This is a genomic window from Flavobacterium succinicans LMG 10402 (genome assembly GCF_000611675.1).
In the GTDB taxonomy this organism is placed as follows: Bacteria; Bacteroidota; Bacteroidia; order Flavobacteriales; family Flavobacteriaceae; genus Flavobacterium; species Flavobacterium succinicans.
Map to the genome: position 1 here is coordinate 171,817 of NZ_JATV01000008.1, position 57,671 is coordinate 229,487.

Genomic DNA, 57,671 nt, shown 5'->3' on the forward strand with positions numbered 1-57,671 from the left:
GGTGATCAATGGTGCTAGCGTTTTAATGCTGGGCATCACTTTCAAAGAAAATTGCCCTGATGTACGCAATACCAAAATTGTAGATGTCGTTCGTGCCTTTCAAGATTATGGTATTGCCGTAACGATTTACGATCCTTGGGCCAATCCTGCTGAGGTGGCACACGAGTACAACTTGGTCACTAGTACTGATTTGCCCAAAGTGGCTTTCGATGGTATTGTTTTAGGAGTGGCTCATGAAGCTTTTTTAACTATGGACTATACCACTTTACGAAAAGAAAAAAGTGTGTTGTATGATGTGAAAGGGGTGTTGCAAGTGCCTGTTGATGGAAAGTTGTAGGGTGGTGATTATTTAATAGTGAATAGTGAATAGTAATTAGTCCTTAGTGAGGAGTGAGAAGTAATTAGTGAGAAGTAATTAGTGAATAGTAATTAGTCCTTAGTGAGGAGTGAGAAGTAATTAGTGAGAAGTAATTAGTGAATAGTAATTAGTCCTTAGTGAGGTGTGAGAAGTGTACAGTTGTTTATTGGTAATTAGTGAATAGTCCTTAGTCCTTAGTGAGAAGTAAGAGGTGAGAAGTGAGAAGTGAATAGTTAGGAAGAGCAGTTGTCGGTTGTAATTGACGGATAACAGAAGATGGACTACTGTAAAATAAAGAGGGTAGCATAATAAAAAAAAATACTGAAAAAAGAGGATCAGCATATCGAATTTAAATCAAACTTCAATGATGAGGTGATTATTTCTTTGGTGGCTTTTGCTAATGCTGAAGGAGGATCTGTTTATGTAGGTGTTGATGATAATGGTTTTGCGGGTTCTAGTTTTAAAATTGGAAAAGAAAGTGTTCAGCAATGGACCAACGAAGTAAAAAACAAAACCATTCCTTCGATTATACCAGATGTAACCCACGAAGAAATGAATGGTGTTGAAGTATTGGTTTTTGAGATTAAAGAATTTCCCATTAAACCTGTTGCATTTAAAGGCAGGTATTATAAGAGAGTAAAAAATGCCAATCACCAAATTAGCTTGCAAGAAATTTCAGAGTTGCATTTGAAGACGTTCAATACTAGTTGGGATTATTATCCCTCGTCTCGTTATGATTTAGGGTCTATTGATTTAGAGAAAGTAAATCGTTTTATAGCTTCGTCTAATGAAATTCGGGATACTAAAATTCAAGATGACCCACTTACGATACTTCGGAAGTTTGAATTGGTAAAGGAGAATGGGCAAATTGCCAATGCTTGTCATTTACTGTTTTCCAAAAATGAACTATTTGATGCTACGATTTCAATAGGTCGTTTTTCAACAGAGACTAGTATCAAAGACAGTTTGGTTTTGCAAACTGATTTATTTACTGAAGTTGAAGAAACACTCACTTTTGTTAGAAAACACATCAATAAAATTATATCATAACAGGTGATCCTAAACGCGAAGAACGTTGGGAATATCCTCTAGAAGCATTACGTGAAATTGTAGTCAATATGATTGTGCATCGCGATTATCAAAATCCGGGAGATTCCATTATCAAAATATTTGATCATAAAATTGAGTTTTATAACCCTGGAGGGTTAGGAAATGGGTTGACTATAGCGCAATTGCAATCAGGTAGGTATACCTCATTCGCGAGGAATAGGAAAATTTCAGATTTGTTTAGAGAAGCGGGTATCATAGAAAAATATGGTTCGGGTATCAAGCGAATTACCGATGCTTTTTTGAATTATGGTTTGTTAGCTCCTACCTTTGAAGTGATTCAAAATGGTTTTCGTGTAACTGTTTTTTCTCATGCGAATGCAATTAAGGATGGCGGTGTAAATGGCGGTGTAAATTTAGAAACGACTGATATAGTAAATGTAGATTCAAAAGCGATTTTTAGTTTTATTGAAAAGAACCCGGGAGTTAATGTTTTATTATTAATGAATCATTTCGAAGTTCCAAAACGAACTGTAGAACGTTGGGTAAAACAATTAAGGGATGAGGATAAAATTGAATTCAGAGGCGCATCAAAGACTGGTGGGTATTGGGTTGTCGGAAGTGAGATGTGAGATGTGAGATGTGAGGTGTGAGGTGTGAGATGTGAGGTGTGAGAGGTGAGAGGTGAGATGTGAGATGTGAGTTGTGGGTCGTGAGTTATTGGTTGTGGGTTTTGGTGGAGGTTTAACCGCAAAGGTTGACAAGGGATACGTAAGAGGGTGAGGGTTTGTTGTTGTCAATTATAGGTTGTGGCGTTTAATGCAAAATTAGCAAGGATTAAGAGTTCAACGTTACTACGAATAATCAGTTAACCATTTGTCCAATGAAGCAAATAGTCGATTTAACAGTTCAGCAAATAACCGATTCAACAATTCAACGATTCAACTCAAATTAAATATAGAACACTAAAAAAAACTAGATAAAAAATGGAAAAAATTGTTATTACAGGAGGAGCGGGGTTTATTGGGTCGCATGTGGTGCGTCGTTTTGTGACGAAATACCCGGAGTATCATATTTTTAATTTAGATGCCTTGACGTATGCTGGGAATCTAGAGAATATTAAGGATATTGAAAAAGCGCCTAATTACACTTTCGTGAAAGGGGATATTACGGATGAGGCTTTTATTAACGACTTGTTTGCCAAGCATCAATTTGATGGTGTTTTGCATTTGGCCGCAGAATCTCACGTAGATCGTTCGATTACCGATCCGTTGTCTTTTGTGAAAACCAATGTTTTCGGTACCATGATTTTATTGAATGCCGCTAAAAATCTGTGGAAAGATAATTTTGAAGGGAAACGTTTTTATCATATTTCGACCGATGAGGTGTATGGTACTCTGGGAGCAGAAGGCTTATTCACCGAAACGACTCCTTACGATCCGAATTCTCCTTATTCGGCTTCTAAAGCGAGTTCGGATCACTTTGTGCGTGCGTATGGCGAAACCTATGGCTTGCCGTATGTATTGACCAATTGTTCTAATAACTACGGCCCCTATCATTTTCCTGAAAAATTGATTCCACTTTTTATTAATAATATAATTAATAATAAACCCTTGCCTGTCTATGGCGATGGGAATTATACCCGTGATTGGTTGTTCGTGAAAGATCACGCTGTAGCTATTGATTTGGTGTTTCATCAGGGAAAAAATCACGAGACCTACAATATCGGTGGCTTTAATGAATGGAAAAATATCGACTTGGTAAAAGTACTTTGCCAATTAATGGATCAAAAACTGGGTCGCCCAGAAGGGACGTCTCAGGCCTTGATTACTTATGTTAAAGATCGCCCAGGACACGATTTGCGTTACGCTATCGATGCCCATAAAATTAATCAAGAATTGGGTTGGAAGCCGTCGGTTACTTTTGAAGAAGGTTTAGAACAAACTATCGATTGGTATTTGAGCAATCAAGAGTGGTTGAATAGCGTGACTTCGGGGGCGTATGCTTCGTATTATGAAAAGCAGTATTTATAGGTAGTTGTGAGGGGTGTGAGTTGTGGGTTGTGAGTTGAGTTGTGGGTTGTGTGAGTTGTGGGTTGTGAGTTGTGGGTGTGTGTTGTGAGGGTGTGTGAGTTGTGGGTGTGTGAGTTGTGGGTTATGAGTTGTCTAGGGAAGTTTTCGTTGTAACCCGACGCTAAAGGGAGTCGAAAACAAGACTTCTCGACTGAACTTCGACTTCGCTCAGCATCAACTGCTAGAGGAGACATTAGGGGTGTGATACTAAAAGCTTATTTAAAATAGTCCATTTTGTCAGTTCGAGGTATATTTTTATTCTAAAAAAAGCAATATAAAATGATGTTTACATTGTCAGGTTGAGCGCAGTCGAAACCCTTCTAAAACAAAAACGTCAATGGTAGTGCAGTCGAGGGCCATTGTTAGATCTCGACTGCGCTCGATATGACAAGAATACATTGGGTTGTATTGATGTGGGATTTGCTATGAGTTGTGGGTTGTGTGAGTTGTGGGTTATGAGTTGTGAGTGTTGTGTGTTGTGTGTTGTGTGTTGTGAGTTTTTTCAGTTGTGAGTTTTCAGTTGTGAGTTGTGTGTTATCGGTTGTGAGTTTTGAGATGTGGGTCGCCCGTTATGAGCTATCCGATAATGCAACTTCTAGCCACAACAGGCAACCGATAACCTTCAACCGACACCCCATAACTGACACCCTATAACCGACACCCCACAACTCATAACCCATAACTGACACCCCATAACCGATAACTGAAAATTGAATATGAACTGGTACGTATTATACACAAAGCCCAAATGGGAGAAGAAGGTAGCTGATAAGCTGAATGCGATTGGTATTGAGGCGTATTGTCCTACGGTTACTAAAGTGCAACAATGGAGTGATCGCAAAAAGAAAGTGGAAGTGCCGCTTTTTTCCTCCTACGTCTTTGTACAGTTGGAGGAGAAAGATCGAAATGCTGTTTTTGCAGTAGTGGGAGTGATACGCTATTTGTTTTGGTTAGGTAAACCAGCCATCGTTAGAGATTTGGAGATGCAATCGCTACAACATTGGTTGTCGGGTCCCGATGACTTTGATGTCGAAGTTACTGCTTGGCAGCCTGGAGATCGTATAGTACTTGAACAAGGAATGTTCAAAGATCAAGTGGCCATAGTACAAGAAGTGAAGCAAAGTAGTTATGTATTGGTCTTGGAAGCTTTGGGGTGTGTGTTGAGAGTGGAGAGAAAAGGGTTTAAGGGTTTAAATGTTTAAGAGTTTAAAGTTTGTTGTTTGTAGTTTGTAGTTTATGGCTTGTAGTTTATGGCTTGTAGTTTATTGTTTAAAGTTTGATTTTTAGTTGTTTATATGTTGATAGGCTAGGTGAAGGGTAAACGTATAATACGTTAATAAACTATCCCAAAACGTTAACTGGAAACTGCTAACTGAAAACTGCTAACTGAAAACTGAAAGCGGATAACCTATTCACCATTAAGTCAATAAAAAAAACACGAATTTAAGTTTTAAATAAGACTACAATTCTTATTTATTTGTCTTAAATTCGCCAAAAATATAGAAAGGGAGTCTTGTATGGGACTCACAGGGGCGAAGCCGTGGGAGGAAGTGAGATGTTAGAAGTGAGATGTTAGAAGTGAGATGTTAGAAGTGAGATATTGGAAGTGAGATGTCGGAAGTGAGATATTGGAAGTGAGATGTTAGAAGTGAGATGTTAGAAGTGAGATGTCGGAAGTGAGATATTGGAAGTGAGATGTTAGAAGTGAGATGTTAGAAGTGAGATGTTAGAAGTGAGATGTTAGAAGTGAGATGTTAGAAGTGAGATGTCAGAAGTGAGATGTCAGAAGTGAGATGTCAGAAGTGAGATATTGGAAGTGAGATGTTAGAAAATAAGATGGCAGAAATGAGATATTGGAAGTGAGATGTTAGAAGTGAGATGTTAGAAGTTATAGGGGAAGTTTAGTCCTAAAGTAAATAAGAAAAAGTTTAAGAAAAAGAGAGGATATTTCTTGTGGCAGTCGATTAAAGGCTGAAAATAAATACATTCTAAAATATGAAAAAAATAGTAATTGCTTTTGTTGTTGTATTGGCTTTTTTGCAGTCTTCAGTGGTGTTAGCGCAAGATTTATTGAAAAGTCAGGATTTGAGTACTTTGAAAGTAGATTATTTGACTGATGCGGAGGTTGCCAAAATCAAGGGACAATTGCAAGCTAATAATGTGACGCTTGAGCAAGCGGAGCCGATGGCTTTGGCGAAAGGGATGTCGGCGGGAGAATTTGCGAAATTGAAAACGCGTTTGTCGAGTACTACTCCAACTAATACAACGGTTAAAAAAGATAGTGGTGATAAAAAAGTAGCGTTGCGAGAGCAAGAAACGTATAGCAATAAAAAAGTGAAAGACACCTTAAACGCCTTAGTTTTTGGTTCAGAATTATTTGATAATCCGACCTTGAATTTTGAACCGGATTTGAAATTAGCGACTCCCGTGAATTATGTGTTAGGACCGGGTGATGAACTACAAGTAAGTGTGTATGGGGTGCAAGAATACAATGCTAGCATTCCAGTTTCGGTTGAAGGGAAAGTGACGATTCAATACGTAGGACAAATTCCTGTTTCGGGCTTGACTATTGAAGCGGCTACTCAAAAAATACGTGCTGCTATTGCACGAGTGTATAGTACAGTAGCTTCAGGGCAATCGCAAGTGGGGGTGAGTTTGAGTCGTATTCGTACCATCAAAGTGACTATAATAGGGAGTAAACAACCTGGAAATTATTCTGTTTCTTCGTTGGCTACCGTATACAATGCCTTGTATTTAGGAGGCGGCCCTTCTAAAAATGGAAGTTATAGAAATATAGAATTAATTCGAAACAACAAAGTGTACCGAAATATAGATATTTATCGTTTTTTGGTCAATGGGAATCAATCGGATAATATTGGGTTGAAAGACAACGATGTGATTCGTATTCCAGCCTACACTAAGCGAGTAACGATTGAAGGAGAAGTGAAACGTCCTGGTATTTTTGAATTGAAAACAGGCGAATCTTTTAGTGATGTGTTGCGTTTTGCTTCTGGTTTTACGGATGTAGCGTATACGGCTTCGGTGAATGTTTTACAAAAAACAAGTAAAGAGTTCAAAGTGAAAGACGTGAAGTCGAGTGAATTCTCTTCTTATAAACCTCTGGCAGGTGATGTATTTAAGGTGACAAAAATTTTGAATCGTTTTGAGAATCGTATCAAAATTGAAGGAGCGGTATTTAGACCTGATACTTACTCTTATTACAAAGGGATGCGAATTTCGGATTTAGTCACACAAGCCGATGGATTAAAAGAAGATGCTTACAGAATTCGCGCTAGAATTGTTCGATTAAAATCGGATTTGACTACCGAAATTGTGAATGTGGATTTGGGTAAAGCTTTGTTAGGCGATGTACTTTCGAATATCGAACTGCAAAAAGAAGATATTGTTACCGTTTATTCCATTTTAGATTTTCAAGAAAACTATACCGTAAGTATTGATGGGGAGATTAAAAAGCCAGGGACTTATGATTATTTCGAAAATTTATCCTTAAATGATGTAATAGTTCAGGCAGGTGGACTTACGGGGGCAGCTTCAAAGCGAGTAGAAATTGCTCGTATGATGAAATCAGAAATGGAAGATGTAAATAATCCTAATCGTGTAACATTGTTTGATTTTGAAATCAGTGCTTATTCAAATGAGCAATTGAAAAATTTCCAATTGCATCCTTATGATGTCATTAATATCCGCAGAGTTGCTGTTTATGAAAAGCCACAACAAGTTAGCGTGAGTGGAGCGGTGAATTATACTGGTAAATACGCTTTGGTCAACAAGAAAGAAAAGATATACGATATCATTCAACGCGCAGGCGGTTTGTCTTCTTTAGCAGACCCTAATAGTGTTAAGATTAAACGTCCCATTCAAGCCAAACAGATCGAAGATTTGGAAAATATCAATTTGAATTTGGGTAAGAAAGACAGTATTCAAAATAAATTAGAGCATAAGTTAAAAGAAGAGTTGAAGTTTGCTACTATTCCTGTAGAATGGAAATCCATTTTAAAAAAACCAAGCAGTACGTCAAATATTACCTTGTTGCCTGGCGATGAAATTGAAGTTTCGTTTTTAAGTGAAAGTGTTAAAGTAACTGGAAATGTGTTGTTGACTTCTGAAATCCCTTATGAAAGAGGTCGTGGTTTTTCTTATTATTTGGATGCCGTTGGAGGTACCGATGCTAAGGCTTGGAGAAAAAAAGCCTATGTGATTTATCCAAATGGGAAAGCCGCCGTTACTGGACATTTCTTGTTTTGGCGTTCTTATCCTAAAGTACTACCAGGATCGCAAATCGTAGTGCCAGAAAAACCAGCAACCAAGAAAATGACGACAGGGGAATGGGTAAGTATGGGTAGTGTGATTAGTAGTTTGGCCTTATTGATTGTAACGGCGTTTAAATAACGAAGCCCCCTAGCCCCCGAAGGAGTAGGAGGAAGAGGGAAGTTAGAAATTAGAAGTTAGATTTCAGAAGGCAGAAATAAGAAGTTAGAAATTAGAAGTTAGAAAATAGAAGTAATAGTATAGCAGTTTTCGTTTTACCCCGATCCTAAAGGGAGTCGAAAATGGATGTTAGAAATTAGATGTCAGAAATTAGAAGTTAGAAGAGGGTAATTGTTTAAAGGTTTAATCGTTTAATCGTTGAGAGTTAAGGTTGAAATTTGTACAAAGTTGTCACGTCGAGCGCAGTCGAGACGCTTTAAACAATGAAAGTTAGAAATTAGGTTTTAGAAGGCATCTATCAGAAGTCACCAGACTTCCAACCCAAAACCCAAAACCCAAAACCCAAAACCCAAAACCCAAAACCCAAAACCCAAAACCCAAAACCCAAAACCCAAAACCCAAAACTCACAACACCCCAAAAACAATCCCAAAACCGATACAACGGCATTATGGAAGAAAATATCAATAACCACAACGACGAAATCTCGTTAAAAGAATTACTCGAAAAAGGAAAAGAGTGGTACGGTTACTTGCTATCGCAATGGAAAATCATTGTATTGGCAGGAATCATAGGAGGTATACTTGGGCTTACCTACTCTTTTATAAAAAAACCGATATATACCGCTACTTTGTCTTTCGCTTTAGAAGATGAGAAGAGTGGTGGATTGGGAGGTGCCTTAGGTTTGGCTAGTTCCCTAGGATTAGACCTTGGTGGCGGTGGAGGCAGTATGTTTTCGGGGTCTAACTTAACTGAGCTTTTCAAATCCCGAGCGATGGTGGAAAAGACCTTGTTGAGTACAGTACCTGATGCTGACGGTAAACCGATTACTTTGGCGGAATTGTATGTCCAAAATAACGAATGGAGAGATAAATGGGAAGGTAAACCCAAATTAGAAAAAATTCAGTTTTTACCTAATGTGAAGCGAACCTATTTTACTCGAGTGCACGATAGTATTTTAGGTGCAATGTATGATAAACTATCCAAAACAAGTTTATCGGTGGCGCAAAAGGACAAGAAAATCGCCATTATCAATATCGATGTGAACGATAAAAACGAGCTTTTTGCCAAGCAGTTTTGTGAAAATCTAGCGAAAACCGTTTCTGATTTTTATGTAGCTACTAAAAGCAAAAAGGCGAAAATGAATATGGATATTTTAATCCGTCAAACCGATTCTATTCGTGGTGAATTGAATGGTGCTATTACAGGAGTAGCAGTAGCTAATGACAATACCTTCAATCTAAATCCTGCTTTGAATGTGAGAAGAACCCCTTCCGCTCGTAGACAAGTAGATGTACAAGCTAACACTGCGATACTGACCGAGTTGGTCAAACAAACAGAGTTGGCAAAAGTGACGTTAAGAAAAGAAACGCCTTTAATTCAGGTAATTGATAAACCGATTCTGCCGCTGAAAAAAGAAAAGTTGGGCAAAGCCAAAGGTTGGGTGCTAGGAGGTTTTTTGGCGGTGTTTTTGACGGTGCTATTTTTGATTGGAAAACGACTTATGAAAGAGATAATGAGTAAGAAGTGAGAAGTGAAACTGGACGATCAAGTATTAAATGCTACATCTGAACGTTGAAATGTAAAGTCGAGCGTGGTCGAGACTTTAACCGACAACCGACAACCGACAACCGACAACCGACAACCGACAACCGACAAAATGAAAATAGGAATCACCTTCAGTGTCTACGTTCTCTTACACGCTGGTCACATTAAAATGTTAGAAGAGGCAAACCGACATGCTATTATTTAATTGTGGGTCTGCAAACCTATCCTACTTTGGAACTCCCAAAGTAAAAACGACCCGTACAAGCAGTAATTGAGCTTTGCAATAGTTTAACGAGAGTAAATCTGCATGAGAAATGTGTGAATTAAATACTAAATTAGTATTATTATTTTAAATTAATAAATTATTTTAAATGTCATTAAAAATAAATACTTATTGGAGTTTTATAGGCTCTGTGGCTCCAATGATTTTGGGTTTAATAACAATTCCTTATTTAATTAAACAAGTTCATGTTGAAGCATTTGGGATATTAACTCTTGTTTGGTCATTAATAGGTTATTTTAGTATTTTTGATTTTGGAATTGGAAGAGCATTAACGCATCAGGTATCAAGTAGTATCTCGCTTAATTTAGAATCTGAATTGCCAAGCATCTTAAAAACTGGATTACTTTTTATGTTGGCAACAGGAGTTTTTGGCGGAGTAGTATTGGCTATATCTGCTCACGAATTAGGTACTCAATGGTTAAATGTAAGTGAAGGATTGGAAAAGGACACTACTAAATGTTTAGTGATAGCTGCTATTGGTATTCCTCTTACAACTGTTACATCTGGATTGAAAGGTATTTTAGAAGGATATGAAGACTTTAAAGCAGCTAGTGTACTACGTATAATTTTAGGCATATGTAATTTTGGATTACCAGCTTTAGCCGTTATGTTTTTAAATAATTCTTTGGAATATATGGTGTTAAGTCTTGTTCTAGCAAGGTTTATTGTTATGCTTGCACATTTATATGTAATAAATAAAAGGTTGTCTATTTATGATGTAATGACAACAAGTCTTGCAGACAAGAATAAGATTAAAAAGTTATTGTCATTTGGAGCTTGGATGACATTATCTAATATTATAAGCCCATTAATGGTTACAGCAGATAGGTTTATAATTTCATATATTTTAGGTGCTGGTTTAGTAGCTTACTACACAGTTCCATTCGATTTTATAGTTAGATTACTCATTATACCAGCTGCTTTAACAGGAGTTTTGTTTCCAAGATTCTCGTATTTGTATAAAACCGATATTGAACAAATTAATAGGCTTTATAAGAAAAGTTTTTTTATAATTTTTGCAGTAATGGGTTTAATAAGTTTTGGAATTGCAATCGGTTCATATTTTGGATTAACAATATGGTTAGGCAAAAATTTTGCAGAGCATTCCTGGGTTATTGCTTCTATTTTGGCAATTGGTTTATTATTCAATAGTTTGGCACAAGTACCGCATACAGCAATACAAGCATCAGGAGATGTTAAAATTACTTCTATAATTCACCTATCTGAGTTCATATTCTACATACCATTATTATATGGTGCATTACATTTTTATGGATTAGTTGGAGCAGCAATAGTATGGGTATTAAGGGTGTTTGTGGATTTAATTGCGTTATCTGTTTTTGCTAAAATGAAAATTACAACAGTGGCTTATGTTTAGTATTGAAAAAAAAATAGCTTTAGGATTTGTAATATATAAAGCAGAAATAACTTTAATCGATAGAATAAAGTTAGCAAGCAGTGCAGGTTTTAAATGCTATATATTTGATAATTCCCCATCTGATCAAACTTTTAATATAAGCTTTAGTAGTTTTATTAACTGTAAATATATTACAGCGGGTAAGAATGTAGGTTTAGGTTTTGGTATTTCAAGTGTTTGTGCTCAAGCTTATTATGAGGGTTCGGATGCTCTATTGTTTTTTGATCAGGATACAGTTTTTAATATTTCTACTTTAGATTTTATTGATGATTTCTACAGGGAAAATAAAGCTTTAGAGGATACTTACAGTTCAATTGTGTTCAATGCGAAGAATATAGATTCTAACAAATTTCAAAATAAGTTTAAGTTAAAAGATGTTTTATTAACCATTAGCAGTGGGAGTTTGTTTTATCTTAGACGATTGAGAGACATAAATTGGCACAATCAGACTTATTTTGTTGACTGTGTAGATTATGAATTTTGTTTGAATTCGAATAATCATAATCTTAAAATTGGTGAATGTTCAAATACTCCTGGATTTGATCACGTTAGTGAACAAGCAGATTCAGAATATCTCATCTTTGGAAAAAAGAGGATGATGAGAAAGTATAATTTATCTCGTGTAAAAGGAACTGCTACTGCAAGTTTAAGATTGTTTTTCACCTCAATTATAACAGTAAACCCTAAGTTTGCTTATGCAATTTTGCGATCATTAGGTATATATTTATATTTTCAATTTTTAGTAAGAATACTTAATTTTTTCAAATGAATCATTTAGATAAAAACGACCATTTAAATAATGAATTTGCCATTTTTACCGTTTGTAATTTGGCTTATCTGCCTAAAGCACTTGTATTATCAGAATCAGTAAATAAGTATCAGAATCAGCGTCTTAAAGTTTTTCTTTTCGACAAGAAAACCGATACAGATTTTTCTCAATTTGGCATCGAAGTGTTTTGGATTGAAGATTTAGATATTCCAAATTTCAATCAACTTGCATTTAAGTATGACATTATTGAATTTAGTACTTGTTTAAAACCATTCATTACAATAAGTCTATTAGAGAAGTATGATAAAGTTATTTTTTTAGATCCCGATACCTGTTTATTCAATACTGTAGCTCCCATTTTAGATGATTTAGATAAACATTCAATTGTATTGACACCTCATTATACTACGCCTCAATCTAATGATTTGTCTGAAAGTGATACGGGAATGTTAAGATTCGGTTCATTTAATCTTGGTTTTTATGCTGTAAGGAGATCAGATGAGAGTTTGTATTTCTTGAATTGGTGGTCTCAAAGATGTTTGGATTTATGTTACATGGATAGTCAGTTCGGGCTTTCTACTGATCAAAAATGGGTAACTATTGCGCCTTGTTTTTTTAAAGATTTGTATGTGTCTTTCAATTTAGGATATAATTTTGCCGCTTGGAATAGCTGGGAACGTAAATTAAGTAAGGACTTAGATGGGAATTATTTAGTTAATGAGGATGTACCTTTGACTTTTTTCCATTTTAGTAATTTTGATAAAAATGACCCCGAATATTTAAATAAAAGATCTTGTTATGAAACAAATATTAGAAGACCTGATTTACTTGAAATAGGCACCTGGTATAGTAATGCACTAGATTCCAAAAATACAAATATGGCCACAGTAAAATATGCTTATGACTATATGTCTAATGGCCAATATATATCACCTACGTTAAGAAGAGCATACGCTTGTATTTTAGCAGAACTACCTGTTGATCATGACCCATTTGATTCTGATGGAATAGTTGCTAAATTTGCCAAAAAGAATTTCCTATTTGAAACTAATAATGCAATATATAAAAGAGAAGGATTTGGTGCAGTGTCTTCCAATAAAGGTAAATTGAATTTAATTTATTTTTTAATGCGAATAGTATTAAGAATTGTTGGACCAAACAAGTTTATGAACCTGTCTCGTCTGATGGTTTATCTATCTAGTTATAGATTAAATAGAGACTTGTGGAAATATTAATTTATTAGATCCTAATACTAAAAATATTAGTGTTTATAAAATCCAATTATTTATTTGATTTTACATCTTAAAGCTTTTCATTTTTTTAAATATACCACATTTATGTTTTTCGATTAGGCCGTAAGTCTTGTTAAAATGCTTCTTGAATATGAATGATTAATAATTCTAGCTAGATGTGTATTATTACAGCATCTTCCTTAAATCATATAAGAAATGTGGAGTCTTGATTTTAGTTTTTTTGGGTTAAAAGCAAGAATTAGTCTAGAGGTAAGAAGTTATTAGTCGATTGTTTATTGGTAGAAATATTATTTTAGAATTACAAATAAGCTTTTAAGTCAAATTTTGAGTATTTATTGAATATGTAATTATCGGCATTTACATAATAATTTGTTTTCCTCAGGACATGAAAATTTTTACAAAATTTGTTATTTTTTTTATATGGTTTGCTGCTGTTTTTGATCCAATAGGAAATTTATTTGGTTTGAGATATTTAGCAATGGGTTTTTTTTTGCTAAATGTAACACTTATTCCAATCTTCATCAAAATTCGTTTAGTTGATGTTTATTGGCGTGGTACATTTATTTTGGTTTTGTCTTTTATCATGCCTACATATGGTTGTCTGATTTATTTTCTTCATACACGTGGTGAAGAATTTATCGATACATCTTATTTAGCCTCAGGGCTGTTAATTTTATATTCACTTTTATATTGGAGTAAAGATATAACAGAATCAGCATTGAGGACAATGATATTAATACTTAGATTGTTAGTGTTTGTAATATTTTTTTCAGCTTTTTTACAAACTCAAAATTCGGATGTATTAAATTTTTTTACAGAAAGAGACATAGCAATAATTGGTTTCAGAAATTATGCAGGTATTCAATTTCCCTATATTTATTTTTTAGCCTCACCTTTACTTATTTTTCTTTTAGTATATGACCTTAATAAAATTGTAAAAAAAATTAGTTTTTTTAACTTTATTTCGTTCTTTTTTACTTCAGTTGCTCTGGTTCTTTCAGGCACTAGGGCTCATATGTTAATGCCAATTTTAGTAATTCCAATTTATTTTCTTCTTAAGACTTCATTAGTAAAGAAGATATATTATTTACCTGGTTTTATATTAATATTTATTATGACTTTTTTTTTAAGTGATACGATTTTCAATTTGTTTAAAGAATTTTTTTCAGCAAAAGAAGGTAGTAATGAAGTAAAGATTTCTTTGTTGTCAGGCTATATTGAAATATTCTCAAATCCATTTACTTTTTTATTTGGACAAGGATATAATGCCCATGAATGGTCATCAGTTTTGCGTACTATGATTTTGATGGAGAATAAAGCAAGTAAAACTGAATTAACATATATTGAAATTTTAAGAGTTTATGGGGTGTTTTTTTTTACAATTTTTATTTTTATGTTGTATTTTTTATTAAAGAAATTAAAAAGCATTTCTAGTTATTATTGGCTTTACTTATCTTTTACATTATACCTTTTAAATTCTAGTATTAATCCATATCTCTTCTCTACAAATGGCATGTTACCTTTTGGAATTGTTTTAGCAGTTGTTTACTTTAAGTCACCTAATACTAGTATATAAAATAGAGTCAAAATGAAAGCAATAATTGTTTCTTTAAAATTTAATCCTGGTCATTTTTCTCATTTAATTGCTAATTATAAGCTATTTGAAAGTTTGAATTATAAATCATACTTATTTGTAAATCCTTCTTTTGATAAGATGGATGTAGATGATAGTTATGATAAGATATATGATCTCAATAGTTTTAATAAAGGGGATCTAAAGGTAGCTGTATTTTGGTTTCCGAGTTTAAATAATATTTTAGCAATCATTAAACTTAGGTTTTTTTTAAAAGCTAAAGTTATTTACGTTTATCATGAACCTTTTGATTCCATAAAAAGTTATTCTAAATCAGGTTTTGGAATTTTAAAAATAATTAAAATCTGTTTGATTAATTTGGTTAGTATAGTAATAGTTTTTTTTTCTAATGATATAATATTGCCTTCTATAACTTCTTTAGGCTTGTATAAAAAGAAGTATAAGAAGGTAAATAATAATTATACAATGATTCCTCTACTATTTGATGATGAAGGGAATGATTTTATAAAGAAAGAGAATAAAAAGTATATCTCATATATAGGTACGGTTGCTGCAGACCATGCTTTTGATAAATTTGTTGATTTTGCTGTAAAAGCAATGACTTATGATTGGTTTCCAGGTTGTCAATTTCTTATAGCTACGAGTAGTATTATTCCTCAAATAGAAAAAGATAAAATCAAACAATTTGTTTCTAATGGTAAAATTTTTGTACAAGAGGGGGGGGCAATGAGTAATTGTGAAATAAATAATTTTTTCGAAACTAGTGTTTTAGTTTGGAATGCATATAATAGATCAATGCAAAGCGGTGTTTTGCCAAAAGCATTTATGTTTGGAACTCCAGTAATTATACTAAAAAAGAATGAAAATGAGTTTATGCAAAATAAAATAACAGGATTACTTATTGACGACAACAATGATGTCTTTGAAATTAAAGTTGCAGTAGAGTATATTTTGAGTAGAAAGGATTTTTTCTTTGTCAATTGTCGAGCTAAATTTAAGGAAACCTTCTACTATAAAAATAAAATTAATGTCTTTAAAGAACTTATTGAATAATAATATTCAATAATATTAAATATTATCATATGAGTAATTTTCTACGAATTGAGTCAAAAACACTATTAATCACTGGTGGTACTGGTTCTTTCGGGAATGCCGTATTGCATCGATTTCTACACACCGATCACTTTAGTGAAATCCGAATTTTTTCTCGAGATGAGAAAAAACAAGAGGACATGCGCATTCAACTCAAGAATGAGAAATTAAAATTTTATATTGGGGATGTACGCGATTATGCTAGTGTAGAGCGTGCTATGCGTGGGGTAGATTATGTCTTCCATGCGGCTGCTTTAAAGCAAGTACCCTCCTGTGAGTTTTTTCCAATGGAGGCGACCAAAACCAATGTGTTAGGAACACAAAACGTGATTGATGCGGCAGTAGCCCATAAGGTACAAAAAGTGATTTGTTTGAGTACCGACAAAGCTGCTTATCCAATTAATGCAATGGGAATTTCCAAAGCCTTAATGGAAAAAGTTGCCGTGGCAGCCTCACGAAATGCGAATCAAACCACGGTTTGTTTGACTCGTTATGGGAATGTGATGGCTTCGCGTGGGTCGGTGATTCCACTATTTGTGAAGCAGATTCAAGCAGGACAGCCTTTGACGATTACCGATCCCAACATGACTCGTTTTTTGATGTCGCTTGATGAGGCGGTAGAGTTGGTATTGTTTGCTTTTGAACACGGGAACCCTGGCGATTTGTTCGTGAATAAAGCGCCTGCTGGAACCATACGCGATTTGGCTGAAGCGTTGAAGCGTTTGTGTCAATCAGAAGTTGCTGTAAAAATTATTGGAACGCGACATGGAGAGAAGTTATACGAAACTTTGTGTACCCGAGAGGAAATGATGAAAGCCGAGGATATGGGGGATTTTTACCGTGTACCTGCCGACAATAGAGATTTGAATTACAATCAGTATTTCACAGAAGGGGAAGTGGATATGTCTAAAATAGAGGATTATCATTCTCACAATACCGAACAATTGGATGTTGAAGGGATGGTGCAATTGCTACGCAATTTACCGTTTATTCGAAAAGAAGTGCTTGGTGAGGAGATTGATCAGTTGTTGGTCTAAGTAGCAGCTGTGAAGTTAGCACGCAGATTTCGCAGATTGTCGCAGATTTTTTTGTTTTGGAACGCGGATGAGGCGGATAAAGTGGAGTTTGGTTGATTTTTTTAAGAAGCACGCAGCTTTCGCAGATGGGCGCTATTTTTTTAAAAAATAGTGGAAATGGATAGTAGTGATTAATTGTACTATTTTAAATTATATATGAGTACTAAGATAACGCCTGTTTTAATAAAAGGGAATGTACATAGTGATCAAAGAGGACAGTTGTTTTTAACAATGATTTTAATGCACTAGGGGTCAAGTGAATTTATTATATTCAGAATACAGATACAGAATTTGTTCGTGGATGGCAGGGACATAAAATTGAGCAACGCTGGTTTTCAGTTGTTCAAGGTGCTTTTAAAATTGTACTTATTGCTATTGACAATTGGGATACTCCTTCAACTAATCTCAAACAGTTTGACTTTCATTTAGATGCTCAAAAAATGGATGTTTTACACGTGCCTCCTGGATACGTTTCCAGCATCCAATCACAAGAAAAAGCTTCAAAATTATTAGTGATGTCTGATTATTTATTAGGCGAGATTCAAGATGAATATCGTTATGACATTACTTATTTTAAAAAATAAAATTTTAGTATGATTAAAATAGGAATTACAGGTCAGGCGGGTTTTGTTGGGACACATTTATACAATACGTTAGGATTGTTCCAAGAGGAGTTTGAACGAGTGGATTTTCAAAAATCGTTTTTTGGAGATGCTGCCCAATTACAACAGTTCGTGGCGCAATGTGATGTTATCGTGCATTTAGCCGCGGTGAATCGCCATTCGGATCCCCAAGTGATTTATGATATCAATGTAGGGTTGGCAACCCAATTGGTTGCTGCATTGGAAGCTACTAAAAGTAAAGCCCATGTGCTTTTTTCCTCTTCTACTCAAGAGGAAAGAGATAACTTGTATGGGAAGTCTAAAAAAGAAGCAAGGAGAAGATTAGCTGATTGGGCCAAAAATAACGGGGGTACTTTTTCAGGATTTATCATTCCAAATGTATTTGGTCCGTTTGGTCATCCCAATTATAATTCAGTAGTGGCTACTTTTTCTCATAAGATAGCCAGAAATGAGACCCCAACAATTGAAGTTGATGGTGAATTAAAATTGATTTATGTAGCAGAATTGGTACAGGAACTCCTAACTGCTATCCGAAGTGGCAAAGGTCAAGATGAAGTTTTGGTACCTCATACGGCCACTGCAAAGGTTTCCGAAATTTTAGCTTTATTACAAGGTTATAAAAGTTTGTACCAAGACAAAGGAGAAATCCCAACTTTACACTCCAAATTTGAATTGAATCTGTTCAATACGTATCGTTGTTATATGGATATTCCGAATCATTTTCCAGTAAAATTTGTACAGCATACCGATCCTAGAGGGGCTTTCGTAGAAATTATTCGATTGGGAGTCGGAGGTCAGGTGTCTTTCTCCACTACTGTTCCAGGTATCACGAGAGGAAATCACTACCACACTCGAAAAATCGAACGTTTTGCAGTTATTAAAGGTAAAGCCTTGATTCAATTGCGTCGTATTGGTACGGATGAGGTGTTGGATTTTTACTTGGACGGTGAGGAGCCGGCTTATGTCGATATGCCAATTTGGTACACCCACAACATCAAGAATATAGGAGACGAGGTATTGTATACTAATTTTTGGATCAATGAGTTTTATGATCCGGAGGATGGGGATACGTATTTTGAGAATGTATGAAGAAACACGAATGTTACTGATTTAACGGATTATCACTGATTTTTTGAATTAATTAGATAAATATGTTGCTGCATAAAGAACTCTCAGAAAAAATTACTAAAGCTTTTTACAAAGTATACAATGAATTGGGTTACGGTTTTTTAGAAAAGGTTTATGAAAATGCATTGCTGATTGAGTTAAAAAAGAGCGGGTTACAAGTTAAAAAACAAGTGCCAATTGCCGTATATTATGATAATCAAGTTGTAGGTGATTATTTTGCTGATATGGTTGTAGAAGACTGTATTATTTTAGAACTAAAAGCGGTGGAGATGTTAATTGAAGCTCATGAAATTCAATTGATAAACTATTTGAAAGCAACAGAAATGGAAATAGGATTACTTCTAAACTTTGGAAAAAAACCACAATTTAAAAGAAAAATTTATAATAATTAAAACTCCGCGATACTCTGTAACATCAGTTGTATCCGCGTTCAATACAATATAAAATGAAATCAAAACTAAAAGTGATGACGGTCGTAGGTACCCGACCAGAAATTATACGATTATCAAGAGTATTATCTGCCTTAGATGCTTCTGAAGCCATAGAGCATGTGATTGTCCATACAGGACAAAATTATGATTATGAGTTGAATCAAATCTTTTTTGAGGATTTGGGATTGCGCAAGCCGGATTATTTTTTAGAGGCTGCGGGTGCAACGGCTACGGAGACTGTGGGGAATATTTTGATTAAAATTGACCCTTTGTTAGCGGAAGTGCAACCGGATGCCTTTTTGGTTTTGGGGGATACCAACTCTTGTTTGTGTGCAATTCCTGCTAAAAAACGCCATATTCCTATTTTCCATATGGAAGCGGGGAATCGTTGTTTTGACCAAAGGGTGCCAGAAGAAACCAATCGCAAGATTGTGGATCACGTTTCAGATGTGAATTTAACGTATAGTGATATTGCTAGAGAATATTTGTTGCGCGAAGGCCTGCCAGCCGACAGAATCATTAAAACGGGTTCACCTATGTTTGAGGTATTGCATCATTATTTGCCACAAATTGAAGCGTCGAAGGTGTTGGAGAAATTAGGCTTACAAGAGAGAAAATTCTTTGTAGTTTCGGCACATCGAGAAGAAAACATCAATTCTGAGAAAAACTTTATGGGCTTGATGACGACTTTGAATGCTATTGCGGACACTTATAAAATGCCTATTATCGTTTCTACGCATCCACGTACCCGTAATATGATTGAAAAAATGAAAGTGGCCGTTCGACCTGAGATACAATTCTTAAAACCGCTTGGGTTTCACGATTACAATGCCTTGCAAATGCGTTCTTACGCTGTGTTGTCTGATAGTGGTACCATCTCGGAAGAATCTTCTATTTTGAATTTTAGAGCCTTGAATATCCGTCAAGCCCACGAACGTCCTGAGGCGATGGAAGAAGCATCGGTAATGATGGTAGGTTTGAGTCCCGAGCGCATCTTACAAGGTTTAGTGCAAGTGCAAACCCAAACGATTGATGTAGAACGTAATTTTAGAAAAGTAGCCGATTATTCGATGCCTAATGTTTCAGAGAAAATGGTACGTATTATTTTGAGTTATACAGACTATGTGAAACGTGTGGTTTGGAGTGAAGAGATTTAAAGAAAAAAGGATGGTCTGGATTATTTCTGAATTGTTTTATCCTGATGAGGTTTCTACCGCCCAGATAATAACAGATATTGCAGAGAGAATTGCTAAAAATGAAGAGGTTTCTGTGTTGTCTGGACCCGTTGGCTATGAAAAAAGTTATCATACTGCAACTATAGAATTGAACAACGAAATTAAAATCCATAGGGTTTCACTTCCTGATTTTGATAAAAATAACTTGTTCCAACGCTTTTTAAAACTTACTTTGTTAACTCTTAAAATGAGTTTTTTTATGTTTAAGAACATAAAAAACGGGGATCGCGTAATACAAGTGACTAATCCTATTTTTTTGATTTTGACAACTGCATTATTGCGAAATTTAAAGAAAATTAAATTAGAATTTTTAGTGCATGATGTGTATCCTGAGAATATGGTTCCAGCAGGAATGATAAAAAGCGACGGTTTGAAATATAAATTTTTGTCATTCTTTTTTAATAGAGCTTTTAGTCAAGCCGATAGGCTAATAGTTTTAGGAGAAGATATGAAGCAATTAATGGCTTCGAAAACTAACCAAAAAAATCAGGTTATTGATGTAATACCAAATTGGGCTGATGATATGATTTATCCAGAGCCTAAATTCGATAGATCGGATTATCTAAGGCAAAATTTAGAAAATAAAATTGTCCTTGGATTTGCAGGGAATATAGGTAGGGTACAGGGAATCGTTGAGTTTATCACTATTTTTAAAAAAGCTACTAATCCAAATCTAGTATTGACCATTATAGGTGATGGCGCCATAAAAAGTGAGATAGAAGCAATGATTGAATATGATAAAATTTCAAATATCTTGTTATTAGGCTCAAAACCAAGAAATGAACAGCTACAATTTTTAAATGCCTGCGATATTGGATTAGTGACTTTGAAGCAAGGGATGAAAGGTTTGGGAGTACCTTCAAAGACATACAATATTATGGCAGCAGGAAAACCAATATTATTTATCGGCGATATGAATTCTGAAATTGATAGCTATATTAAAAAGTTTAATTGTGGATGGTCATTTGAATGGGATGAGGATAGCATAATTGCATTTTTAAATTCTTTAACATTAGATAAGTTGTCGATAATACAAAACAAAGGAAAACAATCGGTCGAAATTTGTAGCCAATTATTTTCCAAAAATATAGTTTTGAACAAGTTTTAACATGGTTTTATTAACAGGCGTTACAGGTTTTTTAGGAAAGTCACTACTAGATTGTTTATCTGGGAGTTTCACTATATATGGTTTGTCTAGAAGTGGTAGGGATTATCAATGCGCTTTAGAAGAAGATATCCCTGTTTTTAATCAAAAATTTGATTTAGTTATTCATGCAGCAGGTAAAGCTCATAGTATTCCTAAAACAAAAGAAGAGAAAAAAGAGTTTTATGATATCAATGTTGTAGGAACCCAAAATTTATTAATGGGATTGGAGGTGTCAGGAGTTCCTAAACAGCTTGTTTTTATTAGTTCGGTTTCGGTGTATGGTAAAGACCAAGGTGTGAACATAAAGGAAGATTCTTCTTTAGCAGCTAAAGAGGCTTATGGTTTGAGTAAAATTGAAGCCGAAGTAATGGTAATGGAATGGTGCGAAAAACATAGTGTAGTTTGCACTGTTTTGCGTTTGCCGCTACTTGTAGGAGTAAATCCTCCCGGAAACTTAGGAGCCATGATTAAAGGGATTTCTAAAGGATACTATTTTAATATTGGTGGAGGTAAAGCCAAAAAGAGTATGGTTTTAGTAGAAGATGTTGCTGCTTTCATTCCTGTTATTGCTAGTATTGGAGGTACTTATAATCTAACAGATGGTTATCACCCTTCTTTTTTTGAATTGAGTAGTGTAATAGCTAAGAAAATTAAAAAAATCCCTCCCTTCAATTTGCCAGTATTGTTAGCAAAGGTTATTGGATTTGTAGGTGATTTACTGGGTAGTAAAGGACCGATTAATTCACTCAAACTTAAAAAAATCACATCTGATCTGACTTTTGATGATAGTAAAGCAAGAGCCTTGGGATGGCGACCTAGAAAAGTTTTAGATTGGTACAATAACTAATGATACAAAAAAACATCTACGTCCTGATTATGGCTGGCGGCGTGGGCAGTCGGTTTTGGCCTAAGAGTCGGAATCACTTCCCGAAACAATTTATTGATATTTTAGGAACGGGGCAGTCGTTGTTACAAATGACCTATGCCCGTTTTTTACAAATATGCCCAAAAGAAAATATTTATATACTAAGTAATCAAGACTATAAAGGCTTGGTGCTAGAGCAATTGGATGGGATCACAGAACGTAATATTCTCTTAGAGCCCAGCCGCAATAATACGGCGCCTTGTATCGCTTATGCTACGTATAAGATTTTACAAGAGAATCCAGAGGCGAATATCGTCGTAGCACCTTCGGATCATTTGATTTTGAAGGAGGCAGCGTTTTTGGATAAAATTAAACAAGCGTTGGATTATACTTCCAAGAATGACGCTTTGCTTACTTTAGGCATCAGTCCCACAAGACCCGATACGGGCTATGGGTACATTCATTTTGAACAGGTAGCGGTAGCAAGTGTACATACAGTGAATCGTTTTATGGAGAAACCAGTGCTTGAAAAAGCCAAGGAGTATTTGGCCAGCGGGGACTATCTGTGGAATGCTGGGATTTTTATTTGGAGCGCCCAAAGTATCCAACAAGCGTTTCAAACCCATGCGCCAGAGATAGCTAACTTATTTGAACAAGGGAAGCCGTTTTATAATACGCCTGATGAGGTGGGGTTTATTGAGGAGCATTATCCTAAAAGCCCTAACATTTCTATCGATTACGCTATTTTGGAAAAAGCGACAAATGTCTTTACGATTCCTGCCGATATCGGTTGGAGTGATTTGGGTACTTGGGCTTCTTTGCACGAGGTGTTACCCAAAGACGCACTAAACAACACTAAGAGTATCGATCATTTGCATGTAGAAGGGACGTCCAATTGCATTATTCATTTGCCTAAAGGGAAAGCCGCTGTCATTAAAGGACTGGAGGATTATATTATTGTTGATGATGAAAAAGTGTTGTTGATCTATCCTAAAAGTTGCGAACAAGAAATCAAAGGAGTGGCTGGTGAGATGGTTCGTACTTTTGGAGAGGAGTATTTGTAGTTGTCGGTTATGAGTTGTGAGTTTTGAGTTTTGAGTTGTCAGTTATGGGGTTTCGGTTGTAAAAGGTTCTCGATACATTTTCAATACCCTTGCTATCGCAGGGCATAGAAAACACTCGAACTGACAGAGAGGTATCGAGGATGTTCGGTTTCAGAAAGGGTTCTCGATATGATTTGAAAAGCTATCGCATTTCCAATCTACTCGAACTGACGCTAGGAGGTGTCGAAGGAGTTAGTTGTTTATAGAAACTGTTTTATAAATAATCTCATGAAACTGTCTTATGTTTATATTCTAAAATGCGCGGATGGTAGTTATTATACTGGCGTTACCAGTAATTTGACTCAAAGGGTATTTAGGCATAACACAGCTTATTATCCAGATTGCTACACTGCTAACAGAAGACCACTTGAACTTGTTTTTTATTGTGAGTTTACAGATATTACTGTAGCAATTGAAAAAGAAAAACAGATAAAAAAATGGTCCAGAGCCAAAAAAGAGGCATTAATTAATGGTGATTTTGAAGCCTTGGTAAATCTGGCCAAGAAAAAGTTCTCGATATGATTTGAAAAGTTCTCGTATTTCCAATCTACTCGAACTGACCCCTCGATAAAAACTCGGGGCAGGCTTTAGGGGAAAGCCAGACGATCTTAAAAGCATAAGCGTCAGTTCGAGTGATTTTAGGAAAATGCGGTTAGCTTTTTCATAAAATTGTATCGAGAACGTTTGGGTACAAAGTCGTTCTCGATACATTTTCAATACCCTTGCTATCGCAGGGCATAGAAAACACTCGAACTGACAGAGAGGTATCGAGAACATTTGGTAGCAGCGTCGTTCTCTATACATTTTCTATACCCTTGCTATCGCTGGGCATAGAAAACACTCGAACTGACGAGTAGCAATTATAAACTAAAATCTATTTAAAAAAAATGATATATTTAGTATTCTGTACCGTTCTGCTTCTAGTAGAACTTTTTTATTTTAAGATTGCGGATCGGTTCAATATTATCGATAAGCCTAATTTGCGCTCATCGCATACGCAGATTACCTTGCGCGGGGGTGGGATTTTGTTTCCTATAGCGGTGCTGCTTGGTTTTGGGATGGGGTATGTGAGTTGGGCTTTGGCCTTGGCTGTGCTACTAGTGGCTGTCGTGAGTTTTGTGGATGATATACGTCCGTTGTCGCAGTTACCACGTTTGCTTGCGCATCTGTTGGCGATTGGTTTGGTGTTGTATGATTTGCAGCTCCTCTCCTTCGGGTGGTGGCTATTGCCTGTAGTTGGGGTACTGGTTATTGGTTGGACGAATGCTTTCAATTTTATGGATGGGATCAATGGGATTACGGTGTTATATGCATTAGTAAGTTTGGTCTCTTTTCGCTACTTGCCAACATTAGCTGCTGATATCCCCATGCTTGAGCTAATGGCTATAGCTTGTTTGGTGTTTGCCTTTTTTAATTTGAGAAAACGCGCTAAAACTTTTGCAGGGGACGTAGGGAGTGTAGCGATGGCTTTGTTTTTGGGCTATTATATGGTCAAATTGATCCTTTCCACGCAACAAATAGGCTATTTGCTTTTCTTTGCTGTGTATGGTATCGATGCGGTACTGACCATAGTGAATCGCTTACGCAAAAAAGAGAATATTTTAGAAGCGCACCGTTCGCATTTGTATCAGTATCTGGCCAATGAAAAGAGATTGCCTCATGTGGGAGTAGCTATTGGGTATGCTTTGGTGCAGTTAGGGATTAATTTGCTAACCGTATTTTTAATCGAAAAACAACTCATGACTATGGGTGTTTTTGTGTTGGTGTTAGGGGTGATGACTGGGGTGTATTTGGGGATAAGGTATTGGGCAACTAAAAAAAGTTTAGTCGGTTAATCGGTTAATTGTTTGAGGTTGTTTAAAAGTTTAAGGTTTAAAAGTTTAAGGTTTAAAAGTTTAATCTGTGTTTAACCGCGAAGTTCGCAAAGGATTACGCAAGGGTAGCGAAGGGTGTTTATAGTTTATTGTTTATAGTTTATTGTTCATTGTTTAAAATTGTTTAAAGTTTAAGTTTGAACCGGGAAGTTCGCAAAGGGTGATTGTTTTTTGTGGTTTATGGTTTAATGTTGTTTAAAAGTTTAATTGGTGTTTAACCGCGAAGTTCGCAAAGGATTACGCAAGGTTCGCTAAGGGAGTATTCAGTGATCAGTTGGAAAGTGATCAGGGGATTTTTTTTGGTTTTACTTCAGCCGTTAATGGATGCGATAACAAGAAATTACAATTAAAAAATTATAAATTCAAAAGTTTAACCGCAAGGTTCGCAAAGTGCGCTAGGATAAATTTCAATAAAAAAGTTCTAAACTAAACGCAAAAAAAGACTCATTTTAGGGTACTACTCCAATGTCATTGAGTTAAGAGATCTTAGATTGAAGATTAACGATTCTTGATTTTAGATTTTAGAGCAAGTGAGTAAAATTATGTGATTTTAAGCATCTTACACATCAGTAATCAGAAATCGTTAATCAAAAATCAGCAATCATTTTATGATTTAATCCTTAACTTAATGACGTTGTGTACTACTCCCCTATTGAAATCAAAGATTCAACGACTTCAAAATAAGTAAATGTAGTGAGTTAGAAGGTTGAGTGGTGTGTTCGTTATTAGTAGGAGTTAGAAATAAAAAAATGAAACTACAAATGGAAATGACAAAGAAAATACCTCGACTAATCGAAGGAGGCATCCATACCGATCACAGAGGACAAATTTCGTTTGTGAATGGAATGGTCTTTGAGGATATTGTTCGGTTTTACATCATTAGTAATTCGGAAGAACACCCCTTACGCGCTTGGCAAGGACACAAAATTGATAACAAGTTTTTTTATTGTGTACAAGGTGGGATTCGGGTGCATTATGTAAAGGTAGATGATTGGGCATCACCTTCAAAAGATTTAAAAGTAGAAAGTGTGGTACTCCGAGCTACTGAAAGCAATGTGCTTCATATTCCTGAAGGCTATGCCAATGCTATTGAGTCCTTAGAACCGGGCTCTAAATTAATTTCTTTTTCGACCTTGCCTTTGGACCGAACGCATGAGGATGATGTGCGGTTTCCCATGGAGATGTGGGAGATTGAAGATAAATTGAAAGATTGAAAGATTGAAAGATTGGTTGCTTTTCATTAGGAAAAGTATATTGCATTCGTTTCAGAAGAACCCTTTTTGAGTTTTGGACTCTAAAAGGGTTTTTTGTTTGTTGTTTATGGTTTGTTGTTTTAGATTTAACCGCGAAGTTCGCAAGGGGTTACGCAAGGGGCGCAAAGGGTGGTTGTTGTTTGTGGTTTAAGGGTTAACTGCGAGGACGCTAAGGCGAGAAGGTTGTTTGTTGTTTATGGTTTGTTGTTCATGGTTTAACCGCGAAGTTCACAAAGGATTACGCGATGGACGCAATGCGTTGAGGATGTCCACAAATGCGATAATTTTATAGTGAGTGGGCTAAATCCTATTCCATTGTTAAGCTGATGAATGGATCAGAGCGCACGAATTTTTTTAAACCCTTTCTGAGTTTTAGACTCTGAAAGGTTTTTTTGTTGGAGTTAGGAAAATGTAAATGGGGGTTTTAAATTTAGGGTTAGGGTTTCTTCTGGGGCTAAGGTAGATTCCTGGTGATGTTCTGGAAAATAGTGATAGTGAACCAAGGTGGCTGTGTTGTGTTTGCGGTGTAATGGGAGGTGTTTGCTACCTTGTTGTTTCGAGAATCCAATAAACAAAAAAGTGAGGTGGAGGTCTTCCTCTGAAGGAGGAGTGACGGTTATGGTGATGTCTTGTGGGATAGTGGTTTTCGAGAAGAATTGCGCTTCACCATAGTGTGTGGTAAAGTGATTTGTGGCGATGTTCCAATTGGCGATGGCCAAATTGAAAGTCACATGTGTAGCGTCTGAAGGCCAATCGATGTCGGTTTCCATCACACACCCCGGAAAACAAAAGCTATGGTCTTTGATTTCCCATTTTTTAGGTGCCAGTACTTTAGGGAGGGGACGCAATTTGTTGCTTTCAAAACCTAGAAGCAGTTCTTGACCATACTTGGATTTGATGCCTTCGGTTACCAATCGTTCCCCGCGTTTTCGATGAAGATCTTCTTTTAGAATTTCAAAAAGGAGTTTGTTGGATCGCCCTGCAAAACTACCATCTTTGGCGTTTTTGTTGAACAGGTATACTATTCTTTGGAATGTTTTGGCAATGACGACACTTTGTCCAAATTCGACACTCTGCATGCGTACGTTGTGATAAATTGGTAGTGTCCAATATTTTTCGGAGGTCATGGAAGATGTTGCTTTCTCCCGAGCCCGATTGATGTTGTCCTGATCTACATAAAAGTTGGTGTCATGGAGGGTGCCTTCAATTTGAAAAGGAGCGATTATTCTTGCCATATTTTTTTTATTGCAAGATATTGAAAATTATTTTTCGGTTTTCTATTGTTGTCATTTTTGAACACAAAAGGGCATGAATTTTACTATGGGTTAAGTGAAACAGCGAAGATGCAAGGCCGCAAAGCGTTGTTTGAAAGGATGGCCACGAATGCACGAATGCTTTTTTGAAAAGATGGTTGGTGTTGAACCGCTAAGACGCAAGGACGCAAAGAGTTGTTTGAAGGGGTGGCCACGAATGCACGAATGCTTTTTTGAAAAGATGGTGGGTAGTTGAACCGCGATTTTTTGAAAAGTTTGTGCGTGATTGAACCGCAAAGACGCAAGGGCGCAAAGAGTTGTTTGAGGTGATGGCCACGAATGGGCGAATTGTTTTTGAAAAGTTTGTGGAATGGGACGCGGATGGAGACGGATGTAGCGGATGGTCGCAGATTTTTTTGAAAAGAGGGTGGGTAAGGATGGCTACGAAGGCACGAATTGTTTTTGAAAAGATGGTGGGTAGTTGAACCGCGAAGACGCAAGGACGCAAAGAGTTGTTTGAAAGGATGGCCACGAATGTACGAATGCTTTTTTGAAAAGATGGTTGGTAGTTGAACCGCTAAGACGCAAGGACGCAAAGAGTTGTTTGATAAGATGGCCACGAATGCACGAATGTTTTTTTTGTAAAGATGGTGAGGGAATTACCGCAAATGCGCAAATTGTTTTTTGAAAAGATGGTGGGTAGTTGAACCGCGAAGACGCAAGGACGCAAAGGGTTGTTCGAAGGGGTGGCCACGAATGCAAGAATGCTTTTTTGAAAAGGTGGTGGGTAGTTGAACCGCGATGACGCAAGGGCGCAAAGAGTTGTTTGGAGGGATGGCCATGAATGCACGAATTGTTTTTGAACCACGAACAAATAACCATAAACTTTATATTATTTAACCATTAACCTCTTTCATTTCTTAAATAAAAATATAAATTTGCGGCATGAATTTAGAAGCAACATTTATCAAAGATTTAGTAGTGCTAACCCCCGATGTTTTTGAAGACAGTCGCGGGTATTTTTTTGAAGGCTACAATAAAAACAAAATGAATACCCTTGGTATTACCATTGATTTTGTGCAAGATAACCAATCGTTTTCTCAAAAGGGGACCTTGAGAGGCTTGCATTACCAAAATCCACCTTTTGCACAAACCAAGTTGGTGCGTGTCTTGCATGGTGAGATTATGGATGTGGCTGTTGATCTGAGAAGAGATTCTCCTACTTATGGGCAACATTTTTTTTTTTGTACAAATGTGATCAGTTTTATAACAAAGCCAGTGAAGGAGGGATTCGTTTTGATGATCTTACACTCAATATTGATTGGGGCATGGATTTGAAGGAAGCTATTGTGTCGGATAAGGATTTGATTTTGCCTGATTTTGCTACTTGTAATAGTCAGTTTTAGGGAAAAGTGTTGATCATTGCGGTTGAGAAAGGCCACGAATGCACGAATGTTTTTTGAAAAGTTTGTGCGTGATTGAACCGCAAAGACGCAAGGGCGCAAAGAGTTGTTTGAGGTGATGGCCACGAATGGGCGAATTGTTTTTGAAAAGTTTGTGGAATGGGACGCGGATGGAGACGGATGTAGCGGATGGTCGCGGATTTTTTTGAAAAGAGGGTGGGTAAGGATGGCTACGAAGGCACGAATTGTTTTTGAAAAGATGGAGGGTAGTTTAACCGCAATGACGCAAAGAGTTGTTTGAAGGGATGGTGATGAAGGCCGAATGTTTTTTTAAAGATGGTGGGTGGATTACCGCAAATTACTTCGTCTGTTCGCTATCGCTCGGGTCGCAAATTGTTTTGAAAAGTTTGTGGGTGGTTGAACCGCTAAGGCGCAAGGGCGCAAAGAGTTGTTGGAGGGTATGGCCACGAATGGAGGATTTGTCCCTATGCAAGGATTACTTTTAACTAATTACTAAGGACTAACCACTAAGTACTAAAAAAAATATATGAAAAAAATATTAATTACAGGAGGCAATGGGCAGTTGGGATCTGAGTTAGGTGTTTTGTCAAAAACATATGCTCAATATGATTGGATTTTTACCGATTACCAAGAATTGGATTTGTGTGATCTAGACCATCTAGAGGGGCGATTATCTAGCATCAAACCAGATTATATTATCAATTGTGCGGCGCATACGGCTGTTGATAAGGCAGAGTCGGAATTTGAATTGTCGGATGTATTGAATCATCAAGCGGTTGCAGTTATGGCGCAATGGAGTGCGGTGAACGATTGTAAGTTGATCCATATTTCAACAGATTATGTATTTGACGGAACGGCAGCTACTCCATTAACGGAATCTGCTCCTACTGGACCAATAAATGTATATGGTCAAACCAAGTTATCGGGAGAAAAAGCGTGCATGGACGCCAATCCAGCAGCTATTATTATCAGAACCTCTTGGGTATATTCTAGTTTTGGTGCCAATTTTGTCAAAACGATGTCGCGTTTGATGCAAGAACGCGATAGTTTGAATGTAGTCAACGATCAAATCGGAAGTCCAACTTATGCCGCCGACTTGGCTCAAGCGATACTAACCATTATTACCCATTCTAACTGGGAGGCAGGGATCTATCATTTTTCCAATGAAGGTGAAATCAGTTGGTATGAATTTGCTCTGGCTATCCAAGAAATCGGGGGCTTTGATTGTACTGTTAGCGGTATTCCTTCTTCAGCTTATCCTACCCCTGCTGCACGACCAAAATATTCTTTATTGGATAAAAGTAAAATTAAAGCTACTTTTGGTGTGCTTGTTCCAGAATATCGGGAGAGTCTAAAGCGTTGTATACGGCTTTTGAAGTAGTTATCGGTTATCTTACTACTTAATTCATAGTACTTAATACAAAAACAAAAATGAAAGGAATAATATTAGCCGGAGGATCCGGTACGCGCTTGCATCCGTTAACGCTTGCGATGAGTAAACAAATGATGCCGGTTTATGACAAACCGATGATTTATTATCCGTTGTCCACTTTAATGATGGCGGGAATTCATGAAATATTGATTATTTCTACACCGCATGATTTGCCTAACTTCAAGAAGCTATTAGGAGATGGAAGTCAAATTGGTTGTCAATTCAGTTATGCGGAGCAAGCGATTCCTAATGGCTTAGCACAAGCTTTTGTGATTGGAGAAGAATTTATTGGTTCGGATTCGGTAGCCTTGGTTTTAGGGGATAATATTTTCTTTGGGGCGCACATGCAGGAACTGTTGCAATCGAATATGAACCCTGATGGAGGAGTTGTTTTTGCGTATCATGTTTCCGATCCTGAGCGCTATGGTGTAGTCGAATTCGATAAAAATCAAAAAGCACTTTCAATAGAAGAAAAGCCTTTGGAGCCCAAATCGAATTATGCCGTGCCTGGCTTGTATTTTTATGATAATTCGGTAGTGGAAATTGCTAAAAACATTCAGCCTAGTGCCAGAGGAGAATATGAAATCACTGATGTAAATAAGGTGTACTTAGCGCAAGGAAAATTGAAAGTTGGCATTCTCAGCCGTGGAACCGCTTGGTTGGATACGGGTACTTTTAATAGTTTGATGCAAGCAGGTCAGTTTGTACAAGTGTTAGAAGAACGTCAAGGTTTAAAAGTCGGTTGTATCGAAGAAATTGCGTGGCGACAAGGTTTTATCACGGATCAAGAACTGCAAGCCATTGCGGAGCCATTACGTAAATCAGGTTATGGTGATTATTTGTTGGGATTGTTGAGGTATAAGGTTTAGTTGGTTTATTGTTTATTGTTGGCAATAGGTTAATTGTTTAAAGAGTTTAACTGTTTATATTGTTAAAAATTTAATTGGTTAGCTGATATCAGTTATTGGTTAATTGTTTTGGTTAACTATTGGACACTATCACTTTTTACCATTCACTTTTCACTTGTTAATCATGAAATTGTTGGAATCCCCGTATTTATTAACATTTTTTAAGTCGTTGCTTTCCGAATAATTAGTATTTTTACTTGCTGTTAATCCCATATACCCTACAACTTGAGTTCGTTATTCAACCAATTTTTTTCTAGAGCTAATTTGAAATTTAATCTTCATAATTTGAGGTACTTGCCTCGTTGGATTATAGTGTTGATGGATACTATGGTCTTGAATGTTACATTTTTCTTTACGGTTTTGATTTTTAAAGGAACTGGTTTAGACTATGTTTTAACACCTCATTATTTAGTTTACATCAATCTGTTAATGGGAGTGAACGTGTTTTTCTTCTGGTTGTTTCGTACCTATTCGGGTATTATTCGTCATTCTTCCTATATAGATGCGGTGAAATTACTTTTTTCACAAATGGCTGTATTGATCTTTTTTTTGATCTCTAATTTTATTTATGAAATTGTTACTGGGGAAAAAGCCATATTGAATACCGCTTTATTTATCAATATTGTATTGTCATTTTGCGGATTGTTTTTGTACCGCGTGGTGGTGAAGCAAACTTTTGAATTGTATTTTTCAGATAAAGGCACTAATAAATTAATCCGTACCATCATATATGGAACCGATGCCAATGCAATATCTGTTGCCAATGCCTTAAAGTTTGAAACGCCTACTCGATTTAAGATCGTTGGTTTTGTGGATAAGAACAATCAGAATTCCAACAAACGAATGTTGGATTTACCTATTTTAATTCAAAAAAAGAAATTGCCCACTTTGATGCGCTCGGTGGGTGCCGATGCTATCATCATTGCAGATAAAAGTTTGACCAAAGAGCAGCAGTTTTTTATTGTAGATAAGTGTTTGGAGTTTAATTATAAGGTGTTTACAGTACCTTTGATTTCCAACTGGGAAAATCAAAAAGAGATTTCCGATAAGGTAAAAAATATTCAAATTGAAGATTTGTTAGAGCGTAATCCGATTATATTGGATACCAAAACCATTTCAAAGGATTTGAAAGATAAAGTCATCATGATCACCGGGGCCGCAGGATCTATTGGTAGTGAAATTGTTCGTCAAGTGATTACCTTTAAACCAAAGGCTATTATTTTGGTAGACCAAGCCGAAACACCTTTGCATCAATTGTCATTAGAATTACAAGCGATAACCACTGATACCCATTTGCACTGCAAGATTGCCGATGTGCGGAATAAAGAGACAATGAAAAAGATCTTTATTACCTATGGACCTCAAGTAGTTTATCATGCAGCAGCCTATAAACATGTGCCCTTGATGGAAGAGAATCCTGCACAGGCGATTCAAACCAATATTGAAGGTACCAAAAACTTGGCCGATTTGGCCTGCGAATTTCATACCAAAAAATTCGTAATGGTTTCTACCGATAAGGCAGTGAATCCAAGTAATGTGATGGGGGCAAGCAAACGAATTGCAGAGAAATATGTTCAGTCATTGCAGTTGAGAAGTCTGCAAAACCATAATGGGAAAGGCACTAAGTTTATTACTACTCGTTTCGGAAATGTATTAGGCTCCAACGGTTCTGTAGTGCCTTTATTTTCAAAGCAAATCGCTGAAGGTGGGCCAGTAACGATTACCCATCAGGATATTATTCGCTATTTCATGACCATACCCGAGGCTTGTCAGTTAGTATTAGAAGCCGGTTCTATGGGTAAAGGTGGGGAGATTTATATTTTTGATATGGGCAAGCCGGTTAAGATTATTGATTTGGCTCGTAAAATGATACAATTGGCTGGTTTTATTCCGGATAAGGATATTGCGATTAAGATTGTAGGATTGCGTCCTGGAGAAAAATTATACGAAGAATTATTGAACGATACTTCAAAGACCATCCCAACGTATCATGAAAAGATCATGATTGCAGAGGAGATTCAAGAGGAATTTGAAAGCCTTCATGTTGCCATTGAAGAGCTCATTGGTATGTCGCCTTTTTTTAGCAATGATGATATAGTGAGTAAGATGAAGTCAATTGTGCCTGAGTTTAAGAGTATGAATTCATCTTATCAGTTTTTGGATAGATAGTGTTAGTTTAGAATAGCCACTAATGTAACATTTTTTTTTTGAACCCTTTCTGAGTTTTAGACTCTGAAAGGGTTTTGTTTTTTTTGGGAGGTATAGCCACGAATGCACGAATTCTTTTTGAAAAGATTGTGGGGAGTTTCACCGCGAAGACGCGATGTCGCAAATAGTTGTTGGGGGTATGGCCACGAATGCACGAATTCTTTTTGAAAAGATTGTAGTTGATTACCGCAAATTCGAAAATTTATAGAATTTTCTATTTTCGGGTTTGCTTTGTGAGATGCTGATTGATCCGATTTTTAGCCCTTTCTGAGTTTTTGACTCTGAAAGGGTTTTGTTGTTTAGTACGGATGACCGCAAATTACTTCGTCTGTTCTATCGCTCGAGTCGTGAATTATAGGAAACACTATTTCAGTATAGTCTAATTGTATTTTTGTCATATCGAGCGCAGTCGAGATGTAACGAGTGTTCTCGACTGCGCTCGAACTGACAAAATGGACTATTTTATAAGTTGTAGGTATTAATTTTGAAAAGATTTTCAGGGAGAATGGCCGCGAATGCACGAATTTTTTTTGGATAGATAGTGTGGGTTTCACCGCGAGGACGCTAGGGCGCAAGGAGTTGTTGGAGAAGATGGCCACTAATGCACGAATTCTTTTTGAAAATATGGTTTGAGTTTCACCGCGAAGACGCAAGGGCGCAAATAGTTGTTGGAGGGGGTATGGCCACGAAGGCACGAATTATTTTGATGTTGGGGTGGTTAAAAACTAAAAATATAGTTGTTTTCTGTTAAGAGTTGTCTGTTTTTATTGGAGGGGAAGTAGTTGCTCGGTATGCAAGATTAATGTTATCTTTGTCCCAACAATTTAGAGTGCCATTCTTTTTTGGCTCTAGCTTAGTACTACGTATGAATACCACACCTCCATCCAATGAAGATTGGTTGTTTGAAATAACACCCAAAAACAATTTTTTTTCGTTGCACCTCAAAGAGGTTTGGATCTACCGTGATTTGTTGTTGCTTTTTGTGAAGCGCGATATTGTTACGGTTTACAAACAAACGGTGTTGGGGCCTTTGTGGTACTTGATTCAGCCGTTGTTTACTTCTATTACGTTTACCATTATTTTTAATTCGGTTGCAGGAATCGAGACGGGTACCGTGCCACCTTTTTTATTCAATATGGCGGGGATTACCGTTTGGAATTATTTTACGGCCTGTCTAACGGGGACTTCGGATACGTTTCGGGCAAATGCTAGTATTTTTGGGAAAGTGTATTTTCCAAGAATTATTACCCCGCTTTCAATTGTGATTTCTAATTTGATCAAATTGGGGATTCAGTTTGGGATTTTCTTTGCTTTTTACGCTTTCTTTTATTTTCAAGGTGCTGCCGTAGCTCTACATTGGTCGGTTGTTTTTCTTCCTTTGCTTATTGCTATTATGGGGATTTTGGGGTTAGGGTTAGGAATGCTTATCTCTTCTTTGGTCACTAAATACCGCGATTTTACCCATCTGATAGGTTTTGGCGTACAGTTGTTGATGTATCTCTCTGCTGTCATGTATCCGTTATCTCTTATCGAAGATAAATTGCCAAAATACGGTTGGCTAGTGCATTACAATCCACTGGCGTATTGCATCGAAACAGCGCGTTATATGTTGCTGCAAGTCGGGTCGATTGCTCCTTCGGGACTGTGCTATACTGTTGTATTTACTGTAGTGATTTTCTTCATGGGGTTGTTGGTTTTTAATCGAACAGAGAAAAGTTTTATTGATACGGTGTAGCGTTGTGAGTTATGGGGTTTGAGTTGTGAGTTATGGGGTTTGAGTTGTGGGTTATGAGTTGTGAGTTATTGGGTGTGGGTTATGAGTTTTTGAGTTATGAGTTGTCGGATATGTATTAATATATTTAGGGTTTCAGTTATCAGTTTTGGGTTGGTTTTATAACAGTTTAGATTGTTATGAGTGATTATAAGAGTTATAAAGATTTAGATATTTACACCATAAGTTTGGATTTATTTTTAAAAGTGCATCCAAAAACTTTACAACTTCCTAAATATGAATTGTATGAGTTAGGGAGTCAACTTAGACGTTCTTCAGATAGTGTGGTTTCTAATATCGTTGAGGGTTACGGTAGGAGAAGGTACAAAGCTGATTTTATTCGTTTTTTAGTTTTTTCACATGCAAGTTGTATAGAAACTATTGGCCATATTTATAAAATAACCGTGTTGTATCCTAATTTGAAAGTGGAATTTGAACCCTTTATTCAGAAATACGAAAGTTTGGGAGGTAAGATTTTTAATTTTATGAGTTATGTAGAAAAGAATTGGAAGTAGTGATAGTTTATGAGTTATGGGTTGTGAGTTGTCCGTTAGATGAGTTATGAGTCACCTATAAACCCAACACTCACAACCCACAACCGACAACAAAAAAAATGAAAGACATCAATTTTGAAGTGCAACGAGGCGAAGTGTTAAGGATTATTGGGAAGAATGGTGCGATTTAGAATTTAAATGGTTTTAAAATTTAATTGTAACTTTGTATAAATGACGGCAAGATGAGTTATTCGGATAGCAATATAGTGGAGGCCTATTCTGGATTATTGGAGGGATTACCTTTTTTGAGTAAAATGAATTGATAGACTAGGTTAAGTCAATCGCTTAAAAAAGATAAAAAAGCAACTGAAAATGCTTTTTTTAATTCTTTTAGGGCATTTGCTTCAGAAAAAACAGCCAAGGAAATTACTACAGCTGTAAAATCGAGTAGAAAATTTAGAAGAAAAGAAATCAAATGCTGAGGCAGTATGTACTGATACCTCCATTTGTGTTTTCTTTTGCAGAGGAAGCTAGAGTTGAAATTTTTAAAATTATGAGAATAGCGGCGGAACAAAAAAAATTCATCTATGAATATTGGAGGGAAAGAATCCCTTCTAGTCAAGTATTTCTGTTTGGATCTAGAGTAGATGATTTAAAAAAAGGTGGGGATATTGATCTATTGATTTTGTCGGATAATAAAATACCACACAAGGATTTATTTAAAATGAAACAGTTGTTTTTTTCAAAATTTGGTCCACAAAAAATGGATGTAGTAAGTATGACCAAGCAGGATGAAAGCCTATTCAAAAATCATATCTTAAGCTACGCAAAAGTATTAAATTATGAATGAGTTATTAGAGAATCTTTCCAATCTTTTAGTATTGCAATGGAAGGGTTAGCTAAGTCTTTTGCGCATTGTAAGGCCATTGGTGTCAAAGAATATTATGAGTTTGAAGAAACTGAAGCATACGATGCTTTGATTATAAAGTTAACTAGGAATTCAGATGTTTTTTTCCAACAAATAATAAAAGGATATTTTAAGCTAAAAGGAGAGGATCATTTGTTTTTTATTGACAGACTGAACTTATTAGAAAAGATAGGGGTGATAGACAGCGCGGATGCCTTAATGGAGTTAAAAAGTTTTAGAAATCAAGCGGTTCATGAATATTCGGCTGTGGCCTTTCAAGAATTGTATGAAGAGGCCATACAATTGACTCCCTTTTTTCAAAAAACGGTCTCCGATTTTACTGATTATTTGAAAAAAGAAGGTTTGCTTTACTAGATTTTGTAAGAAGGCAGAAATTAGAGCATAGAATATAGAATATAGAAAAGAAATTCCAAATTCAAATAAAAGAATTAGCTGACAAACGATTCATGCTTCACAGCCCAACACCTACACCCCAATAATGCAAGAACAAAATACCACAAAAAACGCGGCTACACCCACCCCAATATCCAGTCAGACGACTCCCCTTTTTGGGGCCGAGGGGCTTGGGCCTATCCTAAAAGCCGAAAACATCTCCAAACAATACCGTTTAGGTACTGTTGGGACGGGTACGCTCAGTCACGACTTGAACCGTTGGTGGCACAGGATAAGAGGAAAAGAAGATCCGTATTTGAAGATAGGCGAAACTAATGACCGCAGCACCAAAGGCACATCCGACTATGTTTGGGCTTTACAAGATATTAATTTTGAGGTACAACGAGGCGAAGTATTGGGCATTATTGGAAAGAATGGAGCTGGTAAGTCCACTTTGCTGAAGATTTTATCCAAAGTCACCGCACCTACCACAGGGAGCATAAAGTCGAAAGGGAGAATTGCCTCCTTGCTCGAAGTGGGTACCGGATTTAATGGCGAACTCACCGGACGGGAGAATGTCTATTTGAACGGAGCTATTCTGGGTATGACCAAAAAAGAAATCACCGCCAAATTGGACGAAATCATAGCTTTCTCGGGTTGTGAGCGTTATGTAGATACTCCAGTTAAACGCTACAGCAGCGGAATGACCGTGCGTTTGGCCTTTGCCGTAGCCGCATTCTTAGAACCTGAAATACTGGTAATCGATGAGGTATTAGCCGTAGGTGATGCCGAATTCCAAAAGAAAGCCATTGGCAAAATGCAAGACATCTCCAAAGGCGAAGGTAGAACGGTTTTGTTTGTGAGTCATAATATGGCGGCGGTCAAGAGTTTGTGCACTAGGGGCATAGTGATGGAACAGGGGAGAGTGGTGTTTGAAGGGGGGATTGAGGAGAGTGTTTCAAGATATTATATGTCAAATTATGAGGATTCTGAAAATGATTTTTTAGGGATTTATAACTTTGAAATGCACAGGGACAAAAAGAATGAATATGGTATACTAAAGGCGGAGATGTATTGTAACGACCATCTAACTGATACCATTTATACAGGTTCTATCTTTAAATTGAAACTTTTTTTTAAATCTTCAAGAGATTTTTTTGAAGGTGAAATAGGAATCGTTATAAAAGATTCAGAGCAGATTTCTTATTTAGGATTAAACAACAAACATCTAGGTAATAGTGTTATTGTCAAGAAAGGAATGGGGATTGCGGAAATTTGCATCGAAGATTTTCCATTATACGCAGTAGGTGATTATTGGATTAATCTATATTTTGGGGATCAAGGCCCTGATTATGAATGTATTGAAAATGCTATAAAAGTAAAAATTATTGGTGAGGATATTTATGGTTCAGGTAGAAAATTAGATACAGCTTGGAATCGAATAGTTCATAAAAAAATTAGTATAAAAACAATATGATATTTCTTAAAAATTATTTGCTGATTTTGATCATTAAGATTTCAAACAAGTTTGGAAGAGGACTTGTTTTGAAGAAAAAAACATTTTCAAGTCAGTTTATTATGGAAAGAAATTTTCCAGAAAACGAAAGTTTTAATTTTATTCAGGTTGGAGCAAATGATGGAATTAGCTTTGATTTTTTGTATTCTTTTGTTGTAAAAAGAAAATCTAGGGGTGTAGTAATTGAACCAGTTTTTGATTACTTCGAAGAATTACAATATAACTACAAGGAGTTTCCTGAAATTATCAAGATAAATAAAGCGGTTCATCCTTATGAAAATGAAATTGTTATTAATAAAATCGCACCCAATGCAATAGATAAATACCCTGATTGGGTTAAAGGAGTTGCTTCAATTGATGTTGATCATCATTTAAAAACTGGAATTGATAGTAGTGATATTGTTCAAGAAAGGGTTGAGGCAAGTACTCTTATGGATATTTTGGAAACAAATTTTGATGCATCTTTTTTGGATTATTTTCAAGTTGATACTGAAGGTTTTGATTTTGAAGTTATAAAAATGATTGATTTTGGTGCGATAAGACCAAAAATGATTAAGTATGAATCTGTTAATCTTAGTAAAGAAGATCAATACAAACTAAAAGTTTTATTGGAGAAAAATGGATACTACTTATTTAAGGAGTTTGGAGACACTGTTGGAGTAAATTTAAGTAAGATAAAACTGTATTGATGATTCCAAAAGTTATTCATTTTTGTTGGTTTGGAGGAAAAAGTAAACCAAGACTTATTAAGGATTGTATTAGATCTTGGAAACGACATTTGCCAGATTATGAAATAATTGAATGGAATGAGGGAAATTCAGATTTATCACATCCATTTGTAAAAGAAGCATATGATTTAAAAAAGTGGGCATTCGTATCTGATTATATTCGATTAAAAGCACTGTATGATTTTGGAGGTATTTATCTAGATACTGATATGATGGTTTTAAAACCGTTTGATAGTTTGTTAATCAATACTTGTTTTTTTGGTGCAGAAGATTCAGAATTTATAAGTTGTGGAATAATTGGAGCAGAAAGGGCTAATTGGTTTGTAAAAATAAGTTTAAATCATTATGATAATTTTCAATTTTCAAAGGAATTGAATTTAGGCATGCATACTATACCTAAAATAATTACAGATATTTTCCGAAAAGAATTTAAATACTATGATAATTTTGATGAATTTGCGAAGTTTGATAATCTAACAATTTTTCCTCCCGAATATTTTTATCCTTTACCTTTTTCTGAATCTGAAAATGTGAAAAAATATAAAGAATACATTAAAAGTGATACTTTGGCAGTTCATCTATGGAACTCTTCTTGGATACAGTATTCTGAGTATACGTATTTAAGAAAGGGAGAATATAAAAAAGGGTTTGAAATTGTATTTGAAAATATAGTTTCAGAGAAGAAAATAAGTTGGAAATATATAAGGAAGATAGGTTCTTGTATAAAGGAATCTATAAAATTAAAAAAAAATGAATAACCCAAAGTCTCCATCATAATTCCCTGTAACAAATAGTATGTTTGGGTTGGATTAATTCAAAATCCAAAAAGATATATGTACATTTTTCTGTACATTTGTAAATAAAAACAAATCATGGAAGCAGTTAGTGTTACAGAGTTTAGAAACAATATCAAGAAATATTTGGATATTGCTAAAGAAGAAGAGTTAATTATTTATCGTTCCAAAAACGAATCTTTTGTGATAACGCCTCTGAAGAAAAGAGACAAAGATGAAAGTTTGTTGAGTCCAGCTCAAAAAAAAGCCATCGATGAGGCGTTAGAGGATGTAGCCAACGGTAATTTACATTCAAACGCGTCTGTTCAGGAAGAAACGAAGAAGCGTTTTCCTCACTTGTTCACTAGATAAATATGATAGCAATCCTGTGGACCAATCGTGCGAGAAATGATTATTGGCAAAATATATCGTACTTAGAAGAAAAATGGACTTTGAAAGAAGTTTATCATTTTATGGATAAAGTGGAGGCGTTACTTGATTTGTTGGCAAATGGCAATCTTGCGTTTAAAACTACAAATTATAAATTTGTTTATTAAGTTCCCGTTGCCAAACACGTGAGTCTTTTTTACAAAGTTGCTTCAGATAACTCGATCGAATTATTACGTTTTTGGAACTCCTATCAAGATCCTGAAAAATTCACATTATAGTCAGCACTTTTATTATGTCGCCATTAGTTTCCATAATTGTACCCTGTTACAACCAAGCCCCATATTTGTCAGAGGCATTGCAATCCGTATTAGAGCAAACCTATGACAACTGGGAATGTATTATTGTTAACGATGGTAGTCCAGATAATACAAAGGAGGTAGCCCAAGAATGGGTAAAAAAAGATGCTAGATTTATTTATTTGTATAAAGAAAATGGAGGATTGAGTAGCGCTAGGAATGCTGGTATTGCTATTGCTGAAGGAGAATTTATTCTTCCATTAGATTCAGATGATCGAATTGGTAAAGACTATACGTTATTAGCGATGAAAGCTTTTCAAGAAGATACTGATTTAAAATTGGTGTATTGCAAAGCAGAAAAATTCGGAGATGAATCGGGTAGCTGGAATTTACCTGATTTTTCCCTTTTGGAATTAGCTAGGCAAAATATGATTTTTTGTACTGCTTTTTATAGAAAAAAGGAATGGGAAAGAGTAGGAGGTTATGATGTTAATATGGTTTATGGGTGGGAAGATTGGGAATTTTGGATTACTGTTTTAAAACATGGGGGTGAAGTAAAATGTTTGGAGGAAGTTGGTTTTTACTATAGAGTAAAAGAGGTTTCAATGGCAAAGAAAATACTAGCAATAGATAAAAAAAGGCTAAAGGAATATATTTTAACCAAGCACATTGATTTTTTGGTCACTAGTTATGATACATTAATGGCTATAAATTATTCACATGTTTATAATCTTAGGAGTGAAAAATTTACAATTAATTTATTCACTCAAAATTTTTTTGGGTTTAGGATATTTAAACTTAATGTAAGTAAAAAATTAAAGCAATATTTTTCATGATTTCCCTCATCATTTGTTCCCGAACCACTGCATTGTCTGAACTTCTTGTTCAAAATATCGAAAGTACCATTGGGTGTAATTTCGAGTGGATTGTTATTGATAATTCTGAAAACCGTTATTCTATTTTTGAGGCGTATAATTTAGGAATCCAAAAGAGTAAGGGTAAGTATTTATGTTTTGTGCATGATGATGTTTTATTTCATACTCAAAGCTGGGGGCAAAGAATCGTTTCAATTTTTGAGAGTGATACTTCTATTGGTTTACTAGGTATTGCAGGAGCAAAAGTAAAGACAAAAATGCCATCAGCTTGGTGGGATTGTGATTCTCAATATATCAGGATGCATTTAAAACAGCATTTTAAGAATGGAGAAGTCAGAGATTGGACCATTGGTCATCAGACAGCGCCATTAGAGGAGGTCGTAGCTATAGATGGCGTTTTTATGATGGCAAGAAAAGACAATAGCATTAGATTTTTGGAAAGCCTTACCGGTTTTCATAACTATGATTTGAATTTGTCTTTTGAATATTTGCAAAAGGGTTACAAAATTATGGTAACCAATTTAATTTATATTGAACATTTTTCAATAGGCAAATTAGACGCCGCTTGGTATGCATCTACTCTAAAAATTCATAACCATTACCGTTCACTTTTGCCTAGGAAAGTTACTATATCGAACGATTTAAAATCATTAGAGTTTAAAAATGGTGCTCGCTTTTTGCAAGGATTGTGGGAGAATAGAATGTTTAATAAAGCTATTGTTTTTTGGATGCGATTGATTGTATTAAAACCTATAAGTAGATTTCATTTTCATTTTTTAAAAAACATAATGTCCTAAATGCTAGCCATAATAATTCCATACTACAAACTCACTTTTTTCGAGGCTACCTTGCAGTCTTTGGCTGCACAAACCTGTCAGGATTTTAAGGTGTACATTGGTGATGATGCTAGTGTAGAAGATCCTTCAATGTTGTTAGAAGGTTACAAAGGAAAGTTCGATTTTGTGTACCATCGCTTTGCAACCAATTTAGGAGGTGTATCTTTGACCCAACAATGGGAGCGTTGCATTGCATTATCGGGTAATGAAGAATGGTTGATGGTTTTGGGCGATGATGATGTTTTGGGAAGTAATGTAGTGGAAGCGTTTTATGAAAAATTGGAAGAAATTAAGCAAAATGGCTGTAATGTGATTAGATTTGCCACGCAAATCATAAATGGGGAGGGTAAATCAATTTCAGAAGTATATGAACATCCTAAACTAGAAAACGCTACGGATGCTTTTTGGAGAAGAATTAATGGGGACACAAGGAGTTCTTTGAGTGAATACTTTTTTTCAAGAGTTACTTATTCAAAATATGGATTCAAAGACTATCCTTTAGCATGGCATAGTGATGATATGGCTTGGTTGGAATTTGCAGATGGACAACCGATTTTTTCAATAAGCAATACGGTACTTTATATCCGGATGAGTAGTTTAAATATTTCAGGAAAAGAGGACAATCTCGCATTAAAAAAGGAAGCATCTTATTTTTTTTACGAGTCCATTGCAGCAGACTATTTATCTTATTTTGATAAAAAACAACGCATAAAATTATTAGCTAAAATAGAGAGCAAATTTTTTGAGCAAAAGCAAAAAGTTTTGTTTTTTGAAATTGTTAGATATCATTTGAAGTATACCACTCTATTGGATTTGACAAAGTTTTTTAGAAGGATTTACATTAATATTTAAACATATGGAACCATTAGTTTCTATCATTATTCCTACTTACAATAGGGCACACTTAATTAATGAAACGCTTGACAGTATATTGGCTCAAACTTATGTTAATTGGGAATGTATTGTTGTGGAAGATGGCTCCACAGACAATACAGAGGAGGTCATAAATAGCTATATAAAAAAAGATGCTCGTTTTCAATACCATCATAGACCCAAAGAGAGACTAAAGGGAGGGAATGCTGCTAGAAATTATGGTTTTGAATTATGTAATGGAGATTATGTTAATTGGTTTGATAGTGATGATGTGATGTTCCCTAATCATATTGAGTGTAAAGTTAATTTGATATTGAATTCAGATTTTGACTTTGTTGTTTGTAAAGGAGCTATCTATGAAAGTTTACCAATATTAGAACTGTCACCTTGGCCATTACATTTGAATGGGAATGTGTTACTAAATCATATAAGAGGTAGAATTTCTTTTGGTACAAATGGTCCTTTATTTAAAAAGGATTTTTTAAGGAATAAAGAATTTCTTTTTGATGAGACCTTAACAGATAGACAAGAATGGGAGTTTTTTAATAGGCTGTTGATGAAATATCCTAGTATTGCAATGTATGAGAATTCGCTGTATTATTATCGGAGTTTAAAAACAGGAATAAGAGGTCAAAATAATTTTGATAATAGTAAAAGTGGAGTTGTGGCAGAAAGATTAACTCTGTTAAATGTTAATAAGTATGTAACTTTTAATAGAGAGGAGGATTATATTTACAGAAAAATGGTGTTTAGAAGAGGATTGGATTTTTTTAAAAGTTTTCCATTAAAAACTAAAATTAGGTTACTCCCTTATATTTTGAATACATTTGTGATTGCTCTTAATTTAAACTTTTTAAAAGTTTATTTTCTAAATAAAAGTAGATAATCAATTTTATGTTTTGCTATTGATTCAATATAGTTTTAAATGAAAAATTTCTTTTTAGTCATCCCTACTCGAGATCGTATTGGTTTTCTTTCTAATCTGTTGTTAGATTTGAACGCTTTTGCCTCTTATATATCTCAGGTAGTTATAGTGGATCAAAGTATCGAAGATTACACCATTAATCTTGAAAAGCTGCAATTGAACTATTCATACACTTTAATTAAAAATGACCGAAGTCATTCCGTGAATCATTCTCGAAATCAAGCTTTGGCTTTTTATAAAGACGAAGAATGGTTGTTTTTTTTGGACGATGATTTACGCATACCCTGGCAGGCCTTTGAACAAATTGTTGACACTGTAAAGCCTAATGTTATTGATGTACTGATTCCTGGGATTCAATTTGATGGGATGAAAGAACAGGGGTTTGAGTATCACACTATTTTAGATACCATTGCTAAGCCTCATAATTTCTCAAAAGGGCGGTTTCGTTTACAAGTATGTTCGGGGCTCAATATTGTAAAAAGAGAGATGTTTAAGGAAGCGGGTTTTTACTTTGATGAGCATTTTACGATTTGGGGTGACGATTGGGATTACGGCATGCGCTTGTTGCAAGCTGGAGCGAACATCTATTTTGATCCGCGAATTTTGGTGGAGCACTTACATGCTCCTTCGGGAGGACAAAGAGACAAAGGAAAAACATTGGATGTTGATTTAGAAAAACAAAAACTCTATTTTTACTTTTATCGCAAACATTTTTCAAAAACGGTATTAAAACAGCAGTTTTATTTGAGGGTTATTGAAGGGGTTAAGATTTTATTTAGCTCGTTTAATATTTCACAGCTTAAGAATACTTTAAAAGGGTATAGGATGTCAAAAAATGAAAAAATGTATATATAAAATAAATGCTATTTTAAAATGAATATAAGAATGTTACTATATGGATTAAAAACAAAATTAGATAGAAGAACAAGAATTTTGATGTCTAGTTTATTTGAAAAAAGTAAGTTTTATAATCGATATGTTTTTTCGAAAATTTATAATGATGATTTATTCAATGTAAAAGCAAATAATAATTATTCTATTTCAAAATCTGGCCCAGGTTCTGATTTAATTCAAACTAAAGAAATAATTAAGATATTGCCTAATATTATTAAAAAATATGAAATCAAAAGTATTTTAGATATTCCTTGTGGGGATTTTTACTGGATGAATAAAATTGATTTATTAGACTCTGATTATATTGGCGCCGATATTGTTGATAGGTTAATAAAAAAAAATAAAACAACTTTCACTAAGGATAAAGTAAATTTTATTTCACTAGATATATTAAATGATCAATTGCCGAAAGTTGATTTAATTCTTTGTAGAGATTTATTTGTTCATCTAAAAAATGAACAAATAAAAGTAGCTATTCAAAATATAAAAAAAAGCGGATCCAAATATCTTTTAACAACTAGTTTTAAAGAAAAATTATCGAATTCTGAAAACACAGAAATAGGATACTGGAGGCCTATAAATTTGGAAATCGAACCTTTTAACTATAAAAATGTAATAGACGAAATTTTTGAAAATTGCACTGAATTAAACAAGAATTCTTCAGACAAATATTTATTGATGTTTGAGATTAGAGATTTATAGTTTTGGAAAAAAGAATTTTAATATTTGGCCCAATAGGAGATTTCGGCGGAAGAGAACTTGAAAGTGGGTTTATAGCTTCTGTTTTATCTTCAAAATTTGATGTAGCTATTTGTAGTAGTGGAACTATCTCAGAAAAATCCCAATTTTTTGATTTTAATAAAGGACTCAACGTTTTTTCTGTAAACCAATTGTTGTTTGATAAATATTGGATTATTCGAATTTTGGCCTACTTAAGCTTTTTAAAAAATAAATCTAAAGGAATTATAAGTAGCTATTCTAATAATTTAATTATTAAGCGTTTTTTTAATTATGAGAAAAAAACACAAATTGTTTTGGATGAATTAATAAGTGATTATGATTTAATATTTATATGCGCTCAGTTGACTTCTGGATTAATAGATGAGGTAATTAAGATTTCGAAAGATAAAGGTAAAAAAGTGATTTTTAGGACTACAGGTGCCATTACTGAAATTGATTTTGCTTTTATTACTGAAGTAGATTGTTTCATACATCATTCTTTAAATAATGCTAAAAGGATAGAAGATTATAAGCCGCATCGTTATGAAATTATTGATCAATGTGCTTATCATGAAAGAGACTTGTTGAAAATCCCAATTTTAAAAAGTAATGTAAAAACATTTTTAACTGTATCGCGATTAGTTAAAGAGAAAAATATTGATGTCATTATAAAAGCATTTCAAAAATCTAAAAGAGCTGGTGATAGGTTATTTGTTATTGGAGATGGTTTAGAATATGATAATTTGCTAAAAATAGCAGCAGTAGATGAAGATGTTATTTTTACAGGGTTAGTTTCTAATGCCGATTTATACAAATATTTTTCATTTGCGGATTGTGTAATTATTTCTTATTTTGAATTGGAAACAGGTCCTTTAACTGGGATAGAGGCAATGGCCGCATCTCGATTAATAATATCATCTCGAACTGGTGCGATGCAAGAGAGAATTCCATTTAATAATTTTTGGCATAATAATACAGAGTCAGATATTGTTGAGCAAATTAATTTGGTTAAACAATTAAATAATGTGGAGATTTTTGAAATGTCAAAAAATATAAGAAATAGGTATTTACAAGAGTATTCTTTGAAAAATATTGCACATAAATATTTGGATATCGTAGAAGCTATAGTTGTCAATTAAAAGATTTGTAGATTGAATAAAATTAATTTGCAAAAAAAAATAATTATAAATGAGAATAGGGATGAACCCTCAAAAGGAGGAAGGAAAGATTGAGATGAAATCTTTTCATAGAATTATTTTAGTAGTTTATATACCCAACGAAGAAGGATTTTATAAGAATTCTTTGGATGTGTTTAAGTTATGTTTAGATTCTTTAATCGTGACGATTAATTCAAGAGCATTAATAACAGTGGTTAATAATGGATCTTATGCTAAAGTGTCGAAATTTTTAGAAAAATATTTAAAAGATAAAAAGATTGATACTTTAATTACTCACAATGCAAATATTGGGAAAATTGATGCACAGATTGGTGCGGCAAGAGGGGCAAGAGAAAAATATATAACCCTATCGGATACAGATATTTTGTTCGTGAAAGGATGGCAAGAAAATGTTGAAAAGGTTTTTGAAAAATTTGAGAATGTTGGTTCGGTTTCACCAATTCCAGTGAGACACGCCATTTATTATGGTACAAGCTCTGTATTGAAAAGTATTGTTTTAAATAAAAATAAATTTAAGGAAATTCCAATTGCGGATAATTTTAATAACTATAATCGATATTTAGAAAGTATTAATTGGGATTTAGAAACGAATGAAAATGTCAAATGGCCTGTTGTGGAAAACGATGGGTTTGAAGCTGTCATTGGAAGTGGTCATCAAATTTTAACCATTGACAGAGATATATTATTCACCACAGTTCCATCCAATCCAAGTCTTATCCTAGTTGGAAACAATTCTGAGTTTAAGTATATTGATGAACCAATTGATAAATCGGGAAAGTTAAGGTTATCTACATTTAATAATTTTGCATTTCATATGGGTAATACAATTGAATCATGGATGGTGGAAGTTTATCAAAACAATATTAATAAAGATACATTTCAAACTAAGCATGCTTTTGAACATTACACTTGCCAATTTGATATACACAACACTAAAAGTAGCTTTAAAAAGTATAATCTTAAAAAAAGTATTATCAAGTTTTTTTTTCAATTGGTATTGAAAAAAAATAGTGAGTTTAAGTTGAAATAAGTTAACAAGAGTAATGTTTTTGACAAATGAAAAAAGTTTCTTGTCGCTTCTCTATCCTAATCACAACCAAAAACCGTTTGCCTGATTTGGTGTATACGTTGCAACGCATTCGGCATTTAATCGAAAGAGAGGACGTTGTTTGTGTGATTTGTGATGATGGTTCTCAAGACGGAACTTCGGATTACATACTGCAACATTTTCCAAATATTATCTTGCATACAAATGAACAATCTAAAGGTTATTTGTATTGCAGGAACAAAATGCTGAATGAAACCAAGGCTGATTATGCCATTTCACTAGATGATGATGCGCATTTTATTACAGCTGAACCATTAGAAAGCATTGCTGCCTATTTTGAAGATAATCCTAAGGTAGGCTTGCTAGGACTCAGAGTATTTTGGTCTAAAGAACAACCATCAACTGAGACTTCAAATGAAGTTCCTATCCGGATGAAAAGTTTTGTGGGTTGTGGGCATGTTTGGCGAATGACAGCTTGGCGCACTATTCCGAATTACCCTGAATGGTTTGTTTTTTACGGAGAAGAAGATTTTGCGTCGTATCAGTTGTTTAAAAAAAAATGGGAAATTCATTATTTGCCCCAAATTTTAGTCCATCACAGAGTGGATATCAAAGCAAGAAAAACCCAAGCGGATTATAGTCTTCGTTTAAGGCGCTCATTATGTTCTGGTTGGAGTTTGTATTTCTTGTTTTATCCTTTACAAAGCATCCCAAGAAAAATGGGCTACTCTCTTTGGATGCAATTCAAATTGAAAGTATGCAAAGGAGATTGGAGCGCTTTACAAGCAATCGTTTCGGCATTGTTAGATTTACTAAAGACTATTCCTAAAATTATAAAAAATAGCAACCGACTAACGGATTCGGAGTATGCAGCCTATCAAAAAATAGAAAATGCTAGAATTTATTGGGCACCCAAAGAAGAATAGCTTTGTAAAAACCGTGCAAATTGAAAATTGCGTTTTCAATTTGCGCGGTTTTATGATTTATTTGATTTAATTACTTGATAATCAGTGATTAATTGTGTTTTTTTTAAAGAATAGTGCTTTTATTCTTTTAATCTGTCTTTCGTTTCTGTTTTTTTTGTTTTTTAAATGGTTTTTTAATTAAATTTGTGCAAATTGAAAATGTAATTTACAATATGCGTGATTTTATCCAAAGAAAGATAGAAGCTACTATTCAATAGTATCTTAAAATATTTCCAGTTGTTGCAGTTTTAGGACCTAGACAATGTGGTAAATCTACGCTGGTCAAAAACTTGTCTCAACATTGGGGGGCTTCGTTGTTTTTGGATTTGCAATATGATGCTGATTTGGGGAAACTCGATCAGCCGACTTTTTTCTTTGCATCCAATGCCGATAAAATTATCTGTTTGGATGAAATTCAGTTGGTTCCACAATTGTTTTCGGTTTTGCGAAGCGTGGTGGATCAAAATCGTCAAAATGGAAAGTTTGTGTTGTTGGGTACTGCTTCTCGGGATTTGATTCAACATACTTCAGAGAGTTTAGCAGGTAGAATTGGAATGGTGTATCTGTCGCCTTTTACCCTCAATGAATTGGATGATTTGCGAAATTTTGACCTCCAAAAGTTTTGGTTGCGTGGTGGTTTTCCAAATAGTTATTTAGCAGACAGTGATGATTTAAGTGGGATTTGGCGGGATAATTTTATTAAAACGTTTGTAGCCCGCGATATTCCGCAGTTGGGTTTTCAAATTCCAGCCTTGCAGTTGCGTCGTTTTTTAATGATGTGCGCGCATCACCAAGGGCAATTGATTAATTATTCCAAATTAGGCGAATCTTTAGGTTTGACCCATCCGACCATTCGTCGCTATGTCGATTTGTTGGAGCAGACCTTTATTTTGAGGACGCTTCCTCCGTATGAAGTGAATGTGAAAAAACGCTTGGTGAAAGCCCCAAAGGTTTTTGTTCGTGATTCAGGGTTGTTACATCAATTATTAGCCATTTCGGATTTTAATGCACTGCTTGGCCATCCAGTTTTTGGTGCTTCTTGGGAAGGAGTAGTGATCGAAAATATACTAGTGAATTATCCAGATTGGGATTGTTATTTTTATCGTACCGCTACAGGCGATGAATTGGATTTGGTCTTAGAAAAAGGGATGCAACGTCTTGCTATTGAATGTAAGGCTTCTACTGTACTAAGTTAACCAAAGGATTTTATCGTGCGCTAGAAGTAGTACAACCCCAACAAACGTTTGTCATTATCCCTGCGCCGGTTTCTTATGAAATAGCTCCAAATATTACAGTATGTGGATTATCGGAGTTTTTGAGACTTTAACTTTGTCAAAGTTTTGAACTTTGACAAAGTTAAAGTTTGCTTTTGTTATCTTTGACCGCCAAAAATACCGCATTTGAAAACGATTGCTATTATTCCCGCTCGAGGTGGCTCGAAGCGACTGAAAGATAAAAACATCAAAGTCCTTAATGGCTTGCCTTTGTTAGTGCATAGTATTCGGTATGCGCAACAATTCCCTGATCTTATTGATGGGATTTATGTCAGTACCAATGATGCCTTTATTAAAGCCGTAGCCCTTACTTATGGCGCTCAAGTGATTGATAGACCCGAGGCTTTGTCGGGTGATCATGCCACCACCATTTCGGCACTACAACATGTTTTGGATAACGTTTCTGATACGGTACAACACGTTGTTTTATTGCAGCCCACTAATCCTTTACGTCCTGATGATTTACTGCCTGAAGCCCTGAAGTGCTACCTCGAAGGAAAGTACGAGAGCTTGTTTACAGTGAGTCGCAATCACCAAAAATTAGGGAAAATTATCGAAAATCAATTCGTTCCCTTTAATTACGAATTAGGCCAACGGAGTCAGGATTTAGAACCTTTGTATTTCGAGAACGGTCTGCTCTATGTGCTGCAATCGGATTTGATTCGACAAGGCAAAATTATGGGAGCACATTCCTTACCCTTTATCGTAGACAATCCTTTTTCAGAAGTTGATATAGATACCCAAGCCGATTTTGATTATGCAGCGTATTTGATGGGAAAAGTGAAGAAGTGAGAAGTGAGAAGTGAGAAGTGAATAGTGAGAAGTGAATAGTGAGAAGTGAAAAGTAAGAAGGCAGAAGATAGATTTGAGAAGGCAGATGTGAGATGATAGACGAAAGAAGAAAAAAGCGAAAAAGAAAACCGACAACAGACAACCGACAACAGAAATAATGAATCCCTACATAGAAATAGCAGGTAGAAAAATAGGTCCAGATTATCCTCCTTTGGTGATTGCCGAAATTGGTATCAACCACGAGGGGTCATTGGAAGTGGCCAAAGCAATGGTAGATGCTGCTCAACGAGCGGGAGTTGAGGTGGTGAAACACCAGACCCATATAGTTGAAGATGAAATGGCAGGAGCAGCCAAGAATGTAATTCCAGGCAACGCCGATGTTTCTATTTACGAAATTATGGAGCGTTGCTCGTTGGATGAAGCAGATGAATTGGAATTGAAAAAGTATGTGGAAAGTAAAGGGATGATTTTTATTTCAACGCCTTTCTCTCGTGCCGCAGCCGAACGATTGAAAAAGTTTGATATACCCGCATATAAAATTGGATCTGGGGAGTGCAATAATTATCCGCTTCTGGAGCATATTGCCTCGTTTGGTAAACCAGTTATTTTGAGCACTGGAATGAATACTATTGAAAGTATTCGCAAAGCGGTGGCTATTTTTGACCGCCATCAAGTGCCAGTAGCTTTGTTGCATACGACCAATTTGTATCCGACGCCGATACATTTGGTCCGATTGGGAGCTATGATTCAAATGCATGATGCTTTTCCAGACAAAGTATTCGGATTAAGCGATCACACTTTGAATAATAATGCTTGTTTGGGAGCAGTCGCTTTGGGCGCTAGTATTTTGGAACGTCATTTTACGGATCATATGCAGCGCACTGGACCCGATATAGTTTGCAGTATGGACGAGTTCACTACCAAAGAATTGATTGTTAGTTCGAATGAAATTTGGCAAATGCGAGGTGGTGTAAAAGCACCTGCAGAAGAAGAGAAAGTAACTATAGATTTTGCCTTCGCTACCGTTTGTGCTATTGCGGATATTAAAGAAGGTGAGCTATTTACCAAAGACAATATTTGGGTGAAACGACCTGGTACTGGTGCCATTTTAGCGGAACATTTTGAATCGCTATTAGGTAAAAAAGCAACTCGAGTTATTGCAAATGATGAACAGTTGCGTTGGGAAGATATTCAATAATAGTAAGTTGTGTTTTGTAGCCTATAAAACAATTTTAATGATTGCAACAAAAAAAAGCCGATTAAGAGAATTAGATTTTTTGAGAGGAATAGCTATTCTTTTAGTTTTATTTAGACATCAAAAGTTGTTTGATTTTACCAGTAAAATGGGTTGGATTGGTGTCGATCTTTTCTTCGTTTTAAGTGGTTTTTTAGTTTCAGGTTTGTTGTTTCAAGAGTATATAAAGTTTGGGAATATCAAACCTAAATTGTTTTTAATCAGAAGAGGATTCAAAATTTATCCAATCTATTTTTTGTTTTATTTTCTATATATTACACCTAAAATTATTAAACATCAATTTGAATGGAAAGGATTGTTCTCTGATTTTTTCTTTATTCAAAATTATGTTTATGGTTGGGGATACGCCTATGTTCCGAGTTGGTCATTGGCTGTCGAAGAGCATTTTTATTTTGGATTCGCATTGTTATTTTGGTTCGCTATTAAGAATAACTTTTTTGTTTTTAAAAATAGTTTTAGAGTTTTTACGCTCAGTAAATTTGAGCTTTTATTAGTTTCAATTATGGTATTGACTTTAATAATGCGATTGATTAGCGCTTTTTATTTTACTGAAAATGGTAGCAGAAACATCACCATGACGCACCTTAGAATGGATTCTCTTTTAGCAGGAGTCTTACTATCCTATTGGTATTATTTTAAAAAGGATAAACTACTGCAATTTTTTACAAGTAATAAAGTTAAATTATTGATTTTAGTGTTATTATTGCTTTCATTTACGCCATTTGTTGATTTTGAGGAATCCTTTTTTGTAAGGACTTTTGGTTTTACTTTTCTTTATGTGGCTTTTGGAATTTTAATAGCACATTTTCTTACTGATGTAAACATAAATACCCAATTGGATACTTTTTTGTCAAAACCTATGACCGATGGGATTAGTAAAATAGGATTCTCATCCTATTCCATTTATATTATTCATGGATTTGTGAATTGGATGTTTGCCTTGATTAATACCTACATTTTAAATAGTTGTATCAACCAAACGTTTACTTTTGTAGTAACTTCTATTCTAAGCGTGCTGAGTGGGATGTTTATGACTCTTTATATTGAAAATTATTTTTTAAAAATGAGGAATAAGTATTATCCAAGTCGGATTGATTAACACTTTTAAAATGAAAAAAATAGTATTTCTTACCGGTACTCGTGCCGATTTTGGTAAAATAAAATCATTGATTTCAATTCTGGAAGTACATCCTGAATTTGAAGTTTTTGTTTTTGTGACGGGTATGCATTTACAGGAAGAATACGGCTATACTTTATTAGAGATTGAACGTTGTGGTTATAAAAACATTCATACTTTTTCTAATCACACACACGAAACGACTATGGATTTGACTTTGGCCAAAACCATAGAAGGTTTTTCGGGATATGTAAAAGAAATACAACCTGATTTAATTGTCGTTCATGGGGATAGAGTAGAGACTTTGGCGGGAGCGATTGTGGGGTCTTTGAGTAATATTTTGGTAGCACATATAGAAGGAGGAGAAGTGTCGGGCACCGTCGATGAATTGATTCGTCACAGTGTGAGTAAATTGAGTCATATTCATTTTGTTTCCAATACGGAGGCGGCGCAACGACTGCAACAAATGGGTGAAATTAAGGAATCTATTTTTACTATCGGTTCACCAGATATTGATATCATGTTCTCCGATCAGCTTCCGGATCTAGCCGTTGCTAAAAGCTATTATCAATTGGATTTCGAAACCTACGCCATTGCCATGTTTCATCCTGTAACCACAGAGATTGATCAGATGGAAGCCTACGCCCAAAACTTCGTAGCCGCTTTGCTTGCTGATCATCATAACTATTTGGTGGTCTATCCAAATAATGATTTAGGCAGCCGATTGATTTTGAAAGCCTACGAAGGGTTGAAAGGGAATCCTAGATTCCGCATTATACCTTCTTTGCGTTTTGAATATTTCCTGACCTTACTAAAAAACAGTCAATTTATCATTGGTAACAGCAGTGCTGGGATTCGAGAGGCCCCTTATTACGGTATTCCTATTATCAATATAGGAACTCGTCAACAAAATAGGGCTGTTCATGCGGATATCCTTCATGTAGATTATCAAAAAGTTTCTATTTTAGAGTCGCTTAAAGCTATTGATTCTCACGCCATAACCATCTGTGATTCGGATTTTGGACAAGGGAATAGTGCTAAGTTATTTTTAGATTGTCTACAATCGGCAACAATTTGGAATAGTAATCATCAGAAACAGTTTAGGGATTTGTACAATTAACCCTGTCAGAGTTCTGAACTCTGACAAGGTTCTAGGGTTGAAGAAAGAGGTTAAGGATGTTTAAATTGGAAAAAAAGAATTACGGATATGGTTTTGTAGGAATTAAAATTCGTTTATATTTACTTTAGTCGCTTTATTTCTAGTTTTTTGAGGGTTTTAAATCCTAAAAGGGCTATTTGAGATAAAGGATAGAATGACTTGAAGTAACCTATAAAAACAAGGATGGTAAACGAAAAATATAAAAAAGAGCCGCTAGTCGCAGGAAATTATTACCATATCTATAATCGTGGAAATAATGGGCAGGATATTTTTTTTGATTCAGGGAATTATGACTATTTCTTGAAGTTGTACCACCAATACATTTATCCCATTGCGGAAACCTATGCTTGGTGTTTGATGAAAAACCATTTTCATTTGTTGGTATACCTACGAACAGAAAATGAAATTTTAAAGGATTTTTTGGAATATTCTACTGTTGAGAGTCCAAAAACTTTGGATCCATCTAAACAATTTGGGCATCTATTTAATGCCTATACACAAGCTATCAATAAGCGATATTCTCGGACAGGTGTTTTGTTTGAGAAACCATTCGAAAGGAAGCTAATTACATCAGAAAAATATTTGAATAATCTCATTTACTACATTCATAATAATCCGGTTCATCATGGTTTTGTTAAAACAATGGCTGACTATCCTTGGTCATCATACGGGAGTATGGTGTCGGATAAACCCACGAAGTTGCAAAGAGATGAGGTTTTAGAAATGTTTCTTGGTCGTCAAAATTTTGTAGACTACCATGCGAAAGAACAAGTAGTTAATGATGTTATAGAATTTTTAATAGAGTAAGCTGTAAATTTCAACCCTGTCAGAGTTTTGAACTCTGACAGGGTTAAAAAAAAATAACTAATGACAACAAAACCCAAGATATTCATTCTTTTACCCGATGGTATTGGACTTCGAAACTTTGCCTATTCGGAATTTCATACCATAGGAGAAAAAGAAAATTTCGACCTCGTGTTTTGGAATAACACCCCATTTGATCTAACGACACTTGGTTTTGCAGAAATTAAAATCGGAAATTCTAAATCACATCCACTAACCGAGACGTATAAAAATGCTCGCAAGCAAATAGAATTAAATCTTAATATTCGAAGGACTAAAGACCGCGTTTATGACACCTATCGCTTCCCTTTTTCTTATGATACAGTAAAAAAGACGGTTAAAAGCAGTGTCACTCAATTCATGATTTTTACACATTCTTCTTCATTTGGATTGACTCGTATTCGGAGAAAAATCAAAAACAAAGAACGTAAAACCTTGTATTATCACCAGTGTTTGGAAACTTTACAAAAGGAACGACCAGCCCTTGTTTTTTGTACCAATCAGCGTCCGATGACCGCTATTGCTCCTTTGTTGGCGGCGCAAGAATTAGGTATTCCAACAGCCACCTTTATTTTCTCTTGGGATAATTTGCCCAAAGCGACAATGGTAGTCGAAACAGATTATTATTTTGTTTGGAGTGATTTGATGAAAAAGGAATTGCTATTGTATTATCCTTATATCAAAGCATCGCAAGTTTTTATCACGGGAACCCCACAGTTTGAGGCGCATTTTGATCAAAGTAAAATCCTTTCTAGAGAAGATTTTTGTAAACAACATCACTTGGATTTTGATAAAAAATACATTTGTTATTCGGGTGATGATGTGACTACTTGTCCTGATGATCCCAAATATTTAGAAGATGTGGCTATAGCTGTTCGTGAATTGAATCAAAAAGGGCATGCACTAGGTATCGTTTTTAGACGTTGTCCAGTTGATTTCTCTACTCGTTATGATCAAGTCTTGGAAGACTATAAAGATGTAATTACTCCAATTGCTCCTCTTTGGGAACGAATCGGAGAAGGTTGGAATACTATATTGCCTACTCCTGATGATATTGCGCTACAAAATACAACCATTGAGCATACGGAAATGGTTGTCAATTTGGGTTCTTCTATGGTATTTGATTATGTGGCGCATCACAAACCGTGTGCGTTTATTAATTACGATGTTGCTCAAAAAAAACTAAGAAATTGGTCGGTTAAAAAAATATACCACTATGTTCACTTTCGTTCGATGCCTAATAAAGAAGCTGTTTTATGGATTAATAGTCCAAATGAAATCTCGGCTATCATTGAAAAAGGAATCACAACACCTTCATCAGTAATCGAAAATGCCCAAAAATGGTTTGAAGTGATTAATCAACAGCCACCGCAAGAAGCTTCTCAACGTATTTGGAAAGCCATAAAAACTATCATTTCTAAAGAATAATGCTTTTCTTTGCAAAGCAAAAATCAATTCAAATCAGTACTACTGCATTATATGTAATTTACCTAATGATTTAGTGGAAATTAGTGTAATTAGTGTTAGTTTTTTTTAATATAAAATATGTTTTTCAACTCCTTGGCGTTTGCCATTTTTTTACCTATAGTCTTTTTCTTGTATTGGTTTGTTTTTAATAAAACTAAAAACACCCAAAACGCTTTACTGATACTTGCCAGTTATTACTTCTATTCCTGCTGGGATTGGCGGTTTTTATTTCTGTTGGTTTTTTCTACTTTTTTGGATTATTACACAGGTATCCGAATCGAAAAAAGCACCAATGATAAAGGACGAAAGTTTTGGTTTTGGCTTAGTATTGTGGTCAATTTA

53 protein-coding genes and 2 pseudogenes (2 of these 55 only partly in view) are annotated in these 57,671 nt (G+C 35.2%); 54 read left to right on the top strand and 1 reads right to left on the bottom strand.

Annotated features, from left to right (window positions below; translation table 11 throughout):
• From AO58_RS0109805 to AO58_RS0109915, 24 genes and pseudogenes are all read left to right on the top strand, one after another.
• On the top strand, positions 1 to 337 hold the 3' end of the coding sequence (locus tag AO58_RS0109805) for a nucleotide sugar dehydrogenase (RefSeq protein ID WP_170852016.1). The gene continues 953 nt to the left of window position 1, outside the view; 337 of the gene's 1,290 nt are visible here — the last part of the coding sequence; its start codon lies off the left edge, out of view; it ends in the stop codon at positions 335 to 337.
• A 363-nt stretch (positions 338 to 700) separates the two neighbouring features.
• Complete coding sequence (locus tag AO58_RS17595) at positions 701 to 1,408, top strand: AlbA family DNA-binding domain-containing protein (protein ID WP_255211332.1); 708 nt, start codon at positions 701 to 703, stop codon at positions 1,406 to 1,408.
• A gap of 68 nt (positions 1,409 to 1,476) precedes the next feature.
• The gene (locus AO58_RS17600) at positions 1,477 to 2,037 is read left to right on the top strand and encodes an ATP-binding protein (protein ID WP_051536662.1); all 561 of its coding nucleotides are present in this window, start codon (positions 1,477 to 1,479) and stop codon (positions 2,035 to 2,037) included.
• A gap of 354 nt (positions 2,038 to 2,391) precedes the next feature.
• Complete coding sequence (gene rfbB, locus AO58_RS0109815) at positions 2,392 to 3,438, top strand: dTDP-glucose 4,6-dehydratase (RefSeq protein WP_024981547.1); 1,047 nt, start codon at positions 2,392 to 2,394, stop codon at positions 3,436 to 3,438.
• Between the two features lie 755 nt (positions 3,439 to 4,193).
• Positions 4,194 to 4,679 carry a UpxY family transcription antiterminator gene (locus tag AO58_RS0109820; protein WP_024981548.1) on the top strand — a complete coding sequence of 162 codons (486 nt, stop codon included), beginning with the start codon at positions 4,194 to 4,196 and terminating at the stop codon, positions 4,677 to 4,679.
• Positions 4,680 to 5,472: 793 nt separating this feature from the next.
• Complete coding sequence (locus AO58_RS0109825) at positions 5,473 to 7,887, top strand: SLBB domain-containing protein (RefSeq protein ID WP_024981549.1); 2,415 nt, start codon at positions 5,473 to 5,475, stop codon at positions 7,885 to 7,887.
• Between the two features lie 488 nt (positions 7,888 to 8,375).
• Positions 8,376 to 9,455 (top strand): Wzz/FepE/Etk N-terminal domain-containing protein, encoded by a 1,080-nt coding sequence (locus AO58_RS0109835; protein ID WP_024981550.1) that lies wholly within the window; start codon positions 8,376 to 8,378, stop codon positions 9,453 to 9,455.
• 129 nt (positions 9,456 to 9,584) lie between these two features.
• Positions 9,585 to 9,718 (top strand): annotated as a pseudogene (locus AO58_RS18275) (adenylyltransferase/cytidyltransferase family protein); the annotation flags it as partial.
• 125 nt (positions 9,719 to 9,843) lie between these two features.
• Positions 9,844 to 11,133, top strand: a complete 1,290-nt coding sequence (locus AO58_RS0109840) for a flippase (protein WP_024981551.1) — start codon at positions 9,844 to 9,846, stop codon at positions 11,131 to 11,133.
• The gene (locus AO58_RS0109845) at positions 11,126 to 11,941 is read left to right on the top strand and encodes a glycosyltransferase family protein (protein WP_051536664.1); all 816 of its coding nucleotides are present in this window, start codon (positions 11,126 to 11,128) and stop codon (positions 11,939 to 11,941) included. The genes AO58_RS0109840 and AO58_RS0109845 overlap by 8 nt, the downstream gene beginning before the upstream one ends.
• Positions 11,938 to 13,176, top strand: coding sequence for a glycosyltransferase family protein (locus AO58_RS0109850; protein WP_024981553.1), 1,239 nt, complete (start codon positions 11,938 to 11,940; stop codon positions 13,174 to 13,176). The genes AO58_RS0109845 and AO58_RS0109850 overlap by 4 nt, the downstream gene beginning before the upstream one ends.
• Before the next feature lie 403 nt (positions 13,177 to 13,579).
• On the top strand, positions 13,580 to 14,770 hold the full coding sequence (locus AO58_RS0109855) for an O-antigen polymerase (protein ID WP_024981554.1): 1,191 nt from the start codon (positions 13,580 to 13,582) through the stop codon (positions 14,768 to 14,770).
• Positions 14,771 to 14,782: 12 nt separating this feature from the next.
• Positions 14,783 to 15,841, top strand: a complete 1,059-nt coding sequence (locus tag AO58_RS0109860) for a glycosyltransferase (protein ID WP_024981555.1) — start codon at positions 14,783 to 14,785, stop codon at positions 15,839 to 15,841.
• A 29-nt stretch (positions 15,842 to 15,870) separates the two neighbouring features.
• Complete coding sequence (locus tag AO58_RS0109865) at positions 15,871 to 16,917, top strand: polysaccharide biosynthesis protein (protein ID WP_035717582.1); 1,047 nt, start codon at positions 15,871 to 15,873, stop codon at positions 16,915 to 16,917.
• A 479-nt stretch (positions 16,918 to 17,396) separates the two neighbouring features.
• Positions 17,397 to 17,540 carry a hypothetical protein gene (locus tag AO58_RS18380; protein ID WP_306372109.1) on the top strand — a complete coding sequence of 48 codons (144 nt, stop codon included), beginning with the start codon at positions 17,397 to 17,399 and terminating at the stop codon, positions 17,538 to 17,540.
• A 9-nt stretch (positions 17,541 to 17,549) separates the two neighbouring features.
• On the top strand, positions 17,550 to 18,668 hold the full coding sequence (locus AO58_RS0109875; protein ID WP_024981557.1) for a polysaccharide biosynthesis C-terminal domain-containing protein: 1,119 nt from the start codon (positions 17,550 to 17,552) through the stop codon (positions 18,666 to 18,668).
• A 62-nt stretch (positions 18,669 to 18,730) separates the two neighbouring features.
• Entirely contained in the window at positions 18,731 to 19,099 is a 369-nt protein-coding gene (locus AO58_RS0109880) for a GxxExxY protein (protein ID WP_139225525.1), read from the top strand.
• A gap of 53 nt (positions 19,100 to 19,152) precedes the next feature.
• On the top strand, positions 19,153 to 20,295 hold the full coding sequence (wecB, locus tag AO58_RS0109885) for a non-hydrolyzing UDP-N-acetylglucosamine 2-epimerase (protein ID WP_024981559.1): 1,143 nt from the start codon (positions 19,153 to 19,155) through the stop codon (positions 20,293 to 20,295).
• 10 nt (positions 20,296 to 20,305) lie between these two features.
• The gene (locus tag AO58_RS0109890; RefSeq protein ID WP_139225526.1) at positions 20,306 to 21,481 is read left to right on the top strand and encodes a glycosyltransferase family 4 protein; all 1,176 of its coding nucleotides are present in this window, start codon (positions 20,306 to 20,308) and stop codon (positions 21,479 to 21,481) included.
• 1 nt (position 21,482) lies between these two features.
• Positions 21,483 to 22,367, top strand: coding sequence for an NAD-dependent epimerase/dehydratase family protein (locus AO58_RS0109895; protein ID WP_024981561.1), 885 nt, complete (start codon positions 21,483 to 21,485; stop codon positions 22,365 to 22,367).
• Entirely contained in the window at positions 22,367 to 23,449 is a 1,083-nt protein-coding gene (locus tag AO58_RS0109900; protein ID WP_035717585.1) for a mannose-1-phosphate guanylyltransferase, read from the top strand. Before AO58_RS0109895 ends, AO58_RS0109900 begins: the two co-directional genes overlap by 1 nt.
• A gap of 267 nt (positions 23,450 to 23,716) precedes the next feature.
• Positions 23,717 to 24,010: a GIY-YIG nuclease family protein gene (locus tag AO58_RS0109905; RefSeq protein ID WP_024981563.1), complete on the top strand. Its 294-nt coding sequence runs from the start codon at positions 23,717 to 23,719 to the stop codon at positions 24,008 to 24,010.
• A 365-nt stretch (positions 24,011 to 24,375) separates the two neighbouring features.
• Positions 24,376 to 25,323: a UDP-GlcNAc--UDP-phosphate GlcNAc-1-phosphate transferase gene (locus tag AO58_RS0109910; RefSeq protein ID WP_024981564.1), complete on the top strand. Its 948-nt coding sequence runs from the start codon at positions 24,376 to 24,378 to the stop codon at positions 25,321 to 25,323.
• 788 nt (positions 25,324 to 26,111) lie between these two features.
• Positions 26,112 to 26,576 (top strand): cupin domain-containing protein, encoded by a 465-nt coding sequence (locus tag AO58_RS0109915; protein ID WP_244530676.1) that lies wholly within the window; start codon positions 26,112 to 26,114, stop codon positions 26,574 to 26,576.
• Positions 26,577 to 27,016: 440 nt separating this feature from the next.
• On the opposite strand, the gene AO58_RS0109920 is transcribed toward AO58_RS0109915, so the two are convergent.
• Positions 27,017 to 27,850, bottom strand: a complete 834-nt coding sequence (locus tag AO58_RS0109920; RefSeq protein WP_024981566.1) for a hypothetical protein — start codon at positions 27,848 to 27,850, stop codon at positions 27,017 to 27,019.
• A gap of 963 nt (positions 27,851 to 28,813) precedes the next feature.
• Between AO58_RS0109920 and AO58_RS17125 the strand changes: the two are divergent.
• The 30 genes and pseudogenes from AO58_RS17125 to AO58_RS0110100 form a co-directional block, all read left to right on the top strand.
• Positions 28,814 to 29,274: pseudogene (locus tag AO58_RS17125) on the top strand (dTDP-4-dehydrorhamnose 3,5-epimerase family protein).
• 544 nt (positions 29,275 to 29,818) lie between these two features.
• Positions 29,819 to 30,673: a dTDP-4-dehydrorhamnose reductase gene (gene rfbD / locus AO58_RS0109945; RefSeq protein ID WP_024981568.1), complete on the top strand. Its 855-nt coding sequence runs from the start codon at positions 29,819 to 29,821 to the stop codon at positions 30,671 to 30,673.
• Positions 30,674 to 30,723: 50 nt separating this feature from the next.
• Complete coding sequence (gene rfbA / locus AO58_RS0109950) at positions 30,724 to 31,593, top strand: glucose-1-phosphate thymidylyltransferase RfbA (protein WP_024981569.1); 870 nt, start codon at positions 30,724 to 30,726, stop codon at positions 31,591 to 31,593.
• Between the two features lie 357 nt (positions 31,594 to 31,950).
• Complete coding sequence (locus tag AO58_RS0109955; protein ID WP_024981570.1) at positions 31,951 to 33,801, top strand: polysaccharide biosynthesis protein; 1,851 nt, start codon at positions 31,951 to 31,953, stop codon at positions 33,799 to 33,801.
• 904 nt (positions 33,802 to 34,705) lie between these two features.
• Entirely contained in the window at positions 34,706 to 35,575 is an 870-nt protein-coding gene (locus AO58_RS0109970; protein ID WP_024981571.1) for an ABC transporter permease, read from the top strand.
• 176 nt (positions 35,576 to 35,751) lie between these two features.
• Positions 35,752 to 36,126 carry a four helix bundle protein gene (locus AO58_RS0109975; protein WP_024981572.1) on the top strand — a complete coding sequence of 125 codons (375 nt, stop codon included), beginning with the start codon at positions 35,752 to 35,754 and terminating at the stop codon, positions 36,124 to 36,126.
• A 487-nt stretch (positions 36,127 to 36,613) separates the two neighbouring features.
• Complete coding sequence (locus AO58_RS0109985; protein WP_162150401.1) at positions 36,614 to 36,955, top strand: nucleotidyltransferase family protein; 342 nt, start codon at positions 36,614 to 36,616, stop codon at positions 36,953 to 36,955.
• Positions 36,956 to 36,991: 36 nt separating this feature from the next.
• Positions 36,992 to 37,387 carry a hypothetical protein gene (locus tag AO58_RS0109990; RefSeq protein WP_024981574.1) on the top strand — a complete coding sequence of 132 codons (396 nt, stop codon included), beginning with the start codon at positions 36,992 to 36,994 and terminating at the stop codon, positions 37,385 to 37,387.
• A 124-nt stretch (positions 37,388 to 37,511) separates the two neighbouring features.
• On the top strand, positions 37,512 to 38,882 hold the full coding sequence (locus tag AO58_RS17605) for an ABC transporter ATP-binding protein (protein WP_024981575.1): 1,371 nt from the start codon (positions 37,512 to 37,514) through the stop codon (positions 38,880 to 38,882).
• A complete protein-coding gene (locus AO58_RS0110000; RefSeq protein ID WP_024981576.1) occupies positions 38,879 to 39,610 on the top strand; it encodes an FkbM family methyltransferase in 732 nt (243 codons plus the stop codon). The genes AO58_RS17605 and AO58_RS0110000 overlap by 4 nt, the downstream gene beginning before the upstream one ends.
• Positions 39,610 to 40,407: a glycosyltransferase gene (locus tag AO58_RS0110005; protein ID WP_024981577.1), complete on the top strand. Its 798-nt coding sequence runs from the start codon at positions 39,610 to 39,612 to the stop codon at positions 40,405 to 40,407. The genes AO58_RS0110000 and AO58_RS0110005 overlap by 1 nt, the downstream gene beginning before the upstream one ends.
• Positions 40,408 to 40,521: 114 nt before the next feature.
• Positions 40,522 to 40,794, top strand: coding sequence for a type II toxin-antitoxin system prevent-host-death family antitoxin (locus tag AO58_RS0110010; RefSeq protein ID WP_024981578.1), 273 nt, complete (start codon positions 40,522 to 40,524; stop codon positions 40,792 to 40,794).
• A gap of 2 nt (positions 40,795 to 40,796) precedes the next feature.
• Positions 40,797 to 40,979, top strand: coding sequence for a hypothetical protein (locus AO58_RS17610; protein WP_051536667.1), 183 nt, complete (start codon positions 40,797 to 40,799; stop codon positions 40,977 to 40,979).
• Between the two features lie 125 nt (positions 40,980 to 41,104).
• On the top strand, positions 41,105 to 41,944 hold the full coding sequence (locus AO58_RS0110020) for a glycosyltransferase family 2 protein (RefSeq protein ID WP_024981579.1): 840 nt from the start codon (positions 41,105 to 41,107) through the stop codon (positions 41,942 to 41,944).
• Positions 41,941 to 42,780, top strand: a complete 840-nt coding sequence (locus AO58_RS17140; RefSeq protein ID WP_024981580.1) for a glycosyltransferase — start codon at positions 41,941 to 41,943, stop codon at positions 42,778 to 42,780. Before AO58_RS0110020 ends, AO58_RS17140 begins: the two co-directional genes overlap by 4 nt.
• On the top strand, positions 42,781 to 43,671 hold the full coding sequence (locus AO58_RS0110030; RefSeq protein WP_024981581.1) for a glycosyltransferase: 891 nt from the start codon (positions 42,781 to 42,783) through the stop codon (positions 43,669 to 43,671). It abuts the gene before it with no gap.
• A 4-nt stretch (positions 43,672 to 43,675) separates the two neighbouring features.
• Positions 43,676 to 44,578: a glycosyltransferase family 2 protein gene (locus AO58_RS17615; RefSeq protein WP_024981582.1), complete on the top strand. Its 903-nt coding sequence runs from the start codon at positions 43,676 to 43,678 to the stop codon at positions 44,576 to 44,578.
• 39 nt (positions 44,579 to 44,617) lie between these two features.
• Positions 44,618 to 45,472 (top strand): glycosyltransferase family 2 protein, encoded by an 855-nt coding sequence (locus tag AO58_RS0110040; protein ID WP_024981583.1) that lies wholly within the window; start codon positions 44,618 to 44,620, stop codon positions 45,470 to 45,472.
• Positions 45,473 to 45,490: 18 nt separating this feature from the next.
• Positions 45,491 to 46,213, top strand: coding sequence for a class I SAM-dependent methyltransferase (locus AO58_RS17150; protein ID WP_139225527.1), 723 nt, complete (start codon positions 45,491 to 45,493; stop codon positions 46,211 to 46,213).
• A 2-nt stretch (positions 46,214 to 46,215) separates the two neighbouring features.
• A complete protein-coding gene (locus AO58_RS0110050) occupies positions 46,216 to 47,370 on the top strand; it encodes a glycosyltransferase family 4 protein (protein ID WP_024981585.1) in 1,155 nt (384 codons plus the stop codon).
• Positions 47,371 to 47,419: 49 nt separating this feature from the next.
• Positions 47,420 to 48,439: a glycosyltransferase gene (locus tag AO58_RS0110055; protein ID WP_024981586.1), complete on the top strand. Its 1,020-nt coding sequence runs from the start codon at positions 47,420 to 47,422 to the stop codon at positions 48,437 to 48,439.
• 26 nt (positions 48,440 to 48,465) lie between these two features.
• On the top strand, positions 48,466 to 49,383 hold the full coding sequence (locus AO58_RS0110060) for a glycosyltransferase family 2 protein (protein ID WP_024981587.1): 918 nt from the start codon (positions 48,466 to 48,468) through the stop codon (positions 49,381 to 49,383).
• 266 nt (positions 49,384 to 49,649) lie between these two features.
• Positions 49,650 to 50,618 (top strand): ATP-binding protein, encoded by a 969-nt coding sequence (locus AO58_RS17155; protein ID WP_255211333.1) that lies wholly within the window; start codon positions 49,650 to 49,652, stop codon positions 50,616 to 50,618.
• Between the two features lie 204 nt (positions 50,619 to 50,822).
• Entirely contained in the window at positions 50,823 to 51,488 is a 666-nt protein-coding gene (locus AO58_RS0110070) for an acylneuraminate cytidylyltransferase family protein (protein ID WP_024981588.1), read from the top strand.
• Positions 51,489 to 51,645: 157 nt separating this feature from the next.
• Positions 51,646 to 52,686, top strand: coding sequence for an N-acetylneuraminate synthase family protein (locus AO58_RS0110075; RefSeq protein ID WP_024981589.1), 1,041 nt, complete (start codon positions 51,646 to 51,648; stop codon positions 52,684 to 52,686).
• 37 nt (positions 52,687 to 52,723) lie between these two features.
• A complete protein-coding gene (locus tag AO58_RS0110080) occupies positions 52,724 to 53,842 on the top strand; it encodes an acyltransferase family protein (RefSeq protein WP_024981590.1) in 1,119 nt (372 codons plus the stop codon).
• Between the two features lie 10 nt (positions 53,843 to 53,852).
• Positions 53,853 to 54,980 carry a UDP-N-acetylglucosamine 2-epimerase gene (neuC, locus tag AO58_RS0110085; RefSeq protein ID WP_024981591.1) on the top strand — a complete coding sequence of 376 codons (1,128 nt, stop codon included), beginning with the start codon at positions 53,853 to 53,855 and terminating at the stop codon, positions 54,978 to 54,980.
• A gap of 222 nt (positions 54,981 to 55,202) precedes the next feature.
• Complete coding sequence (locus tag AO58_RS0110090) at positions 55,203 to 55,826, top strand: hypothetical protein (RefSeq protein WP_024981592.1); 624 nt, start codon at positions 55,203 to 55,205, stop codon at positions 55,824 to 55,826.
• A gap of 60 nt (positions 55,827 to 55,886) precedes the next feature.
• Entirely contained in the window at positions 55,887 to 57,290 is a 1,404-nt protein-coding gene (locus tag AO58_RS0110095; RefSeq protein WP_024981593.1) for a glycosyltransferase family 28 protein, read from the top strand.
• A gap of 117 nt (positions 57,291 to 57,407) precedes the next feature.
• A protein-coding gene (locus tag AO58_RS0110100) for an MBOAT family O-acyltransferase (protein ID WP_024981594.1) crosses the window boundary here: on the top strand, positions 57,408 to 57,671 show its start. Its footprint extends 1,170 nt past the window's final position; the window shows 264 of its 1,434 coding nt (coding positions 1-264); its start codon is at positions 57,408 to 57,410; its stop codon lies beyond the right edge, outside the window.

Coding starts and splice junctions, on each gene's coding strand:
- AO58_RS17600 (WP_051536662.1), top strand. CDS start 1,477: ATGATTGTGCATCGCGATTATCAAAATCCGGGAGATTCCATTATCAAA.
- rfbB (WP_024981547.1), top strand. CDS start 2,392: ATGGAAAAAATTGTTATTACAGGAGGAGCGGGGTTTATTGGGTCGCAT.
- AO58_RS0109820 (WP_024981548.1), top strand. CDS start 4,194: ATGAACTGGTACGTATTATACACAAAGCCCAAATGGGAGAAGAAGGTA.
- AO58_RS0109825 (WP_024981549.1), top strand. CDS start 5,473: ATGAAAAAAATAGTAATTGCTTTTGTTGTTGTATTGGCTTTTTTGCAG.
- AO58_RS0109835 (WP_024981550.1), top strand. CDS start 8,376: ATGGAAGAAAATATCAATAACCACAACGACGAAATCTCGTTAAAAGAA.
- AO58_RS0109840 (WP_024981551.1), top strand. CDS start 9,844: ATGTCATTAAAAATAAATACTTATTGGAGTTTTATAGGCTCTGTGGCT.
- AO58_RS0109845 (WP_051536664.1), top strand. CDS start 11,126: ATGTTTAGTATTGAAAAAAAAATAGCTTTAGGATTTGTAATATATAAA.
- AO58_RS0109850 (WP_024981553.1), top strand. CDS start 11,938: ATGAATCATTTAGATAAAAACGACCATTTAAATAATGAATTTGCCATT.
- AO58_RS0109855 (WP_024981554.1), top strand. CDS start 13,580: ATGAAAATTTTTACAAAATTTGTTATTTTTTTTATATGGTTTGCTGCT.
- AO58_RS0109860 (WP_024981555.1), top strand. CDS start 14,783: ATGAAAGCAATAATTGTTTCTTTAAAATTTAATCCTGGTCATTTTTCT.
- AO58_RS0109865 (WP_035717582.1), top strand. CDS start 15,871: ATGAGTAATTTTCTACGAATTGAGTCAAAAACACTATTAATCACTGGT.
- AO58_RS18380 (WP_306372109.1), top strand. CDS start 17,397: ATGGATGTTTTACACGTGCCTCCTGGATACGTTTCCAGCATCCAATCA.
- AO58_RS0109875 (WP_024981557.1), top strand. CDS start 17,550: ATGATTAAAATAGGAATTACAGGTCAGGCGGGTTTTGTTGGGACACAT.
- AO58_RS0109880 (WP_139225525.1), top strand. CDS start 18,731: ATGTTGCTGCATAAAGAACTCTCAGAAAAAATTACTAAAGCTTTTTAC.
- wecB (WP_024981559.1), top strand. CDS start 19,153: ATGAAATCAAAACTAAAAGTGATGACGGTCGTAGGTACCCGACCAGAA.
- AO58_RS0109890 (WP_139225526.1), top strand. CDS start 20,306: ATGGTCTGGATTATTTCTGAATTGTTTTATCCTGATGAGGTTTCTACC.
- AO58_RS0109895 (WP_024981561.1), top strand. CDS start 21,483: ATGGTTTTATTAACAGGCGTTACAGGTTTTTTAGGAAAGTCACTACTA.
- AO58_RS0109900 (WP_035717585.1), top strand. CDS start 22,367: ATGATACAAAAAAACATCTACGTCCTGATTATGGCTGGCGGCGTGGGC.
- AO58_RS0109905 (WP_024981563.1), top strand. CDS start 23,717: ATGAAACTGTCTTATGTTTATATTCTAAAATGCGCGGATGGTAGTTAT.
- AO58_RS0109910 (WP_024981564.1), top strand. CDS start 24,376: ATGATATATTTAGTATTCTGTACCGTTCTGCTTCTAGTAGAACTTTTT.
- AO58_RS0109915 (WP_244530676.1), top strand. CDS start 26,112: ATGAAACTACAAATGGAAATGACAAAGAAAATACCTCGACTAATCGAA.
- AO58_RS0109920 (WP_024981566.1), bottom strand. CDS start 27,850: ATGGCAAGAATAATCGCTCCTTTTCAAATTGAAGGCACCCTCCATGAC.
- rfbD (WP_024981568.1), top strand. CDS start 29,819: ATGAAAAAAATATTAATTACAGGAGGCAATGGGCAGTTGGGATCTGAG.
- rfbA (WP_024981569.1), top strand. CDS start 30,724: ATGAAAGGAATAATATTAGCCGGAGGATCCGGTACGCGCTTGCATCCG.
- AO58_RS0109955 (WP_024981570.1), top strand. CDS start 31,951: ATGGATACTATGGTCTTGAATGTTACATTTTTCTTTACGGTTTTGATT.
- AO58_RS0109970 (WP_024981571.1), top strand. CDS start 34,706: ATGAATACCACACCTCCATCCAATGAAGATTGGTTGTTTGAAATAACA.
- AO58_RS0109975 (WP_024981572.1), top strand. CDS start 35,752: ATGAGTGATTATAAGAGTTATAAAGATTTAGATATTTACACCATAAGT.
- AO58_RS0109990 (WP_024981574.1), top strand. CDS start 36,992: ATGGAAGGGTTAGCTAAGTCTTTTGCGCATTGTAAGGCCATTGGTGTC.
- AO58_RS17605 (WP_024981575.1), top strand. CDS start 37,512: ATGCAAGAACAAAATACCACAAAAAACGCGGCTACACCCACCCCAATA.
- AO58_RS0110000 (WP_024981576.1), top strand. CDS start 38,879: ATGATATTTCTTAAAAATTATTTGCTGATTTTGATCATTAAGATTTCA.
- AO58_RS0110005 (WP_024981577.1), top strand. CDS start 39,610: ATGATTCCAAAAGTTATTCATTTTTGTTGGTTTGGAGGAAAAAGTAAA.
- AO58_RS0110010 (WP_024981578.1), top strand. CDS start 40,522: ATGGAAGCAGTTAGTGTTACAGAGTTTAGAAACAATATCAAGAAATAT.
- AO58_RS17610 (WP_051536667.1), top strand. CDS start 40,797: ATGATAGCAATCCTGTGGACCAATCGTGCGAGAAATGATTATTGGCAA.
- AO58_RS0110020 (WP_024981579.1), top strand. CDS start 41,105: ATGTCGCCATTAGTTTCCATAATTGTACCCTGTTACAACCAAGCCCCA.
- AO58_RS17140 (WP_024981580.1), top strand. CDS start 41,941: ATGATTTCCCTCATCATTTGTTCCCGAACCACTGCATTGTCTGAACTT.
- AO58_RS0110030 (WP_024981581.1), top strand. CDS start 42,781: ATGCTAGCCATAATAATTCCATACTACAAACTCACTTTTTTCGAGGCT.
- AO58_RS17615 (WP_024981582.1), top strand. CDS start 43,676: ATGGAACCATTAGTTTCTATCATTATTCCTACTTACAATAGGGCACAC.
- AO58_RS0110040 (WP_024981583.1), top strand. CDS start 44,618: ATGAAAAATTTCTTTTTAGTCATCCCTACTCGAGATCGTATTGGTTTT.
- AO58_RS17150 (WP_139225527.1), top strand. CDS start 45,491: ATGAATATAAGAATGTTACTATATGGATTAAAAACAAAATTAGATAGA.
- AO58_RS0110055 (WP_024981586.1), top strand. CDS start 47,420: ATGAGAATAGGGATGAACCCTCAAAAGGAGGAAGGAAAGATTGAGATG.
- AO58_RS0110060 (WP_024981587.1), top strand. CDS start 48,466: ATGAAAAAAGTTTCTTGTCGCTTCTCTATCCTAATCACAACCAAAAAC.
- AO58_RS0110075 (WP_024981589.1), top strand. CDS start 51,646: ATGAATCCCTACATAGAAATAGCAGGTAGAAAAATAGGTCCAGATTAT.
- AO58_RS0110080 (WP_024981590.1), top strand. CDS start 52,724: ATGATTGCAACAAAAAAAAGCCGATTAAGAGAATTAGATTTTTTGAGA.
- neuC (WP_024981591.1), top strand. CDS start 53,853: ATGAAAAAAATAGTATTTCTTACCGGTACTCGTGCCGATTTTGGTAAA.
- AO58_RS0110090 (WP_024981592.1), top strand. CDS start 55,203: ATGGTAAACGAAAAATATAAAAAAGAGCCGCTAGTCGCAGGAAATTAT.
- AO58_RS0110095 (WP_024981593.1), top strand. CDS start 55,887: ATGACAACAAAACCCAAGATATTCATTCTTTTACCCGATGGTATTGGA.